Genomic DNA, 56,387 nt, shown 5'->3' with positions numbered 1-56,387 from the left:
GACTATGGCCATTCCGCACGCCATCGCCTCGTAGAGAACCAGTGCGATACCTTCGCCGGCCGATGGCAGGAAAAATATATCGGAGGCCTGGAACAACTCGCGCAACGCAGCCTCGTCCTGCCAGCCCAGCATCCGTACCCGCCCGGCCAAGCCATGGCGCCGGAGGTCGTTCCGCAGCTCCCCTGCCAGCTCGCCATCGCCCAGTACCAACGCGACGAAATCACTACCACGGCGCGCCAACTCGCCAAGGCTGGCGGCAAACAGCTCCGGTCGTTTCTGCGCGCAGAGCCGCCCCGCATAGGCGATCACTCCGCACTGCGGAGCTATTCCCAGGCGCGCCCGGACCTTCGCGCGCGTCAGGCTGTCGGGTTTCCACGAGTCCACATCGGCGAACCAGTGCAACACCTCGACCTTGCTCGCCTCGACGCCACGGTCGAGCAGCCAGTGGCGCAGGTGCCCGGATACGACCCAGTGCCTGTCCAGCAAGGCAGTGCATCGAGCGGCTCTACCCGGATGGCCGCCATCGTCCCAGCCCTCCTCCATATGATTGAGGTCGACCACGGGCAGGCCCGGGTAGCGGGTCCGGACGTACCCCAGCACGTCATAGGCGAATGCAGAGTTGGAAAGCAGCATCAGGTCGGGTTGTCGACTGTCCACCAGATAAGCAAGGAAGCCGCAAGCTTTCTCGGCAGACAGAAAGTCCGGAAGCACCCAGACATCCGCAGTGAGCGCGGTAAAACGATCCCGCCACCGATGCTCGGCCGCCAGGCTGGCGACCACCGTCAGCATCCAGCCCTCCCGGGCCAAGGCTCGAAGCAGATCCAGATTGCAACGATCCGCTCCGCCTGGCTCAAGCCAGGGCGCCAGCAGTAACAAGCGCTTTCCCGGGGCCTTAGGCAAGCTCCCCGGCGCCAGCATGGCCGACGAGCAAGGCTGCCTGCGCCCGTTCAGCCTTGCGCCAATACGGCCCTCGGGCAACGACCTGCGACTGACGAAGAGATCGCCGCGTCGCGCATCTTCGCGGAGTTCGACCCACGGCAGGGTCGGTAGGGACAGCAGGAACCAGATCGCCTCTTCCAGAGCAGTCGCCCTCAGGGCTGCCGGTGCTCGCGGCAAGTACAGTACCGCCATCCCCTCTACCGGAAGACAGTCACTGTCCACTCCTGGGCAATGAATCCAGCACCAGCGTTTCAGCGTCTGCGTCTCGAGAAATGCGGCGATTCGTTCGAACTCCTCCACGCTGCAATCGCAGGCCGTGAGGATGGACAGTAACGGCACGGCATCGGCGACGGGACCTCGCGAAAGAACCTTCACCACGCCGTCCTGCCCACGGAAAACACCTTGGAGATTCCGCGGGTCCGCCTGAAGTTATCGATGAAAGCCGACCATTGCCGCTCGTGCAGCAGGTCGTCCAGCCAGTAGATGGCGCTCGCCCTCTCCAGCAGCCAGCCCGGGAGCTTCCGGCACCCACCGGCAATGACGAAAACCGTCGAGGACGCTGGCAGCTCATCGAATTGTCGACGCCATGCGTTCCAGTCCTCGGTGAGCGGCGCGTCGGCCACCACGGCTACCGCATCGGATAGGACGGCGTTGTATTGGTCGGCGCGGGAGAGGTTGAGCAGAGGAGGATATGCCCAGCAGTCGTAATAGCCTTGCCGCTGCGCTCGAAGAAATGGACTCCCTCGATAGAAGCGAGGATGGCGAGTCCGCATGCGCTTGTAAGAACTCAAGGCATGACGTTTGCCGGTCTCAAGTCTGGAGCCGACCTGGCGGTGATAGAACAACAGGGGTTCCCTGATCAGCCTGCCTCGCACCCCACATCCGACCAGGGCGATCCAGAAATCCCAATCCTCGAACTGTGCCTCCCTGGCTTCGTCGAAACCGCCTACCGCCAGCCAGTCATCGCGATGAAAGATCGCGGAGACACAGAACGGATTGAAGTAACGCAACAGTCCGGGATGAAAGCCGGCGGAACGATGCAGCCGATGCTCCTCTCCCACCACCTGGACCCAGCTGTACGCCAGGCGGACGCCAGAGTTTCCCTCCAGCAAGACCAGGCACTTTTCCAAATAGGTGGACGCCAGCCAGTCATCCGCATCCAGGCAGCAGATATAACGCCCCCTCGCCCGCGCCACACCGGCATTCCGCGCGGCGGATGGCCCACGATTGGGCTGGCGCAGGATCGTCATGCCGGGCTCCTGGAGAGCCTCGAGGAGGCCCAGGGTCGAAGGGTCATCAGAACCATCGTCGACCAGAATGATCTCGAAGTCCTGGAAGCTCTGCCGAGCCAGGCTATCAAGCGCGCGCCTCAAATACCTCCCATGGTTGAAGCAGGGAATGACCACGCTCAGCAGGGGCTTCTGCGGATCCCACTGAGTGGCGTGCCCGGAATCCTGCCGGAGCGCCGAGGCCGAACCGATATCGAGGACAAGATGGACCAGGTGCCTTCCCTTCTCTCCCAGCCACGAACGAAAAGCAGGCGGTAGGGAAAATATCAGGCGCTGCAGAAAATGGGCCGATCTCACGCCCTTCACCCGGACACCGGTTCGGTTTCCATGGAGACCTCTTGTTCCGGCCGCACGCCCCCAGGCAGGTAGCCGGGTATGTTCCTGGTCGCGTCCCTGAATGCGGCCCAGCCATGACGTCGCGTCAGCAACTCGCGGGCGCGTTTCACCCGTCTCGCCGTCTCCCCGGGATTGCCCAGCGCACTCCTGATTGCCCTTGCGAACTCGCCGGCATCGGCGTCAGCGCCGACCAGATAGCCCGTTTCGGTATTCAGGAACTCAGCGATACCCCCGACGTCGGGGGCGACTATGGGCAGCCCTGCAGCAGTGGCTTCGAGCAGGATGTTCGGCAAGCCGTCATAGCGAGAGGTATACAGCAACATCGCATATCGCCCCTGCCGAGCCAGGGCCTGGAAGGAGTCGTAACGCCCATGAAGCCTGACATTCGGCAGGCGTCGCAGCTTCCTCTGGGTTTCTCCCCTGCAAGCAGGATCGACCTCGCCGTGGACTTCGAACAGGTATTCGGGAAGCGCCAGGGCAATCTCGTAGAGCAGGTCCGGCCTTTTCTGCGGCGAGATACGGCTGGCCCAAAGAATCGTCGAGCCTGCGGTCGGAATCGCCTCTGCATGGTCGCTGGCGGGAAAGTAGAGCCCATGCATGAGCTCCGGCGGAATGCCGTCCCGCTCGTGAATCTGTTGGAGGAAGGTCCGGTTATCCGAAAGCAGGCCCGCCAGGTGCATCCAGGACCGTGGGAGGAACTCGCTGGCATAGCCGCAGCGAACCGCATTGCCGTCCAGGTCGTCGCAAAAGACGCTGGCGTAAATCCGCTTACCCTCGAACGTCAACGTCTTGCCATGCCGCTCGAGCAGTTCCCAGGCCAGTTGCGAGTTGATGATGTGGATACTCCTGGCAGGACATTGCAGCAAAAGGCGCAGCAGTACCAGGCGCCGGTCCTCCTCGCCGAGCAGATTGCCCAGGCGTCCGAACTCCACCACCCGAACCTCCGCCGGAAGCCGGTTGAGCCAGGGAGACACCACATCCCGCGTGACCACTACCGTCACCTTCACGCCCATCTCGGCGCATAACCGCACATGATGCAGGATTCCCAGGTCAGCGCCACCACGCTGCAAATGCGGGACGAGGAAGACCATATCCGGCGCATATTCGATGAAGTCCGCCAGACATCCCCGGTACAGTTGCGCCGGTCCGTTATCTATCGGGGCCTTCCAGGAAGTGAAAACGCGCAGCTTCGCCGCCGAGGGATACAGGGCAGGCTCGATCCGGGCCAACGCCTTCATTTCGTCGACTATCCATGGCGGCAGCGCCATCGGAGAGGGTGACGGTACGACGACTGCCTCCTTGAGCAACCAGCCCTTCAAACGGTCGCAGACCAGTATGAAGCGTTGTAGTTGGCGCTCGGAGAGCACCCGCCGCAACGATCCAAGAATAGGTGGATAGGCTGTGCGAGCGAAGCTGGCCGCACGAGCTTTCAGTCTGCCGTTCAGGCTCATCAGGAAAGTTCCACTTGGTAGAAGTGCTGGATGCTCGGCTCATCGATGCGGGGCTGCCGCGGCAGGCATGTGCCTCCCCGGCCCCGGAGAAGCCGGCTAGTGATCGAAACACCGTCCATCGAAGAATCGTCCGGGGCGAACCACTGCGTTCAGCGCGCCCATGGCGGCCAGCATCGATGCTTCCTTGCGGCGATAGAACAGGCAGGTGCCGCTAGCCAGGGTGTGCTTCCGACCGGACGCAATCACCTCGAGATTCCAATGCCAATCTTCATAACCGAAGCCGGATTTCCCGACTCGGGTCTCCAGGTATGGAAACTCCTGGAATACGGCTTTCTCGGCTACGGCAACGGAAACCCATGGGTGATGCTTGAAGCAACTTTCCACGGGATAGTCTTCGCTCAGTTGATCTACCGAACGCCCCAGCAAATGGCAGGCTCCATGGCTCACCGTGTACTCGGGATGGACCACGACGCCATTGCCCTTCTCGGATACCACCTGCAGGGCTTCGACCAACCAGTTCGCCGAGCAGTAGTCGTCGCCATCCAACACCCCCACCGTGGACGCATCCGCGCTATCGATCCCGGCGTTCCGGGAAAGCCCGAGATCACCATGCTCGACCTGAAGGACCTTGTCGCCCTCGCGCAGGATCGGATGCTGCCTGACGATTCGCCGAGTCGTTTGCGAGGCGCGGTCGAGCACCGCCACCAACTGCACGGAAACCCCATGGTGCGACGCAAATTCACGCATGCGTTGAAAACCCAGCAGGCTCCAATGCGCCAGCACGTCTTCCGCATGGAAATTCATGATTAAACTGATATCCGGCATAAGGGTTCTCCCGGTTCTACAAGACGTAGTGGAATCGCTCGGCAACGTCGCAGACTATGTTGGCAACCAGCTCCTGCTCGTCCGGCGCCAGCCCCTTGCTCCACACCGCAGGCTCGTCGAAAGGCAAGGGGCGGTTGTTTCGCAGAGCGGCCAAGGTCGTTTGCGGCGCCTCGACGAAATCCTCGTAGCGCAACAACTGGACGTAATCCCCGGCGTCCTCCAGTTGCAGTGCCAGGTAACGCCACCACAGAGCACGCCGGACAGCTAGGTGGTCGGTATCGGCAATGGCCAGTAGTGCCTTGCGCTGCCATCCCGTGAGGGCCAGGTCATCGGGACATCCGAACGGCTGGCGTTCGACGGCAGCCTGGCGCAGGTGCTCGAAGGTGTTCGCCCAGGAGTTCAGGCTGTCGTAGGGATGACGGATGGTTGCGATCAGCAACGCCGTCGGCATGACCTTGCGAATCAGGGGCAGCCGGGCGATATAGGCAAGCGTGTTCTTCGTTCCCAGGTGAAACGAAGCCCCCCGCACCTCAGCGAAATAGTCGCTGGACTGATCGTTGCCCCTGGCAGTGTCGTCGACCAGGCGGCCATTCACATGCTTGTTCGGCACGGGCCTGCCCGCCAGGATGTCGCGACGTAACTCTGCGTAGTAGCGTGGCAGTCCCCAAGGAAGAGGCGAGAGTTTCAGCGCTTCGAATACCTGAGGAGGTTCATTGAGCACCACGGTGTCGGGCTGCTGGGAGAGCAGACGGCATAGATGGCTGGTTCCGCTCCGGGGAATCCCGGTGATCACCAGGTCCTGTCCGGCCTCGACAGTGCCGGTGGAATCACCTTCCGAAAAAGCCAGCCGAGGTGCAGGAGCCAGGATCGCCTTCTTCCAGTTGGCATCCAGCGCAAGCACTTCGCGCAGCTCAGGGAAACGCTTGGCCAGTTCGTCCAGTTCGGCCCATAGCGAACGCTCGCTGACAAGTGTGTCGAGAGAATGGTAGTGGCAGAAGAAGGGTGGTAGGGACGCAGCGGATAGCGGCTTGATATGAAGCGGATAATTGAACCGTTCGCTGAGCGCTCTCGTCTTGTAGTTCAACGCGTGCAGAGCGACGGGTAGCGTCAGCTGGTCCAGCCAGGGCATCTTGTTGGTGATCAGCGGATCCGCATGGACGCGTTCGGCGAGCCTGTACCAGACTTCGGCGAAACGCCTGGCATCACGTACCAGGATAAAGCCAGCGTTATAGTACGCAGGCATCGCTTCCCCGGAACAAGTGGTCACTACCCGATCTCCAGGCAATGCCGATCCCGCATGGGCGTATATGCGTTCCCAGTAATCGTTCTGTTTTGCCACCAATGCCATATCGGCAGGTTTGAGTGCCGCATCGAAACGACAAAGCATGTCAGCTTCGAATGCATCGACACAGATCATGTCACTGTCGAGAAACAACGTATGCCCAACAGCCGGCCCCAGCGCCAACGCCGCGAACTTGTTGCCTATTGGATACTCTGGCCCGAAAGGACTATCCATAGGCAAAAGAGGAATGCCCAAACGCTCATATAAGCGCCGGGATGCATCGCTTGGCACACCCCAGTCAGCCTTTCCCGATGGACATGCGGCAATGATATCCATGGAAAAGCCAAAGCGTTTGCGTAGAGAAGCCGCCAACACGGCAGACTTGATTTCCAGCTCGCCGGCGTGGACGACGAATACCATGGTCAAAGACGATGACTTCATTGGGTAGCCCGGGTCTCGCAGCAGAACGGAACCGGCTCGAATGCTCCATGCAGATTCACCACTGCATCGAAGCACTTGGGCGAATTGAAGACCCTGAATATCGCCGCATTGACCTTTTTATCCATGAGTTCGCAAACGGACTCCGACAAAGAGTTCTCCAGACGAAACGTCAAGGCGTATTCGCCGGCCTGCAAGTCGCAGTCGAAGCTGATACGTGTTCTCAAGCGCCCGTCAGGCTCGACATTCAGAGCCTTGCCCAGCAATAAATTGTTTATGCCATAGAGGTTGTAACCGCGCTGGTCACGGATAGTCAGGGTGATTTTTGGGTGCTCCGGGACGGGTAGGTCAAATTGCACAAGTACCTCGACCCAGACACGTTCGCCCGAATCGAAGTAATCCCGGGCTTCGTCAAGTACACCCATACGGATGGATAGAAACCTGCCCTGCCCATTTCCATATGCAATTCCCGAGTTCCCGTGTTCGCCAGAAGCGATCAGGCTTCCTGAGCGGACTTCCGCCCGCTGTGTCTCTATACTGTCCCGCAGATAGAGTTCCGTGGCTGTTTCACAGTCGCCATCGAATATCACTCTACCTTTGGATAGATAGATCGCTCGACTACAATAACTCTTGATCAACTGTATATCGTGGGAGACCAGCAGGATGGTGATGCCTTTCAGCAGCAGTTCTTCAAGCCGGTTCAGGCATTTGAACTGAAACGCGGCGTCACCTACCGCCAGGGCCTCGTCCACGATCAGCACATCGGCATCGACATATGCCGCAATGGAGAAAGCCAAACGCACGAACATACCGCTCGAATATGTTCTAACCGGACGATCGATGAACTCACCGATATCGGCAAACTGGATTATCTCGTCGAGGCGTTCAGAAATCTCCTGCTCGCCCAATCCAAGAAGCATGGCATTGAAGATTATGTTTTCCCTGCCGGTGTACTCCATGTTGAAACCGGCCCCCAGCTCCAACAATGCCGCTACCCTTTCTGGGCGAACCACCTGTCCACTCGTAGGGCGCAAGGTACCCGCAAGTATCTGCAGCAAGGTGGACTTCCCGGAGCCGTTGCAGCCGATTACTCCAACAACCTCCCCAGGAAAAACCTGGAAACTCACATTCCGCAGAGCCCAGAATTCCGAATAAAATTTCTTTCTCTCACCCCAGATGGCCTGCAACATCCTTTGATGAGGAGCCCTGTAGACTCTAAAACCCTTGCTTATATCTACGGCCGCAAGTACCGGCGCATTACCCTTCATACAACTCACAGCCAGATCCCTACAACGCAGAAAGCATCGTATTGTTTATCCTGAAAACGTCATAGCGCTGTTCCGCCAGCGATCTACTGGCTTCTCCCATACGTGCGATGAGCGAAGGCGACTCGATGAACTTCAACATTGCCGCGGCTAAACTCTGCGGACTCTTGATCGGTACCAGAAATCCATTGAAACCATCCAGTACCGTTTCACGACATCCCGTCCAGTCAGTCGTTATCACAGGCTTCCCCAGGGACATGGCCTCCTGACTACTTCTCGGCACACCTTCTCTATAATAGGAGGGCAGCACGAATACACTCGTATTGGCCACCCATGCCTTGATGTCATGCACATGGCCAGGCCACTCCAACAAGCCTTCGGCTACCCACTGGTTCATTTCCTCCCGTGAAACCTTTCCTGGATTACTGTCGACGCCTCCCAAGACCAGAAAACGCGCGAGCGGACTACGTTTTCTAACGATTCTCGCGGCTTCCACAAAATCATAGATACCTTTCTCCTTGAGAAGACGAGCGACAAACACGAAAGTAATAGGCCGCAACACGGGAGAACTCGCGGCAAAATAATCAAGATCGACGCCTATACCCGGCAATATCAAGGCACGTCCCGTCTTGGCCAGCCGAGGGCTCACAAACAGGTCATAGTCATCCTGATTGAGCAGAAATACACGAGACGAGAACCGAAGGACCAACCTGATCGAACAGGTCACGACATGCCTAAGCAGCTTCCGTAGAAAATGGGTATAGCCTTCTTCCGAATAGATGAAACCAGCGCCTTCGATCATCGAATAGCGTAATCTGACGCCCGTCAAAAAAGCCGCGATACCACCGTAGATAACGGGCTTTATAAAGTAACTGAACACGGCATCGATCTTCAGCGCCCGCAGCTTGCAGATCAGGCTCAGGAGCGCGTGCAACTCCTGAAAGGGATTCATGCCCGCACGTTTCAAGCTGTAGGAAACCGGAATTGCTCCAAGCTCCGAAACTTGACGGCTTGTCACCTCGTCATAGTCTGGAGCGAAAGCGTAGACCTTCGCTCCTCGACGTACGACCTCACGAATGAAATCGCCACGAAAATTGTAGATTGAAAAAGCCTGATTGGAGATCAGCGCAAGGTTGCTAAAAGGCAACCCATCGACAACAGCGGCGTGATTCATGAATACCCACTCGGATTGGAAACCTGCCAGCGCCAGGCATCCGCAATCATGCATTCGAGGCCCAGCCCCGCCTTCCAGCCCAACTCTCGCTCCGCCTTGGAAACATCCGCCCAGCACTCGGCCACATCACCTGGGCGGCGACCGGACACCGTAAAGGGAATGCGCCTGCCAGAGACTCGCTCGAAAGCTTCGATGATCTGCAAGACCGAATAGCCGGTGCCCGTCCCAAGATTCCAAACGTGGTAGCCGTGCCCCTGCCGCAGGTACTCGAGCGCCCTGGTATGTCCTGCTGCCAGGTCGCAAACATGGATGTAGTCCCGGACTCCCGTCCCGTCGATAGTCGGATAGTCGCCGCCATGTACCGTCAACCGACTCAAACGTCCGACTGCAACCTGGGCGATATAGGGCAGCAGATTGTTTGGGGTACCGCATGGGTCCTCACCGATGAGGCCGCTTTCATGAGCACCGATGGGGTTGAAGTATCTGAGCACCGCGATGGACCAACGCGCATCGGAGCGAGCCAGGTCATCGAGCATGTGCTCGGCAGTCAGTTTTGTCCGGCCATAGGGACTGGCCACGCCTCCCACTTTCGAACTCTCGGATATAGGCAAGGTGCCAGGCATCTGATAGATCGTTGCGGAAGAACTGAAGACAATCTTGAATACCCCGACCCTCTGCATGGCGCGTAGCAGCGAAATAGTTCCCTGAACGTTGCTCTCGTAATACTCCAGCGGGTCATCAACGCTTTCTCCAACAGCTTTCAACCCCGCCAGATGAATGACCGCATCAACCTTCTCATCGATCAGCAGGCGCTCAACAAGAAGACTGTCTCTAATATCTCCCAGTACGAAGCCAACCGGATGCCCGGTTATTCTTTCCACTCGCTTTAGAGATTCCGAAGAACCGTTGACAAGATTATCCAGAACCACAACCTTGGCGCCTTGGCCTAAGAGTTCGACCAACACATGAGAGCCAATGAATCCTGCACCTCCTGTGACCAATACGCGCATCTCGCCTCACCTTGATACGTACAGAGCTGGGTTTTCAGGGGTAAGAACTCCCATCGAGCCCGTCTGTAACGCACTCTCTTTCTACTTACCCAGTGGAAAAGGAGGCGATCGAGGAGATCGCCTCCTTTGGCCTGCAGCTAAAGCGACTTAGTTGCGGTTGTTACCAGCCTTGTGGTTCTCCGAGGTGGACGAGCCATCTTCGTTGAAGTTGCCTTGGGTGGTGGAGGTCATGTTGGTGATGGTGCCATTGGCAGAGCGGATCAGGCCGAGCGCCTCGCAAGTTGGGAACTCGCCTTCCAGGACCAGACGTGCGCGACCGTTGGCACCGTTCCAGTTGGTGCCGTCGATACCGAAGGCCTTGGCTACTTCGGTTACGGTGTACACACCGGTTTCGTGCGCTTTCAGGGCGGTCTTCCCGCTCGAGTCGGTCAGGTAGGTGCTGCCAGTCGCCGGATAACGCTTACCGTTCTGGTCGAACAGTACCCCGCGCACCTTGCCGTCCCGACCATCGTCGCTGGTGTTGGTCAGACGAATGAAGAACTGGTCGGAAACATTGGAGCCAGGCAGATTGAACAGACTGGCGACGCAACTGTTCTTCCAGAACTCGTCGAGACGGTTGCCTGCAATGGTACGGTCGACATAGCGTACGTTCTCGAAGTCGACCTTCAGATCACCCACGTCGAAACGTTGCAGCGCCTGCATCGGCACGGTGCCGGAAGCCTTCACGCAGACGTTGTAGGTCTGGTTGATATTCGAGTTGTCGAACGATACCGGCAAAGTACCGTTGCCCTGCGCATCCACTACACCTTCGATGGCGGCAGAATTCCAGAGCTTGGCGGCAGACCCCGGATTGGCGGCAAAGGCGGAGCAGTTCCCGGTGGTCAGGCCGATGTCGCTGATCCCGTTGAAGTTACCCGACAGGGTGCTGGTCACCTTGTCGCCACCGGCGAAACCAAACACGGTTCGACCCGCCTCGTTGAGCACATCCGTATTGATGCCGAGCCGTACGGCGCCCAGACGCGCATAGTTGGCACCATAATAATCGGTGTTATCGCCACCGACGGACACCGTGGTATCGAAGGAGCGATCCTGATTGTTCAGGTTCAACGGATGCAGGACGCGATTCTGCCCATACTGGTTGGTGTTGAGAACGTCCCAGTAAACCGCGGGCAGCGAAGTGAAAATGGTCAGGGGCGGTGCAGAATCGTTATTCGCAGGGTTGCCGGCATCGGCGCCAGTGGTGGTATCGAACTGGGCGGAAACCGTGACCTGGAAACGCAATTCGTTCAGCGGGTCGTTCTGCAGGCTCACTTTCGGATTCCAGGATCCAGCCACGAAGGTGGCATCGCCCTGAAGCGGAGCGCGCATGTTGGTGACCTTGGCAGGCTGGCTGTCCTGGCTGCTCGGCTCGCGGAAGTTGAAGAACACCACGTTGCCGCCGGTCGCGGTCTGCTTGATCATGTCGGCACCCGCCTGGTCGAGGCGCAGCTCAAGCGTGTTGTCGGTGGCGCCAGTGCCGCTGGTGATGACGAAGCCGCTACCCGCAGCCAGGGCGCCGATCTTGATCTGGTTGGCGGTCACGGCCTTGGCGAAGCGCACGACGGTACGACCAAGGGTCAGCTTGATGGTGTGGCCCGCAGCGGCATTTCCAGCCTTCACTGGATCGATGGTGTAGGTAACGCTGGGTAGGTCAAAGGTAGTTTCTTCGGACTTGTTGCCGAAAATCTCCTGAGCCAGGGTGATGTTGGCCGCCTTGCTGTCGAGGTTGGCACCATTTTCCACACTCTTGCCGACGACATAGTTGGCCTGTCCTGGCCCGTACTGCTCGGTTGCACCAGGCGAGTTCGCCTCCAGAGTGGGGCTTGTGGCAATAGCAACCACTCCGGCAGCGTTCGCGACTCCAGCAAACAGTGCCGAAGCTACAGCGGCGCTGAGTAGTGTTCTTTTGAGCATGAGAAAATAACTCCTTGAAGCGTTTATATTGAGCATTCCAGTCAAGTGTCCATCTTTGGACGACACGCTAATGATCATGTATCGGTAATCAACCAACACATCGACAGGCCTGACACCATGAATACTTCCAATCATTCCGGTGACACCGATCGAATTGACGCCCAGCCACTACCTGAAGTGGCCACACAGGCACCAACGGATGGCTTTATATAATTGCCAAAGCACCTCAGCAATAGCAAAAAGTGCGTTTTCACCTCTTCCTATTTAATAAATGAATTTTCCTACGGAAGAAGGTAAAAACAAAAACCGTAAATTAGAGAAAATTCTTAAGAATATCCAAGTGATCACGGATAAACGCTTCTAAAAACCGGGTCACACCCAGAAGTAAAAGGCTACTTCTGAGCATTTAGAAAGAAGATTCGCAATAGATTTTTATGGATGGATACGGCCCGGAAAGTTCCAGGCCTATCGGGGATCACGACGAGAGTCGTCTAGATGAGTGTTGCAGGCGACCGACCTCATTCCATACGGCAGGCGCCCGGTCTATCGGAGCAGGCCAGTGTCTTGCTCAGCATGCCGCGCAGCTTTTCCGTCACTTCCCTGGCATCGGCATCACTTTCCAGCACGTAAGGCTGGATCAACATGATGACTTCTTCACGGGTCTTCACGGCTTTCTGGCGTCCGAAGAGGAAACCGATTCCGGGAATGTCCTTCAGGAGAGGCACGCCAGCGTTGGAGTCCGTTATGTTGTCCCGAATCAGCCCCCCCATCAGCACCGACCCACCGCTTTTCAACGTAAGCGATGTTTCCAGCGACGTCCTGGAAATCTCCGGAGCGCTGATTCCTCCTCCACTGGCCTTGCCACCGCCGCCGGAAGAACCGCCACTGTCGCTCAACTCCTGGCTGACCGTAAGATCGACCCGACTATCCGAGTAGACTACGGGGGCGACATTCAGAATTGTGCCGGTAGAGCGGTAGGCAATTTCATTGCGCAGGTTGGTGCTTCCAGCAGTGGTGCTGTCGTCATTGACCTGGGCCGTTGGGATAGGAATATCCCGACCGACATTGATGTTGGCCTGCTCGCCGCTCTTGACCAAGATACGGGGAGTGGCGAGTACCCGGACTCGTTGATTGTCCGCCATTGCCTGGATGGCTGCGGTATTGCCTCCGGCGGTGTTGATGACGTAGTTGAAACCTCCTTTCCCGGCGCTGCCCTTGCTTCCGGTCGAGGTCGCGCTATTGAAGCTGCCGTTGAGCATCTCCCACTCCACGCCCAACTCCTGGGTGTCGCTGAGACTTACGCTGGCCACCGTCACCTCGATCAATACCTGGCGGGCCGGCTTGTCCATTTCCCGGAGCAAGCCCTGCATCTGCTGCCAGGTACGCGCCGCTCCTCGGAACAAGATGGCGTTTCGATTCTCGTCCTCCACTATGGTGCCGCTGCCGCTGATACCGGCCGCCAAGCCACCGAGCAAACCGTTAGCACCATCGCCCCCCACCAACGCGGCGGCACCTGCGGCTTGCAGCAAGGGAGCCACCGCCGGTGCCGCACCATCGTCTCCGGCGCGCCTGCCACCGCCAGATCGCTTGGAAGCGCTGCTTTGCAGTCCGGAGGTGATCCCGTAGGCACCCTCCCCGGCGAACCCCGATACCAATGCCCGCAACGACTTGGCCAGTTCGGTGACACGGGTATTGCGAGCTTCGTAGAAGAACAGTCCTTCCTTCTCCTCGCCGATACCTGCGGCAACCGCCATCGGAGCCCTGTCGACCTGCTGCGCCCACTCGCGCACCAAGTCGAGAAGTTGGCCATCGTTGGCGAAGACGATGAGGCCATTGGAACTTTCCAGCGGTACCAGCATTATGCTGCCGACCGCTTCGCCGATACCGACGCTGTATCCTTGCGCCGCAATCACGGTCTTGAGTTGACTGGCCATGTCGGCAGCACTGACGAAGGCCGGATCGATACGCAGGCTGTGACGTCCACGCATGAAAGGTTGATCGAGAAGGCGGACGGCTTCGGTGGCCTGGTTGACGATGGAAGACATGCCCTTGAGCATCAAGCCACTCCGCGCACCATCGGCCATCACGCTCAGGCCGGATTTTTCGTAGGCGCTGTTCAACCAGGGAATCACATCCTTGGGGTCGACGCTGTGCAACGCCACGAATTGAAATACCGGCCGATAGGCAATCGGCACGCTAGGCCGTGCTTCGCCACTGATGAGAATGGGCGGCTCGTCCGGGCTGAGCCCTACCTGCTTGATCTGGAAGCGATAGATATCGCCTTGGTGGAGTATCTCCACGCCGTAGTTGACGAGCACCTGGCGCGCGACTTCGTAAACCATCTGTGCAGTCTGCGGCTGTTCCAAACGAACGGTCACGCGATCAGTCTTTTCCTTCAGAGCGCTTTCGATCTCAAACGGCAAACCGAGGATGTTGCCGAATACCTCGTTGATGAATGCGGCAAGCTGTACGTCCTCCACGTTCAGACTGATGTCAGCCTTCTTGTCGTCGAGGATCACCTTGTCCATTCGATCGACTACACCGCCTACGATCGACCGAGGCGATGTGGGCGTGCCACTGAACTCCGTCTTCGGAACAGCCAACGATGCCGGAGCTTTCTTTCCGTCGTCGCTCACCAGGGCTACGCCCTCGGTTGCCTTGGCTTTTTCCGACTTCGCGAGCAATGGTTCGGGAAACTGCAATGGGGAAGTACTGCAACCTGCCAATAGGGCCAGACAGACGACAACGGACAACGGGTGGCGCAAGAAGGCAAAGCTCGGCCTATGGCAAGGGTGCATACAGTTTCCTTTCAAAACCCTGGGTGTTCCCGTCCTGCGAGAACGAGAAGCGGATTCCTTGTTCAGTGATGCTCTCCAGACGCTCGCCGCCAGGCAGAGTGGCGCCCGCCGCAAAACGCCGCAGAGGCCCCTCGGCGCTTTTGGCAACAAGGGCGAAGATGCCGCCCTCATCGCGGACAATGCCGCGTAGCAGCCAATCGACCTTGATTAGCGCCACTCCATCCACGCCCACCGAAACCCGCTTCGATTCAGCTTCGCGCTCCTCGTCCACGGTTCTCCCCCACCACGACATTCCAGCCAACTTGCCGGCAACCGTCGTATCAACCGCAACGGACGGAACTTCCGCCAGAACCCACTTCCGGTCTTCAGGAGTGGGCAAGGCGGAAAGATCGGCACTCGGAGCAAAGACAAGTCCGGCAAAGATGGAAGCGACGAGAAGCAGAAGATTCCAGCGAGCAAAGGCATGAGGCGTCATTGGGTTTGCAAATGGCAGGGTGGAAAGCGATGAGTTGAAGATGCGGGAAGTGTGGCATTTATAGAAAATTGAAAATCCTGAGTTAGAAGTAAGAAAACTCCCAACTTACAAGTCGTAAAACCCAACCATTTCGAGGACTCCATCGCCAGGCATGCAAGGTCCCAACCATTACGGCAGGCGGCCCGGGATGGATAGGCAAGCGGTGCGGTCGGGACAGAGGCGAAAAAAAGCCCGGCGCAAGCGTCGGGCCAAGCCAATCGGACAAGCGTCCCGAGGGATAGAACACAGGAGCGGGTATCTCGGAACGAGCCGATTCTGCATGTCTGGACAAATCCCCCGCTGCCGGGCGAGGCTGATGACCGAGTAGGAATCTTCCTCGCCTGGAGCCAGCCCTTTCCTTTCGCCATTTCTCCGCCTCGCCGCGCGACGCCGGGATGACGCGACGCGGTCCAAGGGGCATGATCCACCCATTCGCCACCGGCTTTGCTTCCCGACCCAAGGAGTCCGCGATGTCGTCCGCCCAACTGCTGACCGCGCAACAACTGGCCGCCCGCCTCAGCGAACCCGACCTGCTGGTCCTCGACTGCCGTTTCGCCCTCGAAGACCCGTCCTACGGTGCCCGCGTCTATCAGGAGAACCACATTCCCGGCGCGCATTTCGCCGACCTCGAACGGGATCTTTCCGCTCCCGTGCGCAAGGGCGTGACCGGTCGCCATCCGCTGCCGGATCCCGCCGAGCTAGCGCTCAAGCTACAAGCCTGGGGCCTGCGCCAGGATAGCCAGGTGGTGCTCTACGACGACGGCCCCGGCGCATTCGCCGCCCGCGCCTGGTGGCTGTTGCATTGGCTGGGCAAGCGCGATGGGGTCTACCTCCTCGATGGCGGCCTGGCGGCCTGGAAGGCTGCGGGGCTGGCACTGACCAATGGCGAAAGCAGCCTTCGACCCGGCGATTTCCAGGGCCAGCCCGATGCCTCGCTGCTGATCGACGCCGCCACCCTCCAGGCCCAACTGGGCCAACCCGGACTGGCGCTGCTCGATGCTCGCGCGCAGCCGCGCTTCCGTGGCGAAGTCGAGCCCATAGATCCGGTCGCCGGGCACATTCCCGGTGCCCAGTGCGCCGCCTTCACCGACAACCTTGGCAGCGACGGCCGCTTCCTTCCGCCGGAACAATTGCACCAGCGGTTCTCCGCCCTGTTGCGCGGTCGCCCGGTGGACGAGCTAGTCGCCTACTGCGGCTCCGGCGTCACCGCCTGCCACAACCTGTTCGCCCTGAGCCTCGCCGGCTTCCCGCTTCCGCGCCTCTACGCCGGCTCGTGGAGCGAGTGGATCACCGACCCGCGCCGCCCGGTCGCCACCGGCGACTGACGACGCCATACGCTCGGACGCGGCTTACGCCGCGTCGGGCAGCTTCCTGAAGTAGTCGAGCAACTCCTTCTGCAACGCCTCGTTGCGGAACAGCCCGAAATGCCCGACTGCCCCCTCGGCCCGTCCCTTGCGACGCAACTCCAGGTGCGCCGCGGCATAGACCTGGTGAAGCTTTTCCGCCGCAGCCCACGGCACGTAGTCGTCGTCCTCGAACAGGAAGCTGGCGACGGGGATGTCCAGCGCCTCGTAACCCTGCCGCTGCAATCCGAAGCGCGGTGCCAGGAGGTAGTCCGGCTGCCGCACCCAGCGCGCCCAGTCGCGCATGAAATGACTCGGCATATCCAGGCTGCCGAGGCCGAAGAAACGACTGGGAAAGCGTCGGAGCAGTCCGGTCAGTAGCGGCACCGCCACGCAGAACAGGCCGAACATCTGCCAGCGTTGCCTGCCTCGCCAGCGCCTCCAGTACGGAAACGAACCGGCGACGAACGCGGCGCCGCTCAATCCGCTGGCCTGACCAGCCAGACCGAGCAACTGCGCGCCGATGCTGTGGCCGACGAAATAGCGCGGTAGCTCCGGCGCGCGCGCTCGGCACCAGGCCAGCGCCGCATCGATGTCCTCGCGTCCCCAGTCGGCCAGGCGATAGCTAGCCACGGCAGGGTCGTCGCCTTCGCTGCCGCGGTAGCTGAACAACAGCACCTCATAGCCGGAAGCCGCGGCCAGGACGGCGAAGCGCTGGTAGAAGGCGCGCCTGACGCCGAGCGCGCAGGCCACCACGATGCTCCCCTGCGCATCGCCGACGGCCGGGAAGTGGTCGCCGGCCAGGCGCACACCGTCACGGCAGGCGATCTCCACTGCGGTACTCATTCGCTCCCTCCTTTGCCGTGCGGGTTCGAGCAGCCGGGACGGACGCAATGCTCGACGGATCGCCAGGCGTGCTAGCATGAACATACCGACGGTATGTAAGAAGGCAGCAGTATGAATGTCAAGAGCAGGCAGCAGGAAAATGCCGAGGCGACCCGCGAGGCGCTGCTGGAAAGCGCCCTCTCCGCCTTCATCGAACATGGCTATGGCGGCGTCTCCATCGACGCCATCGCCCGCGAGGCGCGCGTGACCAAGGGCGCGTTCTACCACCACTTCGGCAGCAAGCAGGAACTGCTCGCCGAATGCTACGAACGCCAGGTACGGACGATCGCCGAGGACCTGGACAGGGTGCCGGCGCATGTCGACAAGTGGGCGGAGGCCGCCGCACTGGCCGAGGCCTTCATCGACAGCGTGATGGCGCGCGGCAAGCGGCAACTGTCGCTGCAGGAGGTGATCACGGTCGTCGGCTGGGAGCGATGGAAACGCATCGACTCGCGCCACACGCTGCGCTACGTCGGGCGCCTGGTGGACGAACTGGCGGCCAGTGGCGAACTCAAGGACTACCGCCGGGAGACCCTGGTCGGCCAGCTCTACGGCTTCCTTACCCAGGCCGCGATGAGTCTTCGCGATGCACGCAACAAGCGGCAAGCGGCCAATGAAGTGAAAGCCATCATCCGCGACTTCCTCTACAGCCTGCGCAGGGGCTGAGAATGCCGCCCAGCACAAGCGAAGCAAGGACGCGCCGGTTTAATTTCCAGCGGGCATATCAGCTGTTCTCTAAAGCTGGAAACAATTTAAAAACAGTCCTTTACAGCTGACTTGTTTCACTACACTTCAAATCAAGCGGCTAAGTCCGCTATCGGCGGGGCCATCGGAATAGAAGCTGCCAAACTGCCCGGCCCCGCCGATCCACCTTGCGCGAGGCCGTCATGGGTATTTCCGCCAACGATCTTTGCCAGCACGTGATACGCCCGACCCTGGACTACCTGTCCTGCCACAGCCCCGCCGCCGAAGCGCTGCTGCTGGGCGCGGCGGCCTGCCAGTCGGCGCTGGGGAGCGCCCTCGACGACCGCCGTGGCCACGGCCTGTACCGGATCGCCAGCGAACGCCACCAGCAGCTCTGGGACCAGTACCTGGCGCTGGACCCGGAGCGCGCCAGCCGGGTCCGCGGCCTGGCCAGCCAGCATGCCTTCCTTGCCGCGCCGCACCTGGAACTGACGGTGAACCTGCGCTACAGCACGGCCATCGCCTGGTCGCTGGTGGAAGCCGCGCGACTGCCACTGCCCGACCAGCACGACCACCTCGCCCAGGCTCGCGTGTGGCGCCAGGTATTCCAGCCGCACGGTCGCCTGCACGAGTTCATCGACGCCTGGCAACGCTGCATCGGCAGCCTCAGCCAGGTCGCCTGACGGCGAATGGAAAAATCCCGCGTCCGAAACAGACCAACCGGTCAGAAAATTTTTTACATACAGACACGAACGGTTGTGCTACCTTCGCTTCACTGGCACCGGAGCCAACCGCTCTGTTCCGCACCCTGCGGAACTTCGGAACACTGGCGCCGGTCTGGGAATCTTGGTAGTTTGCGCGCCGTTATACACAGGAGTTGCTCCAACAATGAAAACAATATGGTTTAAAACCTCTCTCGCACTGACCATTAGCGCTGTCTCCACCTACACCCTCGCCAACGGCATCGCCATCAACGAACAGAGCGCCAGCGGCGCCGGCACCGCCTACGCCGGCCGCGCCTCGTCCGCGCTCGATGCCAGCACCATCTACGGCAACCCGGCCGGCCTGTCCAAGCTGAAACGCACCGAAGTCAGCGGCGGTCTGGCCATCGTCAAGGCCAAGGACGACATCAGCCAGGCCCACAGCACCGCCCAGGGCAGCAACAAGGGCGACTCGGTACCGCTGGCCGCCGTACCGTTCGGCTACTTCTCCACGCCGATCAACGAAGATTTCACTTTCGGCCTGGGCATCTACGTGCCCTACGGCATCATCAACGATTACGAAAACGGCTTCATGGGCAGCTCCCACGGCTCCTATAGCAAGGTGCAGGTGATCACCGTGCAGCCGACCATCGCCTGGAAGATCAACGACAAGGTTTCCGTCGGCTTCGGTCCGACCTTCAACCGCATCGACGGCCAGTTGAAGAACACCCTGGCCACCAATGGCCTGCTCGGCAGCAACGGCGATACCAAGATCAACATCAAGGGCGACGACACCGCCATCGGCTACAACGTCGGCGTGATGGTCGACCTGACCGACGACACCACCTGGGGCCTGACCTACCACTCCAAGGTCAAGTACCACCTGGGCGGCAACACCGAAGTGAAGAACGCTCCGGGTGCCCTGGGCCTGAACGGCAAGTACGATGCCAAGCTGGACATCACCCTGCCGGAATCGGTGGATACCTCCATCACCCACAAGTTCGACGACAAGTGGACGGGCTACCTGGGCGCCGTCTGGACCCGCTGGAGCCGCCTGGAGAAGATCGAGGTGCGCAACAGCGGCGTACCGGCGCTCGGCCAGGCCCTGGGCTTCAACACCATCGGCGAAGACCTGAACTGGCGCGACACCTGGTCCTTCTCGGTAGGTACCTCCTACCAGGCCACCCCGGAGTGGGTGCTGCGCACCGGCTTTGCCTACGAGCCGTCGCCGACCTCCAACGAGGACCGCAACGTACGCATCCCGGTGGGCGACCGCAAGGTCTTCACCGTCGGTGCCGGCTGGTCGCCGAACCAGGACCTGACCGTCGACGTGGCCTACGCCTACCTGTGGGAAACCACCGCCGGCGTCAACCAGGAAGGCAGCGCCCTGCAGCCGGCCTACAGCGCCAAGTACGACAACAGCGCGCATGGCCTGACCGCCCAGGTCACCTATCGTTTCTGATCGCACGCGCCAACGAAGAAGCCGGGCAATGCCCGGCTTTTTCATGCCTGGCCGCCCCTCAGGGCTGGCTGGCGATGGCCTTCTCGATGGCGGCCTGGAGCTGCGGATCGTCCGGGGTGGTCTTGCTGGAGAACTGCGCGACCACCCTGCCCTGGCGATCCACCACGTACTTGTAGAAATTCCAGCGCGGCGCCTGGCCGCTCTGCTCGGCCAACTGGCGGAACAGCGGGATCGCCTCGTCGCCGCGCACGTGCTGCGGCTGGGTCATGGCGAAGGTCACGCCGTAGTTGCCATAGCAGATCTTCGCGGTCTCGGCGGTATCCGCGGCTTCCTGCTTGAAGTCGTCGGAAGGTACCCCGAGCACTTCCAGGCCCTGCCCCTTGTAACGCTGGTAGAGCGCCTCGAGCCCCTTGAACTGCGGGGTGAAGCCACAGTGGCTGGCAGTGTTGACCACCACCAGCGGCTTGCCGGCGTAACGCTGGCAAAGATCGATGCTTTCCTTGGAACGCAGCTTGGTCAACTGGCCCTGCAACAGTTCCGGGCAATCGGCGGCCCAGCCGCTCAGCGGCAGCCCGGCGAGCGCCAGGACGGACAACAGCACGCGAGGTTTCATGGAATGGCTCCTTGGCGACGAATGTCCCAGCTTACCCTTCCCCGCGCCTATCGCCACCTATCAGCATGCGCCCATGCCCAGTTCCAGCAGCGCCAGTCCGCCACGCTGCCAGCCCCACCAGGCGAGTCCCAGCAGCGCCCCGGCGGCGAGCAGCCAGGCCAGCTTCACGCCGCGCCTCCGGCCACCTGCAGGCGCGCCACCGGACGCTCGCGCACCGGCCAGTTGAGCAGCGCCGCGAGCAGGCTTAGCAGGATCGACAACTGCCAGACCAGGTCGTAGCTGCCGGTGCGGTCGTAGACCACCCCGCCCAGCCAACCGCCGAGGAAGGCGCCCAACTGGTGGAAGAGGAACACGATGCCGCCGAGCATCGACAGGTTGCGCACGCCGAACAGGGTCGCCACGGTGCCGTTGGTCAGGGGCACCGTGGACAGCCACAGCAGCCCCATGGCCACGCCGAAGGCGTAGGCGCTGTAGACGCTCAGAGGCAGCCAGAGGAACAGCACGATCACTACCCCGCGCACCAGGTACAGCGCGGTCAGCAGGCGCGGCTTCGACCAGCGCCCGCCGAGCCAGCCGGCGATGTAGGTGCCGAACACGTTGAACAGCCCGACCAGCGCCAGCACCGTGGTGCCGACCTGCGCCGGCAGGTGCTGGTCGACCAGGTAGGCCGGCAGGTGTACGCCGATGAACACCACCTGGAAGCCGCAGACGAAGAAGCCCAGCGCCAGCAGCCAGAACCCGGAATGCGCGCAGGCCTCGCGCAGCGCTTCGCCGAGGCTCTGTTCATGGCCCTGCGGCGGCAACGGGCGATCCTTCATCAGCCCGGCCAGCGGCACGATCAGCGCCACCAGCAGGCCCAGGGCGAGCAGGGCCGAGGACCAGCCCAGCCAGCCGATCAGGCCGAGGGTACCGGGCAGCATGGCGAACTGGCCGAAGGAGCCGGCCGCGCTGGAGATACCCATCGCCATGCTGCGCTGCTCCGCCGGCACTGCGCGGCCGACGGCGCCGAGGATCACCGAGAACGAGGTGCCGGAAAGGCCCAGGCCGATCAGCAGGCCGGCGCTCAGCGACAGCCCGGTGGCCGACTGCGAGAGTCCCATCAGGACCAGGCCGAGGGCGTACAGCAGGCCCCCCACCAGCACCGCCCGCGCCGCGCCGTAGCGGTCGGCGAGCGCCCCGGTGAACGGCTGGGCCAGGCCCCAGACCAGGTTCTGCAAGGCGATGGCGAAGGCGAAGACTTCGCGGCCCCAGCCGAAGTCGGCGCTCATCGGCGCGAGGAACAGGCCGAAGCCATGTCGCACGCCGAGGGACAGGGCAAGGATCAGGGCTCCGGACAGCAGGATCCAGAAGGCGGCACGCGGCATGGGTCGCTCCATCTACGGGTATATACCCGCTTTATCGTGAACGAAGCGCCTCGGCGAGAGGCTTCGTCGGTTGTCAGTCCAGTCGCTCCAGTTCCGCCAGCAACGCCGCCAAGGCGCCGCTGCGCTCCTCGCCAAGGCGCCCGGCGAGACGCCGCTGCGCATCTTCCCAGGCCGGCGTTCCGCGCTCCAGGGCATCCAGCCCGGCAGGCGTCAGCTCGACCAGGCGGTTGCGCTGGTCCTCGCCACCGGTCAGGCGCAGCAGGCCGTCGCCTTCCAGCACCCGCAGGTTGCGACCGAGGGTGCTGCGGTCGAGTCCCATGGCTTCGGCGAGTTCGGAAATGCTCGGCCGGTCCAGGCGCCGCAGGTGCCGCAGCAGGGAAAACTGCGCCACCTTGAGGCCGGTATCGGCCAGCGCCTCGTCGTAGAAGCGGGAAACGCTGCGGGCGGCGCGACGCAGTTTGGTACAGAGGCATTGGGTCGGTAGCATGGATGCGTGTATATACCCGTACTTCTCGACGGTCAAGCGGATTGTCCGAACTGCCAACGCCGTCTGTTGCCCCTGCCAAGGCCGGACGCCGGGCGCTGGCCTATAACTCGCGCTGTCAGCGGCGACCGGGAGCACCCGGCGCCCTCCATCCATCGCCGAGGTAGCCATGCCCGTTTACAAAGCCCCGCTGCGCGACACGCGCTTCCTGCTCAACGAAGTCTTCGATTTCCCCGAGCATTACCGCAACCTGGTCAACGGAGCCGAAGCCACGCCGGACATGGTCGATGCGATCCTCGGCGAATGCGCGAAGCTCTGCGAGGAAGTGATCGCCCCGCTCTACCACAGCGGCGACGAGGAAGGCTGCCACCTGGAGAACGGCGAAGTACGGACGCCGAAGGGCTACAAGGAAGCCTACGAGGCCTACGTCGCCGGCGGCTGGCAGGGCCTCTCGCACCCGGTGGAGTACGGTGGCCAGGGCCTGCCGATGAGCCTCGGCGCGCTCAAGCAGGAGATGATGGGCACCGCCAACTGGCCGTTCTCCATGTATCCCGGCCTCTCCCTCGGCGCGATGAACACCCTGATGCAGCACGGCACCGAGGAACAGAAGCAGACCTACCTGGTTCCGCTCACCGAGGGCCGCTGGGGCGGCACCATGTGCCTCACCGAGCCGCAGTGCGGCACCGATCTCGGCCAGGTGAAGACCCGCGCCGAGGCCAACCCCGACGGTAGCTACGCCATCAGCGGGACGAAGATATTCATCTCTTCCGGCGAACACGACCTGACCGAGAACATCGTCCACATCGTCCTCGCCCGCCTGCCGGACGCACCGAAGGGCACCCGCGGCATTTCCCTGTTCATCGTGCCCAAGTTCCTTCCCGGCGAAGGCGGCGCGCTCGGCCCGCGCAACGGCGTGAGTTGCGGCGCGCTGGAGAAGAAGATGGGGATCAAGGCCTCGGCCACCTGCGTGATGAACTTCGACGGCGCCACCGGCTTCCTCATCGGACCGCCGAACAAGGGCCTGGAATGCATGTTCACCTTCATGAACAGCGCCCGCATCGGCACCGCCATCCAGGGCGTGGCCACCGCCGAGCTGGCCTACCAGGGCGCCCTCGCCTACGCCCGCGAACGCCGCTCCATGCGCGCGCTCTCCGGGACCAAGGAACCCGACCAGGTCGCCGACAGCCTGATGCACCACGGTGACGTGCGGCGCATGCTGCTGACCCAGAAAGCCATCGCCGAAGGCGGCCGGGCGCTGGTCTACCTGGCCACCCAGTACGCCGACCGGATGATCCAGGGCATCCTCAGCAACGACGACGCCGAATACGAACGCTGGGACGACAAGCTCGGCTTCCTCACGCCGATCCTCAAGGGCTGCCTGACCGAACTCGGCCTGGAAAGCGCCAACCTCGGCATGCAGGTGTTCGGCGGCCACGGCTATATCCGCGAACACGGCATGGAGCAGATCGTCCGCGACGCGCGGATCGCCACCCTCTACGAAGGCACCACCGGCATCCAGGCCCTCGACCTGCTCGGCCGCAAGGTCCTGCTGATGACCCAGGGCAAGGCCGTGCGCGACTTCACCAGGGGCGTGGCCCGGTTCGCCGTCGACCTGCTGAAGAACGAGCCGCGCATGCGCGGCCGCGCCCTGGTGCTGCTCAAGCTCTGCGCCCAATGGAACCTGCTGACCCTGCGCATTGCCCTCACCGCGCGCAAGCAACGCGATCTGGTGAGCACCGCCAGCCACGACTACCTGATGTTCTCCGGCTACGCCACGCTGGCCTATTCCTGGGCCCTACAGGAAGCCGCTGCGCGCCGGCGACTGCGCCAGGGCGGCAGCGAGTCGGCGGACTTCTACAAGGCCAAGATCGCCACCAGCGAGTTCTACTTCGCCCGCCTGCTTCCGCGCGCCAAGGGCCACGCGGCGGCAATGGCGAAGCCGACGGGTTCGATCATGGACCTGAAGAGCGAGCACTTCGCCTTCGACTGAGGCGACCACCCGCAGCGCGCGCCAGCGGAGCCTCAGTCTCCGCGGGCGCCAGCCGGGGTCAGCAACAACGCACGAACGTCGTCGAGCATCGAGTCCCATTCCTCCTGGCCAATGTCCATCAGGCGGAAGTAGCGCAACATGAAAGCGCCCTCCACCGCCAGGAACGCCAGGCGCGCACGGCGTCCCTCAGGTGCGGACAGGTCCAGGCCATCCAACCGGCTGCGATACCACTGGTTGCTGCCCTCCAGGTGCTCGGGCGTCTGGATCAGCGCCGCCATCAGCGCCGCCGCTTTGCTGCTGGACAGCTCGTCCGAACGCTGGGTCGCCTCGGCATGTGCGCGAACCCGCGTCAGTGGCGTCGGCTGCTTCCCTGCCACCGCTTCGAACAGGCTGTCGTAGGCCTTGCCCCAGCGCTCGAAGATCGCGTCGATCAGCGCATCCTTGGTACCGAAGCAGTACTGCACGCCGCCCTTGGTAATGCCCATTTCCTTCGCCACCGCATCGATGGTCAGGCCGGCCGCGCCTTCGCGACCGATCACCGCCTCGGCGGCATCGAGCAACTGGTCACGGTCGATCGTTCGTCGGCGTCCCATGGCTACCTCTTGAGTTTAAATCCATACGTATGTATTTATATTTTCACGCGCCCGCCCGTGGCGCGCAATTCCCGTTATCCACGGCGAGCAATGAACCGTTCGCCACAGAGGTTATCCCATGTTCCGGCAGAACCGCTGGCTGGTCCTGGCCATCGTCTCCAGCGCCCTGTTCCTCATCATCATCGACATGACCGTGCTCTACACGGCCCTGCCGCGCCTGACCCACGACCTCGGCGCGACGGCCGCGGAGAAACTCTGGATCGTCAACGCCTATCCGCTGGTGGTCGCCGGCCTGCTGCCCGGCACCGGCTTGCTCAGCGACCGCCTTGGCCACAAGCGGCTGTTCCTCGCCGGCCTGCCGCTGTTCGGCCTGGCCTCGCTGTGCGCCGCCTTCGCCCCCAGCGCCGCGGCGCTGATCGCCGCCCGCGCCGGGTTGGCGGTGGGCGCGGCACTGATGATGCCGGCGACCCTGTCGATCGTCCGCCATGTCTTCCAGGACGAACGCGAACGCGCCCTGGCCATCGGCATCTGGGCCTCCGTCGCCTCTGCCGGCGCGGCGCTGGGGCCGGTGGTCGGCGGCGTGCTGCTGGAGTTCTTCTGGTGGGGCTCGGTGTTCCTCATCAACGTCCCGGTGGTGGTCGTCGCTTTGTTGCTGGCGCTGCCGGCCATCCCGGCCTGCGGCGGCCAGTCGCGGCGCCCATGGGACGCCCTCGGCTCGCTGCAGGTGATGTTCGGCCTGGTCGGGGTGGTGTATGCGATCAAGGAACTCAGCACACGCGCCCCGGACTTCGGGCTGGCCGTCCTCGCCGCGCTCGGCGGCATGCTCTGCCTGTACCTGTTCGTCCGCCGCCAGCGCCGCGCCCGCGAACCGATGATCGACTTCGCGCTGTTCCGCAACCGGCGCTTCGCCCGCGGCGTCGCGGTGGCCCTGGTGGCGACCATGGCGCTGGTCGGCATGGAACTGGTGTTCAGCCAGCACCTGCAACTGGTGCAGGGCCTGACGCCGCTGAAGGCCGGCCTGTTCGTCCTGCCGATCCCGCTGGCCTCGCTGGTGGTCGGGCCGCTGGCCGGCTGGCTGGTGCCGCGCTGGGGCGAGAACCGGGTGATGTGCGCCTCCCTGCTGCTCGGCAGCGCCGGATTGCTCGGCCTGGCCCTGTCCTACCAGTCCGCCACCGGAGCGCAACTGGCCAGCCTGGTGCTGCTCGGCGTCGGCTTCGGCGGCGCGATGACCGCCGCCTCCACCGCGGTGATGCTCAACGTGGACGAACAGAGTTCCGGAATGGCGGCCGCCATCGAAGACGTGTCCTACGAACTGGGCGGGGTGATCGGCGTGACCCTGCTCGGCAGCCTGATGAGTTTCGTCTACGGGATGTCGCTGAGGCTGCCCTCGGCCGAGCTGCCGGCGCGGGTCCGCGACAGCCTCGACGACGCCCTGTTGGTCGCCGAGGGCCTGGCGCCGGAGGTCGCGTCGCGGCTCGTCGAGCTTGCCCGGCAGGCTTTCGACCAGGCCTTCGTCGCCGTGCTACTGGCCGCCGCCGCGCTGCTCTTCCTCAGCGCCATGGCGGTCCTGCGCCAGCCGCGTCCGGCTACAGAGCCAGCGCCACCAGCACCGCACACTCGGTAAGTTCGACCAGCGCGCCGGCGGTGTCCCCGGTGGTGCCGCCGAGGCGCGCGAGGAAACGGCTGCGCAGCCAGGCGAAGAGCATCAGCGTCACCAGCAACGCCAGCAGGCCGGCCAGGCCGAACGCCAGGGCCAGGCCGAAACTCACCCCCAGCACCCACGGCAGGCTGCGCGCCGGCAGGTGCTCGGCGATGGCCTGGCCGAGGCCGCCGGGGCGCGCGTAGGGCGTGGTCAGGAACAGCAGCGGCAGGCTGCTGCGCGCCAGCCACGGGGCCAGCGGCAACAACCCGGCCTCGCCCTGGCCGAGCAGCGCCGCCAGGGCGGAGAACTTCAACAACAGGACCAGTACCAGGACAACCACCGCCACCGGGCCGCTGCGCGGATCCTTCATGATCGCCAGGGTCCGCTCGCGGTCACCCAGCCCGCCGACCCAGGCGTCCGCCATGTCGGCCAGGCCGTCCAGGTGCAGCGCGCCGCTCAGCGCCACCCACAGGCTCAGCAGCAAGGCTGCCTGCAACAGCGGCGGCGTACCGTCGAGCGACCGTGCCGCGGCGTACAGCACGACGCCGATCAGCACCCCGACCAGTGGATAGCAGAGCACCGCGCGGCCGAACTGTTCCGGCGTCGGCATCGCCGACAGGCGCACCGGCAGGCGGGTGAGGAACTGCAAGGCGACCAGCAGTGAGCGCAAGGCTTCGCGCATGACTATTCCCCTTCCCGGCATTCGTGCCAGCGATCGTCGCCCTCTCCGGCGCGCAGGCCGAACAGTGCGCCATGACCGACATCCACCTGCAGCAAGTGCTCGCGCGGCAGGCCACGGGCGCGAGCGAGCAACAGACGGATGACGCCGCCATGGGTCACCAGCAGCACACGACGGCCGGCATGACGCTGGCGCAGGCGTCGCTGGGCGGCCAGCACCCGCGCCTCGAACTCGGACAGCGGCTCGCCGCCCGGCGGGGTAAAGGCGTAGGGATCGGCCCAGAAGCGGCCGAGCGCCTCGCTGTGGCCGTCCATCAGGGCGGCCGCCGAGCGCCCCTCCCAAGCGCCGAAATGCAGTTCGCGCAGATCGTTTTCCAGTTCCAGCTCGATCCCCTGGCGCTGCGCCAGTTCCTCGGCGAAGGCGCGGCAACGTTGCAATGGCGAGCTGACCAGCAGGTCCCAGCGTCCGCCTTCCACCGCCGTGCGCATCTGCGCCCAGCCACGCGCGGTCAAGGCGTCGTCGAGGCTGCCGCGGAAACCGCCGCCGGACTCGGTTTCGCCATGCCGCAGGAGGTCCAGGCGCAGGCTCATGCCGGGCGGTCCGAGACCGCCGCTTCGGCGAAGGTCGCCATCCCCGCGTGCAGCGCGCAGGCCTGGCGCAGCAGCGGCACCGCCAGCGCCGCGCCGCTGCCCTCGCCCAGGCGCAGGCCGAGGTCGAGCAGCGGTTGCGCCGCCAGGACTTCGAGCACATGGCGATGGCCCGGCTCGGCACCGCTGTGGGCGAACAGCAGCCAGTCGCGGCAGGCCGGGTTCAGGCGCACCGCGCAGAGCGCCGCGACGCTGCAGATGTAGCCGTCGACCAGGGCGACCATGCCTTTCTGCGCGCAGGCCAGGTAGGCGCCGGCCAGCGCGGCGATCTCCAGCCCACCGAGACGGCGGAGGGTTTCGAAGGGGTCGGCGCGATGGGCGCCGTGCAGGGCCAGGGCGCGCTCGATCACCGCGGCCTTGTGCGCCACGCCGCTGGCGTCCAGCCCGGTTCCCGGCCCGACCAGCGCGCTCGCCGGCGCATCCAGCAGCGCGCAGGCCATGGCCGCCGCCGCGGTGGTATTGCCGATGCCCATCTCGCCGCCGATGAACAGCTGGCTGCCGGCCTGCTCGGCGCGGCGCACGCTTTCGCGCCCGGCCTCGAGCGCCAGCAGGCACTGTTCGGCGCCCATCGCCGGGGCCTCGACGAAGTTCGCGGTGCCCGCCGCCAGGCGCAGGTGACGCACGCAGGGCAAGGCTTCCAGGGGGAACGCGGTGCCCAGGTCGACCACCTCCAGGCCGGCGCCGAGTTCGCGCGCCAGCACGCTGATCGCCGCGCCGCCGCGGACGAAGTTGCGCAGCATCTCGCCGGTGACCGCCTGCGGATAGGCCGAGATGCCCTCGGCGACTACCCCGTGGTCGCCGGCGAAGACCGTCACCCAGATCCTCTCCAGGCTCGGTCGTTCGCGCCCCTGCAACGCCGCCAGGTCGATCGCCACTTGCTCCAGGCGGCCCAGCGAGCCGCGCGGCTTGGTCAACCGGTCCTGGCGTTCGGCCGCGCGCCGGCGCATCTGCGGGTCCGCCTCGCGGCAGGTGTCGCGCCACCATTGCAGACTCATAGCGGTTCTCCTTTCAACGGCATGGGCAGGCCGGCGACGGTGAAGGTCACCCGTTCGCAGCGTTCGGCGATGGCCTGGTGCAGCCAGCCGGCCTCGTCGACGTAGCGCCGGCTGAGTTCGCCCAGCGGCACCACGCCGAGCCCGGTTTCGTTGCTGACCAGGATGATCCGTCCCGGCAGCTCGCCGAGACATTCCAGCAGCGCCTCGCGCTCGCCGTCGAGACGCTGGGGATCGTCGCAGAGCAGCAGGTTGGTCAGCCACAGGGTCAGGCAGTCGACCAGCAGGCAGCGTCCGGCCTCGGCCTCGCTGCGCAGCGTCGCCGCCAGCGCCAGAGGCTCCTCCAGGGTTCGCCAGTGGGCCGGGCGGCGCGCGCGGTGCTCGGCGATGCGCCGGCCCATTTCGCCGTCGCCGGCCTGGGCGGTGGCGATGTAGCTCACCGCCAGCCCGCTCTCGGCGGCCAGGCGCTCGGCCAGGCGGCTCTTGCCGGAACGGGCGCCGCCAAGGATCAGGTCACGCATGGGGTTCTCCGCAGAGGGCGAGCAATCGCCCGGTATCCAGGTGGCGCTCGACCAGGTCGGCGAGCCGCTCGATGTCGCGTTCGCGCAAGGCCTGGTAGTCCACCGCCTGGACCTCGCGCAGGCCGGCCCAGCGCAGCAGCGCCGAACAGGCCGCGGTGGATTCGAACAGGCCGTGCAGGTAGGTGCCCATGACGTTCCCGTCGACGCTGCGGGCACCATCCGCGCGGCCATCGTCGAGCACCACCGCCGGCCGCGCCAGGGCTTCGCCACGGGTGACTCCGGCATGGATCTCGTAGCCCGACAGCGGCGCATCCTCCAGGCTCAGGCGGCCCTGTACGTTGCGCAATTGCTTGTCCGCCTCCAGGGTCGTTTCCAACGCCAGCAGGCCGAGGCCAGCGCTGCTGCCGGCCGCGCCTTCCAGGCCGAGCGGATCGTGCAGGCGCTCGCCGAGCATCTGCAGGCCGCCGCAGATCCCCAGCAGGCGACCGCCGTAGCGCAGGTGACGGAGGATCGCCTCGTCCCAGCCACGCTCGCGCAGCGCCGCGAGGTCGGCGCGCACGCTCTTCGAGCCGGGCAGGACGATCAGGTCCGCCGACGGCAGCGCCTGGCCGGGGCCGACGAAGCTCAACTCGACCTGGGGATGCAGGCGCAGCGGATCGAAATCGGTGTGGTTGCTGATCCTCGGCAGCACCGGCACCACCACCTTCAGGCGCGGCCCGACCTTGGCCGCCTGGCGCGTGTCGATGGCGTCCTCCGCCTCCAGGTGCAGGTCGCTGACATAGGGCAGCACGCCGAGCACCGGCTTGCCGGTGCGCGCCTCCAGCCAGTCGAGGCCGGGTTGCAGCAGGGCGATGTCGCCGCGGAAACGATTGATGACGAAGCCCCTGACCCGCTCCCGCTCCGAGTCGGAGAGCAGTTCCAGGGTGCCGACCAGGTGGGCGAAGACCCCGCCGCGGTCGATATCGGCGACCAGGATCACCGGACAGTCCACCGCTTCGGCGAAGCCCATGTTGGCGATGTCGTTGGCGCGCAGGTTGATCTCCGCCGGCGAGCCGGCGCCCTCCACCATCACCACCCGGTAGGCGGCGGCGAGCCGCCCATGGGAAGCCAGCACCGCTTCCATCGCCACGCGCTTGTAGTCGTGGTAGGCGGCGGCGTCCATGCTGGTCACCGCGCGGCCATGGATGATCACCTGGGCGCCGATGTCGGTGTTCGGCTTGAGCAGCACCGGGTTCATGTCGGTGTGCGGCGCCAGCCGGCAGGCCTGGGCCTGGACCGCCTGGGCGCGGCCGATCTCGCCGCCGTCGGCGGTGACCGCGCTGTTCAGCGCCATGTTCTGCGGCTTGAACGGCACCACCGCGACGCCGCGCCGGGCCAGCCAGCGGCACAGCGCGGTCACCAGGGTGCTCTTGCCGGCGTCCGAGGTGGTGCCCTGGACCATCAGGGTCCGCCCGCGATCACTCATGAGCAGGCTCCTTGAAGCCGAGCAGCGCGGCATCGAGCCGGGCCCAGGCGGCCTCGTCGGCGGGCAGGCCGAGGCGCAGGCTGGCCGGCTGCTCGAATTGGCGGGTGAGGATGCCGCGCCGCGCCAGGTAGTCGTGCAACGCCGCGCAGCGTGGATCGACCAGGCGCTGGAACAGCGCGCTGCCGCCCGCCGGCGGCCAGCCGTGGCGGCGCAGCAGTTCCTCCAGGCGCTGGCTGGCGGCCAGCAGGCGCTCGCGCTGCTGGCGCTGTTGCTGGCGGTCGCGCAAGGCACTCTGGGCCACATGGCGCACCGGGCCATTGACCGTCCACGGGCCGAGCTGCTCGGCCAGCGCCTGCAACAGCGGCCGTTCGCCGAGGGCGAAGCCGAGCCGCGCGCCGGCCAGGCCGAAGAACTTGCCGAACGAGCGCAGCACGATCAATCCGGGCCGGTTGCTGCAGGCCGCCAAGCTCGACTGCGGGGTGCAGTCCATGAACGCCTCGTCGACCAGCAGCCAGCCGCCGCGACGTTGCAGGCGGGCATGCCAGGCCAGCAGCTCGGCGGGCTCGAAGACCCGCCCGGTGGGGTTGTTCGGGTTGACCACCAGCAGCACGTCGAGGCTGTCGAGATAGGGCTCGACCTCGGCCTCGCCGATCTCCCGCACCAGGTGCCCGGCCTGGCGCCAGGCGTGGGCGTGCTCGGCGTAGCACGGCGACAGGACGCCGACCCGCCCGCCCCGCCGCAACCTTGGCAGGGCCTGGATCGCCGCCTGGCTGCCGGCCAGCGGCAATACCCGTTCGGCGCCGTAGTAGAGGCAGGCGGCGGCTTCCAGGCCGTCGTCGCTCTCCGGCAGGCGGGTCCAGGCCTGCTCGGGGATCGCCGGCAGCGGAAACGGCCAGGGCGCGATGCCGGTGGACAGGTCCAGCCAGTCCGCCAGCGGAATGTCGTAGCGGCGCGCCGCCTCGCGCAACCGCCCTCCGTGTTCAAGCATGCAGCCACCCCATGGCCCAGAGTCCGGCCAGCACCAGCAGCCAGAGCAGCACGCCCTGGCGCACCAGCGCCAGGGCCCGATAGATGTCGCGGCCCTGCGGCTGCGGGCCGCTGCCGAGGAGAGGCCGCTGGTGCAGCTCGCCGTGGTAGATCGCCGCGCCGCCCAGGGAAACCCCCAGCGCACCGGCGCCGGCGGCCATCACCGGGCCGGCGTTGGGGCTGTCCCATTGCGGCGCCTGCTCGCGCCAGCAGCGCAGGGCCTGGCGGGTGTCGCCGAGCAGCGCGTAGGTCAGCGCCACCAGCCGCGCCGGCAGGTAGTTGAGGATGTCGTCGATCTTCGCCGCGGCCCAGCCGAAGCGCTCGAAGCGCGCGTTGCGGTAGCCCCACATCGCGTCCAGGGTATTGCTCAGGCGATACAGCACCACCCCCGGCGCGCCGGCCACGGCGAACCAGAACAGGGCGGCGTAAACCGCGTCGCTGCCGTTCTCCAGTACCGATTCGGTGGCCGCGCGGGCGACCCCGGCCTGGTCCAGTTCGCGGGTATCGCGGCTGACCAGGTAGCCGACACGTCGCCGCGCCTCGTCCAGGTCGCCGGCGCGCAAGGCCAGCGCCACCGGTTCGGCGTGCTCGCCGAGGCTGCGCAGGCCGAGCGCGGCGTACAGCGCCAGGGCCTGGACCAGCCAGCCGAGGTAGGGAAGTTCAGCGAGCGCCCAGGCCAGCAGGGTCAGCGGCAGTACCGCGAGGACCCAGGCGGTCACCCCGTGGCTGCGCCAGCCGACCCCGGGATCGGCCTCGCCGGCCAGGCGCGAGCGGTTGAAACGGCGCTCCAGGCGATCGGCCAGGCGGCCGAAGGCGACCAGCGGGTGCCAGCCCTGCGGCTCGCCGAAGCGCGCATCCAGCGCCACGCCGAGGATACCCAGCAGTGCGCTCATGCTCGCTCGCCCCAACGGTTCTGGTAGACCAGCTCGGCCAGCGGACGCGGTTCGCTCCAACCCTCCAGCGCCAGCATCGGCGCCGGGTAGAACTCCGCCACCGGGCCCAGGCAGAGCACCGCCACCGCCTCGCTGCCGGGCGGCAGGCCGAGCAACTCGCCCAGCGCGGCCGGATCGAACAACGATACCCAGCCCATCCCCAGGCCCTCGGCGCGACTGGCCAGCCAGAGGTTCTGGATCGCGCAGGCGAGCGACGCCAGGTCCATCTGCGGCAGGGTCCGGCGACCGAACACATGGCGTTCGCGGTCGTCCATCAGGGCGGCGACCAGCAGTTCGGCGCAATCCAGCACGCCCTCGACCTTGAGCCGCATGAACTCGTCGGAGCGCTCGCCGAGGGCTTCGGCGGTACGTCCGCGTTCCTCCTCGACCAGCCCGTGGATGGCCCGGCGCAACGCCGGCTCGGTGATACGGATGAAGCGCCAGGGTTGCATCAGGCCGACGCTGGGCGCCTGGTGCGCGGCCTCCAGCAGCCGCGCGAGCAGCTCCGGCGCCACGCTGCCGCCGCTGAAGTGGCGCATGTCGCGGCGCTCGGCGATGGCCCGGTAGACGGCGGCGCGTTCCGTGGCGCTGAAGGCGTGAGAAGAATCGGACATGTCAGTCGGCGTCTCGCGCGGGCGCCAGCAACGCGGCGGCGGCCTGCGGGTTGGAAGGCAGGTAGAAATGGATATAGGAAGCCGTCAGCCGGCCAAGACGGAACACCGCCTCCGCCGTGTTCCGGCCGTTCGGGCAGACGCCACGGGCCAGAGGCTCGACGGCGCAGTCGAGGGTCGAGTGATGGAAGGTATGCCCGCGCAGCCGCCCTTCCGGCAGCTCGACCTCCTGCAAGGCCAGGGCGGTCAGGCGCTTCTGCAGGCGCGCCCGGCCCGGCAGCAGGCCGAGCAGTTCGCCGCGCTCGCCGTCGGCGTCTTCCAGGCAGTCGAGCAGGTAGAGCATGCCGCCGCACTCGGCCAGCAGCGGCTTGCCGGCGGCATGGTGGGCTCGGATCGCCTCGGCCATGGCGCGATTGCCCTGCAGGCGCCCCAGGTGCAGTTCGGGATAGCCGCCCGGCAGGTACAGGCTGTCCACGGCGGGCAACGCCTGGTCCTGCAGCGGCGAGAAGAACGCCAGCTCGGCGCCGAGTTCGCGCAGCAGGTCGAGATTGGCCTGGTAGAGGAAGGCGAACGAGGCGTCGCGGGCCACGCCGATGCGCACGCCTTCCAGGCTGCGTTGCAGCGGCGCCGGAGCGGGCACCTCGAAGGTCACCGGCTCCGGCAGGTCGGTCTCGGCGCTGGCCAGCAAGGCGTCGGCGGCGGCGTCCAGGCGTACATCGAGATCGGCCAGTTCCTCGGCCTGGACCAGGCCCAGGTGGCGGCTCGGCAATTCGAATTCGGCCGAGCGCGGCAGACCGCCGAACCAGCGCATGCCGGGCGGCAGGCAATCGCGCAGGATGTCGCTGTGGCGCTGGCTGCCGACGCGGTTGCCGAGCACTCCGGAAAACGGCAGGTCCGGCTGGAAATGCGCCAGGCCGTAGGCCAGCGCGCCGAAGGTCTGGGCCATCGCCGCGCCGTTGATCACTCCCAGCACCGGCACGCCGAAACGCCGCGCCAGGTCTGCCGCCGAGGGGTTGCCATCGAACAGGCCCATCACCCCTTCGATGAGGATCAGGTCGGCCTCGCCGGCGGCCCGCGCCAGCAGGCGTCGCGCTTCGGCCTCGCCGACCATCCACAGGTCGAGCTGGTAGACCGGCGCGCCGGAGGCGCGAGCGAGAATCATCGGGTCGAGGAAGTCCGGTCCGCACTTGAACACCCGCACCCGTCGCCCCTGGCGCGCATGCAGGCGGGCCAGAGCGGCGGTGACGGTGGTCTTGCCCTGGCCGGAGGCCGGGGCGGCGATCAGCAGGGCCGGACAGCGTGCCTGGGTCATGGGCGAAGCGTCTCCGCGCATGGCGCCGGCATCAGAACTCCACTCCTTTCTGCGCCTTGATCCCGGCCTTGAACGCGTGCTTGACCAGGCTCATCTCGGTCACCGTGTCGGCGGCCTCGATCATCCCCGGCTGCGCGCCGCGGCCGGTCACCACCACATGCTGCATGGCCGGGCGCGCCTGGATGTCGGCGAGGACCCTGTCCAGTTCCAGGTAGCCGTGCTTGAGGGCGATGTTCAGTTCGTCCAGCACCACCAGGCCAACGTCCGGGTCGGCCAGCAATTGCGCGGCGACCTTCCAGGCCGCCTCGGCCTTGGCGATGTCGCGCTGGCGGTCCTGGGTCTCCCAGGTGAAGCCCTCGCCCATCACGTGGTAGCTGACTTCCTCGGGGAAGCGCCGGAAGAAGGCTTCCTCGCCGGTGCTGGCGGCGCCCTTGATGAACTGCACGACACCGACCTTCATGCCATGGCCCAGGGCCCGCGCGACCATGCCGAAGGCCGAGCTGCTCTTGCCCTTGCCGTTGCCGCTATGCACCAGGAGCACGCCACGTTCGTCGCGGGCCTGGGCGATCTTCTCGTCGACCACGGCCTTCTTGCGCTCCATCCGCTCGCGGTGGCGCTGGTCCTTCTCGGGGGATTCGTTCATCGTCGATCACTCCTTGCGGCGACGCGGCCTCGCCGTCGCCTCGTTCATTCGAAATACCCGGCCTCACAGGGCCTGGTAGCGCACGCTGAGGTAGACCGCCTGGCCAGGCTGGTTGTAGCCATACGCGGTTTCGTAGTCGGCACCGAACAGGTTGGCGATCCGGCCCTGCAGGCGCCATTCGTCGTTCAGCCGGTACTCGCTGCGCAGGTCGAGGGTGGCGTAGCCGCCCAGGCGCACCTTGTTGGCCGGATCATCATAGCGTCGGCCTTCGGCGTGCACGCTGGCGCCCAGCGAAAGACGCTCGAAGCGCCGGTCCAGTTCCAGGTTGAACATCCGCCGCGCCCGGCGCGGCAGCTCGTTGCCGTCGTTGACGCCGCCGGAACGGTTTTGCGGGTCGAGGAAGGTCGCGTTGGCGTTCCAGTCCCAGCCCAGCCACTGGCTGCCGAGGACCAGTTCGACGCCACGGATGCGCGCTTCGTCGATGTTGAACGGCACATAAAGCCCCTGACGGGTTGTATAGGTGATCAGCGAGTCGATGTCCGTACGATAGGCATTCACCGCCCAGTGCCCCCAGTCGTGCGTACCGCTGAGACCGACCTCCAGGCTGCGCGAAGTCTCGGCGTCCAGGTCGGGATTGCCGTAGTCGGGGAGGTAGAGTTCGTTGAAGGTCGGCGCCTTGAACGCCGTCCCGTAGCTGACGGTGAAGCGCAGCGCGTCGCTCAGCGCGTAGCCCCAGGCGGCGCTGCCGGTGTCGTGCACGCCGAACTGCTGGTTGTCGTCGCGGCGCAGGCTCAGTTGCCAATCCTGGCGACCGTACCGGCCGAGGTACTGGGCGAACCAGCCTTTGTTCAGCCGCGAGTCGACGCTGAAGGCTTCGCTGCTGCTGATCTCGTCCTTCTGCCAGTCGTAGCCGAGGGTCAGCACATGGCCTTCGGCCAGGGTCAGGTCGTTCTGCCAGGACAGGCTGTCGCGACGGGTATCGAAGCGCGAGTAGAAACGGCCATCCTGATAGGCATCGGCCTTGTCCTCGCTGCGCCCTGCCTGGAGGGTCACCAGCCAGGGATCGAGCGGAGTGAAGCGGGCACGGCCGCCGACCAGGTTCTGCTCGCCGTCGGCGTTGGTATTGAAACCAGAGTTGCCGAGGACCTGGTCATAGTCGTTGTGCGACTTGGCCCTGACCAGGGTACCGTCGAGTTCCAGGCCATTGTCGAAGCGATAGCCGCCGCGCAGGTTGCCGGACAGGTTGCGGTAGCCGTCTCGGTCTGGCTCATAGCCCGCAGTACCGGCGCGCTTGGTGTTGATCCCCGCCGTATCGAAGCTGCTCACCCCGAGGCTGTACCAGCCGTTGCCGGCGCCGCCGCTGACCCCGGCGCTGCCCTCCAGGGTCTGATGGGTGCCGTAACCGGCGGAGAAGAACGGCTTGGCGCCCTGGCCGTCGCCGCGCCGGGTGAAGATCTGGATCACCCCGCCGATGGCCTCCGAGCCGTACAGGCTGGAACGCGGCCCGCGGACCACCTCGATGCGCTCGATCAGCTCCACCGGCAAGTCCTGGAACGCGGTGAGGCCGGCGCTGGCCGAGCCGACCTTGATGCCGTCGATCAGCACCAGCACATGGTCGGACTCGGTGCCGCGCAGGAACAGCGTGGTGTTCTTGCCGAAACCGCCGTTGTTCGCCAGCGACACGCCGGGTACCTGGCGCAACAGCTCCGGCACGCTGCGCGCCTGGCTGCGCTCGATATCCTCGCGGTCGATGACGCTCACCGCCGCCAGGCTCTGGGAAGCGGTCTGGGCGGTACGGGTGGCGGTCACCACCTGGTCGGCAAGGCTGACCGGTTCGGCCAGGCTCAGGGAAGACGCGCCGCACAGCGCCACGGCTGCCGGGGTCAGGAAAACTCTGTTCATGCTCTGCGCTGCTCCGTCGCTCTCACCCGCGCGACCTGGGTTGAGGCAGACGGAGGACGAAGCGACGGCAGGAGACGTCCGACAGCGCCCTCCGCGATGCCATGGGTGCGTCAGGCCGGTCTCCGGGCTCGCGAGCGAAGCGCTGGACGCTTCCAGCCGCGCCTTCCCATGCCGGAGCACAGTGGTCATCGAGCGGCTGTCTGATTCGCCTACCGTTGCGGGGGCAGCGCTGGCCTGGTTCCGACGGAACGCACCAGCTTCCCTGTTTCACCCCTTGCGGGGCACCTGTCGCAAGGCGCGCAGCTTAGTGGTTCGGGGCTTGCGCGGTCAATGTGGGCGGCCACCGCAGAACTAGCGCCCGGCTCCGGGGAGCGGGTCCGCGCGCAGCGCCGTCCCGGCCGGAGCATGGCTGCGGCACCACTGCCGCCAGGTGGCCTGCAACTGCACCAGCGCGGCGCCGGCCAGCTCGCCGCGTTCGCTGCCGGCCAGCGGGCTGGCGGCCAGGGCCTTGAGCAGGCGCGCGGTCGGCGGGTCGAGGGCGTGTTCACGCTCGGCCCGCGGGACATCGCCCAGCAGCGCCAGGCGCAGACGCCGCAGGTAACGGTCGCGGGCCTGCGCCAGGGACGCCGGGACCTCCTCCAGGCACTGCCGCAGGTAGAGCAGCTCGTCGCCGAAGTCGAGTCCCATCAGGCCGTCCGACCAGGGCTGGCGGCGCCCCTCCGGTAAACGGTCGTAGCGCTGCGCCAGGCGGATCAGGCGATCCGCGGTGCGCCCGCCGAACCAGGCCTCGGCCTGCGCCGGCGAGCGCAGGGTGAGCCGCGCCAGGTCGCCGAGGGTGGCCTGCAGCATGCGCCGGTAATGGCGTTCGCCCGGCCGCAGGCTGACCAGGTTGAACACCAGCACGGCGAAGGCCACCCCAAGCACCGTCGACAGGGCGTTGTTGAGGAAGTGCGCGAGGTCGTAGCTCATGCTGTTGCTCGGCGCGACGTTCTTCACGAAGAAGATGCAGAACGGCGAGGCGATCCCGGCCAGGCTCGCCCGGTTCACGCACAGCGCGGCGAAGAACAGCGGTACGCCCAGGCCCAGGCAGAGCAGCGGGAAGCCGTCCACGCCGGGCAGGTAGAACAGTGCGACGAAGCCGGCCAGCGGGATCGACAGGAGAATCCCGCGAAGGAAGTTCAGGCCGGCCCGGGCCGGGTTGTCGCGGCTGGCGAAGAGACTCAGCACCACGCCGGTGATCGACACCGCGCCCAACCCGCTCGGCCAGGCGCTGGCCAGCCAGAACGCGGCTACGCAGAGGAACGCCAGGGCGCTGCGCAGGCCGAACAGCACGCCGCGCTCGATGTCCCGGTGCCAGGCGATGGCGCCCGGCGCCTGGCGGGTGGGCGCGCCATAGACCAGCGCCTCGACGCTGCGCCCGGCCGCCCTCGCCTCGCCGAGCAGGCGTTCGAGGCAGACCAGGCACAGGTGCAACTGTCCCTGCGCCGCGTCCAGCGCCAGGCGCAAGCGCTGCCGGCAGGCCTCGAACTCGGCCTGGCGGCCCTCGCGCAACAGTGCCTCGAGTTCTTCCAGCCAGGGCTGCAAGGCGTGCGCGCTGGCCGGATCGAGCAGCCTCCGCTCGCGAGCCACCTTGCGCGCCGCGCGCAGCAGGCCGAGCAGGTCGAGGCCTAGCACGCGCAAGGCCTGGGAACGGGCGCGGCCGAGCGCGCCCTCGAACCAGGCGTGGTCGCGCTGGGCGTCCGCCGCGGCGATCCGCCCCAGCGCCGCGAGCAGCTCGCCGCGTTCGTCGGCGCCGCGCAGCTCCGCCGCGGCCGCCTGCAAGCCGGCCTCCCAGGCCGCCTTGCCCTGGTTCGCCAACTGGCGTTCCAGGCGCCGCGGCCAGAGCAGCACATTCACCAGCGCCGCGCAGAGGATGCCCAGGCCGATCTCCGAGCAGCGGGCCACCGCCTGGTCGAACACCGTCGCCGGATCGGCGCTGGCCGGCAGGGCGACGATGGCCGCGGTGTAGCCGGCCAGGACGAAACCGTAGGACGCATGATTGTGCAGCAGCGACGCGCCGGCGGTGCAGAACGCCAGCCAGAGGGCCATCAGCAGGAGGAAGGGCAGCGATGCCTGGCCATAGAGTGCGACCATGCCGATGGACACCAGCGCACCGGCGCAGGTGCCGATCAGGCGGAACATGCCCTTGGCCAGGACCATGCCGCTATAGGGCTGGCTGACCACGAACACCGTCATCAATGCCCATTACGGCTGCTCCAGCTCCAGGCCGAAGGCCAGGTACAGGGCCAACCCGCCGGCCAGCAGGGCCTTCACGGCGAACTGCAGTTCGTGCAGACGCGGGCACAGCAGCACCTGCACCAGGTCGGAGGAAAAGAAGGAAGGCTTGGCCATCGCGGACGCCCCGAAATACATGAGCGAGCGAATTATTAGCAAGCTAATTTTCTATTGTCCAGCCTCTCCGCGAACTTTCCGGAAGAGCGTTTCGCCCTGCGAAACATGCGCCACGGAGGCCCACTGGAGCCGACCAACACGCCTGCGCAGAAGGCGCCAACCGGCAGCGGCACGCGCCAAGCGTTCGTATACAATATCCCGCACGTTCCCAACGCCATGCAGGTTGTCCCGCTTGCCTCTCTCCATGCTCAACGCCCCTAACCTGGGCATCGCCCCTTCGGCCTCCGAGATCATCGCCAAGCACCTGCGCGAAGCGATCATCGCCGGGCATTTCGCCGAGGACGAACCGATCCGCCAGGACGACATCGCGCAACTCTTCAATGTCAGCAAGATTCCCGTCCGCGAGGCCCTCAAGCGCCTGGAGGCGGAAGGCCTGGTGCTGTTCCAGCGCAACAAGGGCGCGGTGGTGACGCGTATTTCCGAACCGGAACTGGCGCAGATGTTCGAAGTGCGGGTGCTGCTCGAGGCGCAGGCGATCCGCCTGGCGGTGCCGAACATGGACGAGACCACCTTCGCCCGTGCCGAGGCGATCTGCGCCGACTTCGTCGGCGAAGACAACGTCGGCCGCTGGGCCGAACTCAACTGGCAACTGCACGCCTGCCTCTACGAACCGGCGCAGCGGCCGTTCCTGGTCAACCTGATCCGCTCCATCCACGACAAGCTGGAACGCTACCTGCGCATGCAGATGAGCCTGTCCGAAGGCAAGCAGCGCGCCGACCAGGAACACCGCGAGATCGTCGCCGCCTGTCGCGCCGGCGATGCCGAACGGGCCGCGGCACTGATCGAGGCACATATCGTCGGGGTCTGCCGGACCCTCTACGAACACCTGCCGAACCGCCCGGCCAGCACCTGAGCCGGGCCATCCAGGCTATGCCGCTTTCGTCATCCGCCTGAGTGAAAACCCTCAAGCGCCCCGTCCCGCCGAAACGCCACCCTGTGGCGCATACCCCAGCACAGGCGAGGGCCACCATGCAACGCATCCGCATCATCGATTCGCATACCGGCGGCGAGCCCACCCGCCTGGTCATCGGCGGCTTTCCCGATCTCGGCCAGGGCGACATGGCCGAGCGCCGGCGCCTGCTCGGCGAGCGCCACGACGCCTGGCGCGCCGCCTGCATCCTCGAACCGCGCGGCAGCGACGTACTGGTCGGCGCCCTGCTCTGCGCACCGGTCGATCCCGAAGCCTGTGCCGGAGTGATCTTCTTCAACAACAGTGGCTACCTCGGCATGTGCGGCCACGGCACCATCGGCCTGGTCGCCTCGCTGGCACACCTCGGGCGGATCGGTCCCGGCGTGCACCGCATCGAGACGCCGGTCGGCGAGGTCGAGGCGACCCTCCACGAGGACGGCTCGGTCAGCGTGCGCAACGTGCCGGCCTACCGCTACCGTCGCCAGGTCAGCGTCGAAGTGCCCGGCATCGGCCGGGTCAGCGGCGACATCGCCTGGGGCGGCAACTGGTTCTTCCTGGTCGCCGGACACGGCCAGCGCATCGCCGGCGACAACCTCGACGCCCTCACCGCCTACACCGTCGCCGTCCAGCAGGCGCTGGAAGACCAGGGCATCCGCGGCGAGGACGGCGGCGCCATCGATCACATCGAACTGTTCGCCGACGATCCCCACGCCGACAGCCGCAACTTCGTGCTCTGTCCCGGCAAGGCCTACGACCGCTCGCCCTGCGGCACCGGCACCAGCGCCAAGCTGGCCTGCCTGGCCGCCGACGGCAAGCTGCTGCCCGGCCAGCCCTGGCGCCAGGCGAGCGTGATCGGCAGCCAGTTCGAGGGGCGTTACGAATGGCTCGACGGCCAGCCCGGCGGGCCCATCGTGCCGACCATCCGCGGCCGCGCCCACGTCAGCGCGGAAGCCACCCTGCTGCTGGCGGACGACGATCCGTTCGCCTGGGGCATCCGCCGGTGAACGCCGAGGTCATCGTGGTCGGCGCCGGCATCGTCGGCAGCGCCTGCGCCCATGAACTGGCGCGTCGCGGCCTCGACGTACTGGTGCTGGACAGCCGCCGCGGCGGTGCCACCGCGGTGGGCATGGGGCACCTGGTGGCGATGGACGACAACCCGGCCGAACTGGCCCTCAGCGACTACTCGATCCAGGCCTGGCGCGCCTGGGCGGCGGAGTTGCCGGAGGATTGCGCCTATCGCGGCTGCGGCACCCTCTGGCTGGCCGCCGATGCCGCCGAACTCGCCGAAGCCGAGCGCAAGCGCCAGGCCCTGCTGGCCGCCGGCGTCGCCTGCGAGATGCTCGACGCCGCGCGCCTGCGTGACCTGGAACCGGTCTTGCGGCCAGGCCTCGCCGGCGCCCTGAAGGTGCCGGGCGACGGCATCCTCTACGCGCCCAACGCGGCGCGCTGGCTGCTCGAACGAGCCGGCCCGCGCCTGCGTCGATTGCACGCCGAAGTCAGCGAAGTGGACGGCAGCCGCCTGCGCCTGGCCGACGGCCGCTGGCTGAGCGCCGAGGCGCTGGTGCTGGCCAACGGCATCCATGCCGGCGAGCTGTGCGCGGAGCTGCCGATCCGCCCGAAGAAAGGCCACCTGCTGATCACCGACCGCTATCCCGGCACCCTCCGCCATCAACTGGTGGAACTCGGCTATGTCAGCAGCGCCCACGCCAGCAGCGGTACCTCGGTAGCCTTCAACGCCCAGCCGCGCCCCACCGGGCAGGTCTTCCTCGGCTCCTCGCGGCAGTTCGACACGCTCGACCCGCAGGTGGAAGGCCCGGTGCTGGCGCGCATGCTGCGGCGTGCCCTGGACTACCTGCCGGGGCTCGCCGGCCTCAATGCGATCCGTGCCTGGACCGGCTTCCGCGCCGCCACTCCGGACGGCCTGCCGCTGCTCGGCGAGCACCCGGCGCAGCCGGGCCTGTGGCTGGCGGTCGGCCACGAGGGCCTGGGCGTGACCACCGCGCCGGGCAGCGCGCGCCTGCTCGCCGCCCAGTTGTTCGGCGAAACGCCGCCGCTGGATCCCACGCCTTATCTGCCGCAACGCTTCCTCTCCAGCTCCGGGAGTGCCCGGCCATGATCGAACTGTTCATCGACCGGCGTCCGCTGCGGGTCGCCGTCGGTACCAGCGTGGCGGCCGCCCTCGCCCTCGGCGGCGACGGCTGCTCCCGCAGCGCGGTCGGCGGCGGGCGGCGCGCGCCGTTCTGCGGCATGGGCGCGTGCCAGGAATGCCGGGTATTGATCGACGGTCGGCGACGCCTGGCCTGCCAGACCGTCTGCCAACCCGGCATGCGCGTGGAGACCCAGGCATGAGCGCCGACTACGACCTGCTGATCGTCGGCGCCGGCCCCGCCGGCCTGGCCGCAGCGCTGGCCGCCGCGCCGAGCGGCGCGCGCATCGCCCTGGTCGACGACAACCCGGCCGCCGGCGGACAGATCTGGCGCGACGGCCCGCGTGCCAACCTGCCGCCGCGTGCCCATCAGATGCGTCAACGCCTGGCCGGGCAGGCCAATGTCGAGCACTTCCCGGCGACCCGGGTGGTCGCCTGCGGTCCCGGCAGGCGCCTGTTGCTGGAAGACCCGCAACGTGGCTGGCAGGTCGGCTACCGACGCCTGGTCCTCTGCACCGGCGCCCGCGAACTGCTGCTGCCGTTTCCCGGCTGGACCCTCCCCGGCGTCACCGGCGCCGGCGGCCTGCAGGCGTTGGCCAAGGGCGGCCTGCCACTGGCCGGCCAGCGCCTGGTGGTGGCTGGCTCCGGCCCGCTGCTGCTGGCCAGCGCCGCCAGCGCCAGCCAGTGCGGGGCGCGCCTGCTGCGCGTCGCCGAACAGGCGCCGGCGAGAACCCTGGCCGCCTTCGCCGTACGCCTGCCGCGCTGGCCCGGTAAGCTGTGGCAGGCCGCCGGCCTGTTCGCCCGTAGCTACCGCGCCGACAGCTACGTGCTCGCCGCCCTCGGCGAGGAGCGCCTGGAAGCCGTGCGCCTGCGCGAAGGCGGTCGGGTCCGCGAGATCGCCTGCGAACGCCTGGCCTGCGGCTTCGGCCTGGTGCCCAACGTGCAACTCGGCCAGGCCCTCGGCTATCGCCTCGACGGCCAGGCGCTCGCCGTCGACGAATGGCAGGCCGGCAGCCTGCCCGACCACTACGCCGCCGGCGAATGCACCGGCTTCGGCGGCAGCGAACTGGCCCTGGTGGAAGGCGCCATCGCCGGCCATGCCGCCGTCGACGAGCGCGACGCGGCTCGCCGCCTGTGGCCACGACGGCGACGCTGGCAGGGCTTCGCCGACACCCTGGCGCGACACTTCGCCCTGCGTGCCGAACTGCGTGAACTGGCGGAGGCGGATACCCTGGTCTGCCGTTGCGAAGACGTCCCCTTGGCCGCGCTGGCCGGGCATGCCGGCTGGACCGAGGCCAAGCTGCACAGCCGTTGCGGCATGGGCGCCTGCCAGGGGCGGATATGCGGCAGCGCCGCGCAATTCCTGTTCGGCTGGACGCCTCCGGCGCCGCGTCCGCCGTTCAGCCCGGCGCGCCTGGAGACCCTGGCCCGCTGGCAGGGCGACGCCGGCTAGCGACGCTCGGCGCGATACAGCCAGCCGAGGCCGGCCAGCGACAGCAGCAGGCCACCCAGCAGCATGGGTGTCAGCGGCTCGGCGAACATCCAGTGCGCCCATAGCAGGGTCAGCGCCGGGCTCAGGTACAGCGCCGCGCTGCCGCCCTGTGCGGAAAGATGGCGCAGGCCCAGCCAGTACAGGCCGTAGCCGCCGAAGGTGGGCAGCAGCACCAGCCAGGCGAGCCCGAACAGGAATCCGCCAGACAGCGGCGGCCGCAGGCTACCCTCCGCCAGCGCCAGGCCGGCGAACGCCGGCAGCGCGGCGCCGATCTGCACGAACAGCACCACGGCCAGCGATCCCGGCGCATCGTCCCAGCGCTTCTGCAACAGGGTGGCCAGGGCCAGCGCCAGCATGCCCAGCAGCGGCAGGCCGTAGGCCCAGCCCGGCGCCCGCCCCAGCGCCAGCGCCGCATGCCCGGCCCAGAGCACCCCGGCGACGCCCAGGGCGATCCCCGGCCACTGCCCCGGCCGCGTTCGCTGCCCCGGCAGGACCAGCGCCAGCAAGGCCACCAGCAGCGGCAACAGGTCGGCCATCAGCGCCGCCACGCCCGGCGAGACGCCGAGTTCGATGGCCTTGGCGATCGGCGCTATGTAGCCCGCGTAGGCCAACGCCCCGATCAGCGCCTGGCGCCGCCACTGGCGCGCCGACAACCGGCGCAGCCCGGCCCAGGCGAAGGGCAGCAGCAGCGCCAGGCAAACGGCGAAGCGCCAGAAGCTGGTGAGGAACACCGGCGCCTGTTCCATGGCATAGCGGTAGCCGACGAAGCCGGAACTCCAGGCCAGTACCATGCCCAGTTGCACGGCCAGCAGGCGGGTCGCCCCGGGCATCGCTCGCGGGGTGCAGGTGGTCGCGCGCATCGCTCGCCTCCGTCGGTCAGGTTCGAGTCGAGGCTAGGCGGCCTCCGCCGCTACTATCAAACGAAACTATCTGCACCAGTCATGCAGGAAATCGGAACCATGAGCGCCAACCTGGATATCGAGCTGCTGCGTACCTTCCATGCCATCCTGCGCTTCGGCCGTTTCCTCGCCGCGGCCAGCCACCTCAACCGCAGCCCCTCGGCGGTGAGCACCCACGTCCGGCGCCTGGAGGAACTGGCCGGCGGCCGGCTGTTCGAGCGCGACAACCAGTCGGTGCGGCTGACCCCGCTGGGGCAGCGGTTCCAGCGCCAGACCGCCGAGCTGCTGGAGACCCACGACCGCGTGCTCGCCGGGTTGCGCAGACGGGAAGAGCCGCTGCGGGTGCGCTTCGGCATTTCCGAGGAATACGCCGGCAAGCTGCTCGGCCGCCTCCTGCCGCGCCTCGGCGCGGAACTGCCGGCGCTGGAGCTGGAGGTGCTCACCGACGCCAGCGGCAGGCTGGCCGGACGCCTGCGGCGCGGCCAGCTGGACCTCGCCCTGCTGGTGCAAGCGCAAGACGAAACCCCGTACGACGGGCATTCCCGCGAGATCGGCGGCACCCAGCCGGTGTGGGTCGCCGGCCACGGCCTGCGGATCGATCCGCAACGCCCGCTGCCGCTGGCCCTGCACGGCCAGGGTTGTCCCTATCGGCAGGCGCTGCTGGAAGCCCTCGGCGCGACGGGCCGGCGCTGGCGCACGGTGGTCAGCAGTCCCGGCGCGGCGGCGCTGGAAGCGGCCATCGAAGGCGGCCTGGCGATCGGCGTGATCGACCGCGCGCGGGTCGGCCCGACGATGCGCGTGCTGGGGCCGGCGGAGGGCTTCGCCGAACTGCCCGCCCACCGCATTCGCCTGGCCTTCGCCCGGGGAGAGCGGCCGCCGGCGCTGGAGCGCCTCGGCGAGCTGATCGCCGAGGAGTTCCGGCTCTGAGCCGCTACAGCGCCGGGCGCTAGACCCGCCGGCGAGCACATGCCCGGCCACCGGGTAACGGTGCCGGCGCAGAATCTGCAGCAGGTCGAGCAGGCGCTGGCTACGGGACAGGGCGCCGACTCACAGTTGCTCCAGGCAGTCGCGGGCGTGGTCGTCGAGGGGGACGAAGACCAGCAGGCGATCGCCGTTCTTCGGCGCCGACCACCAGTTGGTCTGCTGCAGTTCGAATTCGCCGCAGCGCGCATGACGGAAGCGCTTGAGCTGGTTTTCGATACCCATCACCTCGTTGCGCCGCCAGATCTCGCGGAACTCCGCCGAAGCCTCCAGGCAGCGCTGCAACTGCCGCTCCCACAGCGGATCGCCCATGCGCTCGACCATTGCCGCGCGGAAGAAGCCGACCATCCGCGGCAACGCCTCCTCGCGGTTGGCCATGCAGTAGCGCCAGCGCTCGTGGGTCAGCGCCAGGTAGATGCAGTTGCGGTCTTCCTCGGGGATCTCCGCCAGGTCGATGCCCACCAGCCGGCAATAGGCGCGGTTGTAGCCGCGGATGTCGAAACGGGCGTTCTGCACCATGGCCGGCAACGGGTCGAGGGCATCGAGGATGGCCTGGGTGGCGGCCGAGGGCTTCTCGCAGACCGCCCGCCGCGCCGAGGTCGGCGCGGCCAGCCCGGCGAGGTTGAACAGGTGGTGGGTTTCCGTCTCGTTGCACAGCAGGGCCCGGGCGATGGCTCCGATCACCTGCTCCGAGGCGCGTACCGCGCGGCCCTGCTCCAGCCAGGTGTACCAGGTCACGCCGACCCCGGCGAGCTGCGCCACCTCCTCGCGACGCAGGCCCGGCGTGCGTCGGCGGCCGAGGCGGGAAATGCCGACCCGCTGCGGCTCGATGCTTTCCCGCCGGCGGCGCAGGAAGGCCCCCAGCTGTTCGGCGCGGGACGGCTGCGCGGGGCTTTCCGCAGAGTGGCTGGCAGGGGCGTCGAGGGGCATGGCGAAGTCCTCCGGAGGGCAGACGGGTAGCGCCAATACCAGGATAAGCAAGAACTGGTACCGGGTTAGCCAGAAGCGCATGCTGCCAGCCCACTCCCTTCCGCACAAGGACTCCGCCCATGCCCAGCGCCGTTTCGTCGTCGCGGCTCGGCCTCGCCGGGCTCTGCATCCTGCTGGCGGGGCAACTGTTGCCGATGATCGATTTCTCCATCGTCAACGTCGCCCTCGACGCCCTCGCCCATTCCCTCGGCGCCAGCGAAACCGAACTGGAACTGATCGTCGCCGTCTACGGCGTGGCCTTCGCCGTGTGCCTGGCGATGGGCGGCCGGCTTGGCGACAACTACGGCCGTCGCCGCCTGTTCGATCTCGGCGTCGCCCTGTTCGCCGTCGCCTCGTTGCTTTGCGGGCTGGCCGGTTCGGTCTGGCTGCTGCTGGTGGCGCGCGCCCTGCAGGGCGTCGGCGCGGCGCTGATCGTGCCGCAGATTCTCGCCACCCTGCATGTCAGCCTCAGCGGCCACGCGCATTCCCGCGCGCTGGCCGCCTACGGCGCCATCGGCGGCCTGGCCTTCGTCGTCGGCCAGGTGCTCGGCGGCTTCCTGGTCTCCGCCGACATCGGCGGCCTCGGCTGGCGCAGCGTGTTCCTGATCAACCTGCCGATCTGCCTCGGCATTCTCCTTTGCAGCCGCCGCTGGGTACCGGAGACCCGCGCCGAGCATGCCGCCCGCGTCGACGCGCCGGGCACCCTGCTGCTCGCCGCGCTGATCCTCTGCCTGCTGCTGCCGCTGGCTCTCGGCCCATCGCTGCACTGGTCCTGGCCCTGCGCCCTGCTGCTGGCGGCGGCGGTGCCGCTGCTGGCCTGGCTGTGGCGCACCGAGCTGCGCCAGGAACGCCGCCAGGCCTGGCCGTTGCTGCCGCCGTCGCTGCTGCGCCTGCCGAGCATCCGCTTCGGCCTGTTACTGGCGATCCTGTTCTTCGCCTGCTGGAGCGGCTTCATGTTCGCCCTCGCCCTGGCCCTGCAGGCCGGCGCCGGTCTCTCGCCGGTACAGGCCGGCAATGCCTTCATCGCCCTCGGCGCCTCCTACTTCGTCTCGGCGCTGCTCACCGCCCGGGTGGCGGCGCGGATCGGCCCGGTACGCCTGCTGCTGCTCGGCTGCGTCATCCAGATGTGCGGCCTGCTCGGCCTGATGCTGACCCTGCAACGGGTCTGGCCGCAGCCGGGCATCCTCAACCTGGCGCCGGCGACCCTGGTGATCGGCTTCGGCCAGGCGTTCATCGTCAGCAGCTTCTTCCGCATCGGCCTCTCGGAGGTGCCGGCCGCCCAGGCCGGCGCCGGCAGCGCCATGCTCGCCACCGTCCAGCAGGCCTCCCTCGGCCTCGGCTCGGCGCTGCTCGGCGCGGTGTTCGCGCACAGGCTGGAGCGCCATGGCGACTACCTGGAAGCGACGCAGACGACCCTGGCCGTCGAGTTCGTCCTGATGACGCTGCTGCTCGGCGCCACCTGCCTCTTCTACCTGCGCCGCGTGCGCACGGTGCCATTGCGCTGCGACTCGCCGGGCAACTGAGGCGCGCGGCCGGGCCCTGTTCCCGGCTGCCGGCGCCCCGTATGCTGGCGCGGTCCCCCAGCCAGGCCTTCGCCCCGATGCACGACCTGCTCGCCGCCCCGCCCCCCGCCGACCTCGCCAGCCTGCTGGCCAGCCTGCGCCAGGTCGAGGCGCTGCTCGACGCCATGCCCGGCGTGGTGTTCTTCGTCAAGGACGAGCGCGCCCGCTACGTCCTGATCAACCGCACCCTGGCACGCCGCTGCGGCGTGAAGGACAAGGCCGAACTGCTCGGCCGCAGCGCCGACGAGGTCTTCCCTTCCAGCCTCGGTCCGCTCTATGCCGAGCAGGATCGGCGCGTGCTGCGCGGCGGCGCGACGCTGGAGAACCAGTTGGAGCTGCACCTCTATCCCGGTCGCCAGCCGGGCTGGTGCCTGACCCACAAGCAGGCGCTGCGCGATGCCGACGGGGCGATCATCGGCATGGCCGGCATCTCCCACGACCTGCCGGCGGCGCAGTCGGCGCACCCGGCCTACGGCCGACTGGCGGCGGTGGACGCGCATATCCGCGAGCACTACGATCAGCCGCTCAGCCTCGCCGATCTCACCGCCATCGCCGGGCTCTCGGTGGCGCAACTGGAGCGTCACTGCAAGCGCATCTTCCAGCTCACCCCACGGCAGATGATCCACAAGGCGCGGCTCGGCGCCGCCTCGCAACTGCTCGCCGGCGACGCGCCGATCACCGAGATCGCCCTGCGCTGCGGCTACACCGACCACAGCGCCTTCAGCCGCCAGTTCAAGGCGCTCACCGGACTCTCGCCGAGCCAGTACCGCGAGACCCATCGCCAGCCCCGAAAAGCGTAACGCCTCGCCCCGCCACGGGGCGGCGGTAGCAATCCTGCTCCCTTTTGTAACACCGCCGGCCGCGCCCGAGCGGGGCGCAGTCCGGCGCGGCCTGGCACAGCGACGCGCCAGCCAAAGCGGTCGCGCTCCAGCGAAAGGTTTTTTATCGCCGTCGGACGAGGTTCTGGCACAGTCATTGCTCACTTAAAAATATCGTATACGAAATCACAAATACGGGATTTGCCGCCCTCCCACTCAACCGCATCGCCAGAGGCCCCCATGAATACCAAGAAGACCCTTGCCCTAGCCCTCACCGCTGCCCTGGGCTGTTCCCTCGCCGGTCTCGCCCAGGCCGACAAGCTCGACGACATCATCGAGTCCGGCAAGCTGCGCTGCGCCGTCACCCTGGACTTTCCGCCGATGGGCTCGCGCGATGCACAGAACAACCCGGTGGGCTTCGACGTCGATTACTGCAACGACCTGGCGAAGGCCCTGGACGTCAAGGCGGAGATCGTCGAGACGCCCTTTCCCGACCGCATCCCGGCGCTGGTGTCGGGTCGCGCCGACGTGATCGTCGCATCCACCTCGGACACCCTGGAGCGGGCCAAGACCATCGGCATGAGCGTCCCCTACTTCGCCTTCGTCAAGGTGGTACTGACCCGCGAGGACACCGGCATCGCCAGCTACAAGGACCTCAAGGGCCGCCCGGTCGGCGGCACCGCCGGCACCTTCGAGGCGCTGGCCCTGGAGAAGGACAGCAAGGCCTGGGGCGACGCCAAGGGCAGCTTCCGCGCCTACCAGTCCGAGGCCGACACCGCCCTGGCGATCAGCCAGGGGCATATCGACGCCACGGTCGTCTCTTCCACCGTCGCCGCCTCGTGGATCAAGTCGGGCAAGTACAAGGGCCTGAAGATCGCCGGCGACGCGCCCTATGACATCGACTACGTGGCCCTCGGCGCCAAGCGCAACGAATACGGCCTGCTCAACTACCTGAACCTGTTCATCAACCAGCAGGTGCGCACCGGCCGCTACGCCGAGCTGGCGCAGAAATGGGTCGGCGGCACGGCGCCGGAGCTGACCACCAGCGCGGTCTACCGCTGAAGCCGAGGGCGCGGTCCGCCGCCGGGCCGCGCCGTTTCCCCCCGTCCTGGATGCGCCGATGAAGCACGCACACCTCATCGTTCCCCGTACCCTGGTCGCCGGCAGCGCGTCCGGCGAACTGCTGTACGCACCGACCGGCCTGAGCTTCTGGGGCGGCGTCGACCCGCGCAGCGCGGAAGTGATCGACCGTCACCACCCGCTCAGCGGCCGCCATCTACACGGCAGGCTGCTGGCGATTCCCGGTGGGCGCGGCTCCTGTACCGGCAGCAGCGTACTGCTGGAACTGATCCTCGGCGGACGTGCGCCGGCGGCGATCCTCCTGCGCGAACCGGACGAAATCCTCGCCCTCGGCGCGATCGTCGCCGAGGAACTGTTCGGCCGCTCGCTACCCATCGCCTGTCTCGGCGAGCGCTTCGACGAACTCGCCGCCTATCCCTGGGCGCGCCTGGCCGACGGACGCCTGGAACTCCACCGCGATGCCCCGCCGCCGCTGGAGGCCCGACCCGCCGAAGCGCTGGCGACCGATGCCGGCCCGCGACTGGACGCCTTCGACCAGGCCCTGCTCGCCGGCGAACACGGCGAAGCCGCACGCCTGGCGATGCGCATCGTCCTGCGCATGGCGGCGTTGCAGGGCGCGCAACGGCTGATCGACATCCAGCGCGCGCACATCGACGCTTGCATCTACACCGGCCCGGCCGGCCTGCGCTTCGCCGAGACCCTGCGCGACCTCGGTGCCCGGGTGCGGGTACCGACCACCCTCAACGCCATCTCCGTGGACCAGCGCCGTTGGCGCGAACAGGGCGTACCCGCCGCCCTCGGCGAGCCAGCCGTGGCCCTGGCCCAGGCCTATCTCGACATGGGCGCGCAGCCCAGCTTCACCTGCGCGCCCTACCTGCTCGACGACAGCGCGCGGGCCGGCGAACAGATCGTCTGGGCCGAGTCCAACGCGGTGCTCTTCGCCAACAGCGTACTCGGCGCACGCACCAACAAGTACGCCGACTTCATGGACATCTGCTGCGCCCTCACCGGTCGCGCGCCGCTGGCCGGCTGCCACCTCGACGAGCAGCGCCAGGCGCGGGTACTGATCGAAGTGGAAGACCTCGGCAGCGTCGACGATGCCTTCTACCCGACCCTCGGCTACCTCTGCGGCCTGCTCTGCGACGGGCAGATCCCGGCGATCGACGGCCTGCGGCAGCGGCAGCCGGACCACGACGCGCTCAAGGCCTTCGGCGCGGCGCTGGGCACCAGTTCCTCGGTGCCGATGTTCCACGTCATCGGCGTCACCCCGGAAGCCCCTGACCTGGCCAGCGCCTTCGGCGGCCGCGCGCCGCGGCGGACCCTGCGGGTCGGACGCGAGCGCCTGCGCGACGCCTGGCGCGAGCTGGACAGCGCCGGCGAGACGCGGATCGACCTGGTGGCGCTGGGCAACCCGCACTTCTCCGCCAGCGAATTCGCCCAGCTCGCCGCGCTCTGCCACGGCCGCCGCAGACACCCGGAGGTAGCGCTGGTGATCACCAGCAGCCGGCAGGCCGTCGCCCAGGCCGAAGCGGCCGGGCACCTGGCGACGCTGCAGGCGTTCGGCGCGCGGCTGGTCACCGACACCTGCTGGTGCATGCTCGACGAACCGCTGGTGCCGCCGGGCGCGCGCACCCTGATGACCAACTCCGCCAAGTATGCCCACTACGCCCCCGGACTGGTCAGCCGCCAGGTGCGCTTCGCCGGCCTCGCCGGCTGCGTCGAGGCCGCCGTCGGCGGACGGGCCCCCGCCGGGCTGCCCGCCTGGCTGAGCGAGGACTGCTGATGTTCGACTACACCTTCCACTGGCGCTCGGCGTTCAACGCCCTGCCGGAGATGCTCGCCGGCAGCCTGGTGACGCTCCAGGTCACCGCGCTGTCGATGCTCTTCGGCATCCTCATCGCCCTGCTCCTGGCCTTCGCCCGGCTCGGCGGCAACCGCCCGCTGCGCGCCGCCGCCGGAGCCTGGATCTCCATCGCGCGGAATACCCCTGCGCTATTCCAGATCTACATCCTCTACTTCGGCCTGGGCTCCTTCGGCCTGCACGTCAGTTCCTGGTTCGCCCTGCTCGCCGGGGTCACCTTCAACAACGCCGGCTACCTCGCCGAGACCTTCCGCGGCGGCCTCCAGGCGGTGCCCGAGACCCAGCTGCGGGCGGCCCGCTCGCTGGGCATGAGTGCGCCGCAGGCCTATCGCCTGGTGGTGATCCCGCAACTGCTGCGGGTGGTGTTCTACCCGCTGACCAACCAGTTGGTCTGGGCCATGCTGATGACCTCCCTCGGCGTGGTGGTGGGCCTGACCGACGACCTCACCGGCGTCACCCAGGCGCTCAACGTCAAGACCTTCCGCACCTTCGAATACTTCGCCCTGGCCGCCGTCCTCTACTTCGCCATGGCCAAGCTGCTGGTGCTGGCCGCCCGCCTGCTGGGCTGGCGCCTGTTCCGTTACTGAGGGGAATGCCGTGTTCACCACCAGCCTCACCGCCAACGACCTGCTGTTCCTCCTGCAAGGCGCCTGGACCACCCTCGCCATCACCGCCATGGCGATGCTGATCGGCACCCTGCTGGGCGTCGTCTTCGGCCTGCTCCGCGCCCTGCTGCCACGCGCCAGCCTGCCGCTGGCGGCTCTGCTCGACGTATTCCGCAGCGTGCCGCTGCTGATCCAGTTCGTCCTGCTCAATTCCTTCAAGAGCATCCTCGGCCTCGACTGGAGCGCCTTCGCCGTGGCCTGCCTGGTGCTCGGCGTGTACGCCGCCGCCTACTGCACCGAGGTGGTCCGCGGCGGCGTCCTCTCGGTACCGCCGAGCGTGCGTCGGGCGGCGCGTTCCCTGGGCCTGAGCTATCGCCAGGACCTGTTCCACATCGTCCTGCCGATGGCCGCCCGGGTGGCCTTCCCCGGTTGGGTCAACCTGACCCTGTCGGTGATGAAGGACACCTCGCTGGTGCTCTGGATCGGCATCGTCGAACTGCTGCGCGCCTCGCAGACCATCGTCACGCGCATCCAGGAACCGCTCTTCGTGCTCTGCATCGCGGGGCTCGTCTATTACCTCATGAGCTGGGTGGTCGCGCGACTCGGCGCCCGGCTGGAACGGAGATGGCAGCAATGATCGAGATCAGCGACGTGCACAAGGCCTACGGCCAGTTCGAGGTGGTCAAGGGTGTCGACCTGAGGGTGGACAAGGGCGAGGTGCTGTCGATCATCGGCGGCTCCGGTTCCGGCAAGTCAACCCTGCTGATGTGCATCAACGGCCTGGAGCCGATCCAGCGCGGCAGCATCCGCGTCGACGGCATCGACGTGCATGCCCGCGGCACCGACCTCAACCGCCTGCGGCGGAAGATCGGCATCGTCTTCCAGCAGTGGAACGCCTTCCCCCACCTGACCGTGCTGGAAAACGTCATGCTCGCGCCGCGCAAGGTGCTCGGCAAGAGCCGCGCCGAAGCCGAGGCGATGGCGCTGAAGCAACTTACCCACGTCGGTCTCGGCGACAAGCTCAAGGTCTTCCCCCAGCGCCTTTCCGGCGGCCAGCAACAGCGCATGGCGATCGCCCGGGCGCTGGCGATGTCGCCGGACTACATGCTGTTCGACGAAGCCACCTCGGCACTCGACCCGCAGTTGGTCGGCGAGGTGCTGGACACCATGCGCCTGCTCGCCGAGGAAGGCATGACCATGGTCCTGGTCACCCACGAGATCCGCTTCGCCCGCGACGTGTCCGACCGGGTGGCGTTCTTCCGCAATGGCCTGGTCCACGAGATCGGCACCCCCGACCAGGTGATCGGCAACCCGCAGCGGCCGGAGACGGTGGAATTCCTCCGCTCGGTGCTCTGAGCCCGCCCCCGCACAGGAGATAGCCATGCGTTCGCAGCGGATCGTCCACATCGTCAGTTGCCATGCCGAAGGCGAGGTCGGCGACGTGATCGTCGGCGGCGTCGCCGCGCCGCCCGGCGCCACCCTCTGGGAACAGTCGCGCTGGATCGCCAGAGACCAGGACCTGCGCAACTTCGTCCTCAACGAACCGCGCGGCGGAGTGTTCCGCCACGCCAATCTGCTGGTGCCGGCCAAGGACCCGCGCGCGCAGATGGGCTGGATCATCATGGAGCCGGCCGACACCCCGCCGATGTCCGGTTCCAATTCGCTGTGCGTGGCCACCGTACTGCTCGACAGCGGCATCCTGCCGATGCGCGAACCGCTGACCCGGCTGCTGCTGGAAGCGCCGGGCGGGCTGATCGAGGCCCGCGCGGAATGCCGCGACGGCAAGGCCGAGCGGGTGGAAATCCGCAACGTGCCGTCGTTCGCCGACCGCCTCGACGCCTGGATCGAAGTCGAGGGCCTCGGCTCGCTACAGGTCGACACCGCCTACGGCGGCGACAGCTTCGTCATCGCCGACGCCCGGCGCCTGGGCTTCGCCCTGCGCGCCGACGAGGCCGCCGAGCTGGTCGCCACCGGCTTGAAGATCACCCACGCGGCCAACGAACAACTGGGCTTCCGCCACCCGACCAACCCGGACTGGGACCATCTGTCCTTCTGCCAGTTGGCCGCGCCGCCGGAGCGCCGCGACGGTGTCCTCGGCGCGAGCAACGCGGTGGTCATCCGCCCCGGCAAGATCGACCGCTCACCCTGCGGCACCGGCTGCTCGGCGCGGATGGCGGTGCTCCAGGCGAAAGGCCAGCTGCGGGTCGGCGAACGCTTCGTCGGGCGCTCCATCATCGGTTCGGAATTCCACTGCCACATCGAGTCGCTGACCGAACTCGGCGGCCGTCCGGCGATCCTCCCGTGCCTGTCCGGGCGGGCCTGGATCACCGGCATCCACCAGTACCTGCTCGACCCGGACGATCCCTGGCCGCAAGGCTATCGGCTGTCCGACACCTGGCCCGGCGGCCACTGCTGACCACCCCGCCCGACCGCAGGCAGCGGCCGGGCGGAAACCGATCCGGCGCGTACCGGATCGCCCATGACGGCGAACGCTGCCGTCGCCCTGTGACTCGGACCGCAGCGGTCCGACTGAATTCGTATACGAAATACGAAGAAAGGAGAAACCATGAGCAAGCACGTCAACTGGAGCGGCGTATTCCCCGCGGTCACCACCCAATTCAACGCCGATTTCTCGGTGAACCTGGAGGAAACCCACACGGTCATTTCCAACCTGGTGCGCGACGGCGTGTCCGGGCTGGTGGTATGCGGCAGCGTCGGCGAGAACACCTCGCTGACCATCGAGGAGAAGATGGCCGTCACCGAGGTCGCCAAGGATGCCTCCGGCGGCCGCGTGCCGGTGATCTGCGGGATCGCCGAGTTCACCAGCGCCGGCGCGGCGAAGGTGGCC

The 56,387-nt window shown here is 66.7% G+C and carries 50 protein-coding genes, 1 pseudogene and 1 riboswitch (2 of these 52 only partly in view); of the genes and pseudogenes, 21 read left to right on the top strand and 30 right to left on the bottom strand.

Translation table 11 applies throughout. From position 1 onward, the window contains the following. The 11 genes from ACTJJX_RS06230 to ACTJJX_RS06180 form a co-directional block, all read right to left on the bottom strand. Positions 1-1,314, bottom strand: the 5' portion of a protein-coding gene (locus tag ACTJJX_RS06230; RefSeq protein WP_016851844.1) for a glycosyltransferase family 4 protein. The gene continues 459 nt to the left of window position 1, outside the view; only the first 1,314 of its 1,773 coding nucleotides appear in the window; its start codon is at positions 1,312-1,314; the stop codon falls past the left edge of the window. Further along, positions 1,311-2,525, bottom strand: coding sequence for a glycosyltransferase family 2 protein (locus ACTJJX_RS06225; RefSeq protein ID WP_170869040.1), 1,215 nt, complete (start codon positions 2,523-2,525; stop codon positions 1,311-1,313). Before ACTJJX_RS06225 ends, ACTJJX_RS06230 begins: the two co-directional genes overlap by 4 nt. A gap of 5 nt (positions 2,526-2,530) precedes the next feature. Further along, positions 2,531-4,015, bottom strand: a complete 1,485-nt coding sequence (locus ACTJJX_RS06220) for a glycosyltransferase family 4 protein (protein ID WP_023082589.1) — start codon at positions 4,013-4,015, stop codon at positions 2,531-2,533. Between the two features lie 96 nt (positions 4,016-4,111). Then, entirely contained in the window at positions 4,112-4,840 is a 729-nt protein-coding gene (locus ACTJJX_RS06215) for a glycosyltransferase family A protein (RefSeq protein WP_016851847.1), read from the bottom strand. Between the two features lie 16 nt (positions 4,841-4,856). Next, positions 4,857-6,413 carry a sulfotransferase gene (locus ACTJJX_RS06210; RefSeq protein ID WP_031630081.1) on the bottom strand — a complete coding sequence of 519 codons (1,557 nt, stop codon included), beginning with the start codon at positions 6,411-6,413 and terminating at the stop codon, positions 4,857-4,859. A 146-nt stretch (positions 6,414-6,559) separates the two neighbouring features. Then, entirely contained in the window at positions 6,560-7,828 is a 1,269-nt protein-coding gene (locus ACTJJX_RS06205) for an ABC transporter ATP-binding protein (RefSeq protein ID WP_044485755.1), read from the bottom strand. Positions 7,829-7,847: 19 nt separating this feature from the next. Continuing rightward, complete coding sequence (locus tag ACTJJX_RS06200) at positions 7,848-8,972, bottom strand: glycosyltransferase family 4 protein (RefSeq protein ID WP_010895560.1); 1,125 nt, start codon at positions 8,970-8,972, stop codon at positions 7,848-7,850. Between the two features lie 23 nt (positions 8,973-8,995). Then, positions 8,996-10,009, bottom strand: coding sequence for a UDP-glucose 4-epimerase GalE (gene galE, locus ACTJJX_RS06195; protein ID WP_016263724.1), 1,014 nt, complete (start codon positions 10,007-10,009; stop codon positions 8,996-8,998). 147 nt (positions 10,010-10,156) lie between these two features. Beyond that, positions 10,157-11,962: a hypothetical protein gene (locus tag ACTJJX_RS06190; protein ID WP_010895559.1), complete on the bottom strand. Its 1,806-nt coding sequence runs from the start codon at positions 11,960-11,962 to the stop codon at positions 10,157-10,159. Positions 11,963-12,480: 518 nt separating this feature from the next. Beyond that, positions 12,481-14,760, bottom strand: coding sequence for a type II secretion system protein GspD (locus tag ACTJJX_RS06185; RefSeq protein ID WP_003122975.1), 2,280 nt, complete (start codon positions 14,758-14,760; stop codon positions 12,481-12,483). Next, positions 14,744-15,235 (bottom strand): hypothetical protein, encoded by a 492-nt coding sequence (locus tag ACTJJX_RS06180; RefSeq protein WP_019416290.1) that lies wholly within the window; start codon positions 15,233-15,235, stop codon positions 14,744-14,746. The genes ACTJJX_RS06185 and ACTJJX_RS06180 overlap by 17 nt, the downstream gene beginning before the upstream one ends. Before the next feature lie 509 nt (positions 15,236-15,744). Between ACTJJX_RS06180 and ACTJJX_RS06175 the strand changes: the two genes are divergently transcribed. Further along, positions 15,745-16,599 (top strand): sulfurtransferase, encoded by an 855-nt coding sequence (locus ACTJJX_RS06175; protein ID WP_003109274.1) that lies wholly within the window; start codon positions 15,745-15,747, stop codon positions 16,597-16,599. 24 nt (positions 16,600-16,623) lie between these two features. Here the strand turns inward: ACTJJX_RS06175 and ACTJJX_RS06170 are convergent, their stop codons facing one another. Beyond that, a complete protein-coding gene (locus ACTJJX_RS06170; RefSeq protein WP_003116035.1) occupies positions 16,624-17,463 on the bottom strand; it encodes an alpha/beta hydrolase family protein in 840 nt (279 codons plus the stop codon). A gap of 111 nt (positions 17,464-17,574) precedes the next feature. Here ACTJJX_RS06170 and ACTJJX_RS06165 point away from each other — a divergent pair, with 111 nt between their 5' ends. The 3 genes from ACTJJX_RS06165 (at position 17,575) to ACTJJX_RS06155 (ending at position 20,349) form a co-directional block, all read left to right on the top strand. After that, positions 17,575-18,168, top strand: a complete 594-nt coding sequence (locus ACTJJX_RS06165) for a TetR family transcriptional regulator (protein WP_003082643.1) — start codon at positions 17,575-17,577, stop codon at positions 18,166-18,168. Positions 18,169-18,389: 221 nt separating this feature from the next. Then, the gene (locus ACTJJX_RS06160) at positions 18,390-18,869 is read left to right on the top strand and encodes a hypothetical protein (protein WP_003082640.1); all 480 of its coding nucleotides are present in this window, start codon (positions 18,390-18,392) and stop codon (positions 18,867-18,869) included. A 205-nt stretch (positions 18,870-19,074) separates the two neighbouring features. Beyond that, entirely contained in the window at positions 19,075-20,349 is a 1,275-nt protein-coding gene (locus ACTJJX_RS06155) for an outer membrane protein transport protein (RefSeq protein WP_003082638.1), read from the top strand. Positions 20,350-20,407: 58 nt separating this feature from the next. On the opposite strand, the gene ACTJJX_RS06150 is transcribed toward ACTJJX_RS06155, so the two are convergent. From ACTJJX_RS06150 to ACTJJX_RS06140, 3 genes are all read right to left on the bottom strand, one after another. Continuing rightward, positions 20,408-20,962, bottom strand: coding sequence for a glutathione peroxidase (locus ACTJJX_RS06150; RefSeq protein WP_003082631.1), 555 nt, complete (start codon positions 20,960-20,962; stop codon positions 20,408-20,410). A gap of 164 nt (positions 20,963-21,126) precedes the next feature. Further along, positions 21,127-22,326 (bottom strand): MFS transporter, encoded by a 1,200-nt coding sequence (locus ACTJJX_RS06145; RefSeq protein WP_003449467.1) that lies wholly within the window; start codon positions 22,324-22,326, stop codon positions 21,127-21,129. Positions 22,327-22,399: 73 nt separating this feature from the next. Continuing rightward, on the bottom strand, positions 22,400-22,849 hold the full coding sequence (locus ACTJJX_RS06140; protein WP_003123092.1) for a MarR family winged helix-turn-helix transcriptional regulator: 450 nt from the start codon (positions 22,847-22,849) through the stop codon (positions 22,400-22,402). 130 nt (positions 22,850-22,979) lie between these two features. Between ACTJJX_RS06140 and ACTJJX_RS06135 the strand changes: the two genes are divergently transcribed. Beyond that, entirely contained in the window at positions 22,980-24,800 is a 1,821-nt protein-coding gene (locus ACTJJX_RS06135) for an acyl-CoA dehydrogenase C-terminal domain-containing protein (protein ID WP_003109278.1), read from the top strand. 32 nt (positions 24,801-24,832) lie between these two features. Here ACTJJX_RS06135 and ACTJJX_RS06130 read toward each other — a convergent pair whose 3' ends face one another. Further along, positions 24,833-25,393, bottom strand: coding sequence for a TetR family transcriptional regulator (locus ACTJJX_RS06130; protein WP_440781926.1), 561 nt, complete (start codon positions 25,391-25,393; stop codon positions 24,833-24,835). A 118-nt stretch (positions 25,394-25,511) separates the two neighbouring features. Here ACTJJX_RS06130 and ACTJJX_RS06125 point away from each other — a divergent pair, with 118 nt between their 5' ends. After that, positions 25,512-27,017: an MFS transporter gene (locus tag ACTJJX_RS06125; RefSeq protein WP_016851853.1), complete on the top strand. Its 1,506-nt coding sequence runs from the start codon at positions 25,512-25,514 to the stop codon at positions 27,015-27,017. Here the strand turns inward: ACTJJX_RS06125 and ACTJJX_RS06120 are convergent. The 12 genes and pseudogenes from ACTJJX_RS06120 to ACTJJX_RS06065 form a co-directional block, all read right to left on the bottom strand. Beyond that, on the bottom strand, positions 26,980-27,717 hold the full coding sequence (locus ACTJJX_RS06120) for an adenosylcobinamide-GDP ribazoletransferase (RefSeq protein WP_003086787.1): 738 nt from the start codon (positions 27,715-27,717) through the stop codon (positions 26,980-26,982). The genes ACTJJX_RS06125 and ACTJJX_RS06120 overlap by 38 nt on opposite strands. A gap of 2 nt (positions 27,718-27,719) precedes the next feature. Further along, a complete protein-coding gene (gene cobC / locus ACTJJX_RS06115) occupies positions 27,720-28,304 on the bottom strand; it encodes an alpha-ribazole phosphatase family protein (RefSeq protein WP_003112355.1) in 585 nt (194 codons plus the stop codon). Next, a complete protein-coding gene (gene cobT / locus ACTJJX_RS06110; RefSeq protein WP_016851854.1) occupies positions 28,301-29,356 on the bottom strand; it encodes a nicotinate-nucleotide--dimethylbenzimidazole phosphoribosyltransferase in 1,056 nt (351 codons plus the stop codon). The genes cobC and cobT overlap by 4 nt, the downstream gene beginning before the upstream one ends. Further along, the gene (gene cobU / locus ACTJJX_RS06105) at positions 29,353-29,874 is read right to left on the bottom strand and encodes a bifunctional adenosylcobinamide kinase/adenosylcobinamide-phosphate guanylyltransferase (RefSeq protein WP_003082599.1); all 522 of its coding nucleotides are present in this window, start codon (positions 29,872-29,874) and stop codon (positions 29,353-29,355) included. Before cobU ends, cobT begins: the two co-directional genes overlap by 4 nt. Continuing rightward, complete coding sequence (locus tag ACTJJX_RS06100; RefSeq protein WP_003123097.1) at positions 29,867-31,339, bottom strand: cobyric acid synthase; 1,473 nt, start codon at positions 31,337-31,339, stop codon at positions 29,867-29,869. The genes cobU and ACTJJX_RS06100 overlap by 8 nt, the downstream gene beginning before the upstream one ends. Beyond that, complete coding sequence (gene cobD / locus ACTJJX_RS06095) at positions 31,332-32,327, bottom strand: threonine-phosphate decarboxylase CobD (RefSeq protein ID WP_003133501.1); 996 nt, start codon at positions 32,325-32,327, stop codon at positions 31,332-31,334. Before cobD ends, ACTJJX_RS06100 begins: the two co-directional genes overlap by 8 nt. Continuing rightward, positions 32,320-33,258 (bottom strand): adenosylcobinamide-phosphate synthase CbiB, encoded by a 939-nt coding sequence (gene cbiB, locus ACTJJX_RS06090; RefSeq protein WP_014603142.1) that lies wholly within the window; start codon positions 33,256-33,258, stop codon positions 32,320-32,322. Before cbiB ends, cobD begins: the two co-directional genes overlap by 8 nt. Next, on the bottom strand, positions 33,255-33,911 hold the full coding sequence (bluB, locus tag ACTJJX_RS06085; protein ID WP_003082592.1) for a 5,6-dimethylbenzimidazole synthase: 657 nt from the start codon (positions 33,909-33,911) through the stop codon (positions 33,255-33,257). The genes cbiB and bluB overlap by 4 nt, the downstream gene beginning before the upstream one ends. Before the next feature lies 1 nt (position 33,912). Then, the gene (locus ACTJJX_RS06080) at positions 33,913-35,220 is read right to left on the bottom strand and encodes a cobyrinate a,c-diamide synthase (RefSeq protein ID WP_003107030.1); all 1,308 of its coding nucleotides are present in this window, start codon (positions 35,218-35,220) and stop codon (positions 33,913-33,915) included. A 31-nt stretch (positions 35,221-35,251) separates the two neighbouring features. Then, positions 35,252-35,863: a cob(I)yrinic acid a,c-diamide adenosyltransferase gene (gene cobO, locus ACTJJX_RS06075; RefSeq protein ID WP_003086769.1), complete on the bottom strand. Its 612-nt coding sequence runs from the start codon at positions 35,861-35,863 to the stop codon at positions 35,252-35,254. Positions 35,864-35,926: 63 nt separating this feature from the next. Beyond that, positions 35,927-37,765: a TonB-dependent vitamin B12 receptor gene (btuB, locus tag ACTJJX_RS06070; RefSeq protein WP_016851856.1), complete on the bottom strand. Its 1,839-nt coding sequence runs from the start codon at positions 37,763-37,765 to the stop codon at positions 35,927-35,929. A gap of 96 nt (positions 37,766-37,861) precedes the next feature. Further along, a riboswitch (cobalamin riboswitch) is annotated at positions 37,862-38,069 on the bottom strand. Between the two features lie 47 nt (positions 38,070-38,116). Beyond that, a pseudogene (locus tag ACTJJX_RS06065) lies at positions 38,117-40,156 on the bottom strand (FUSC family protein). A gap of 244 nt (positions 40,157-40,400) precedes the next feature. On the opposite strand from ACTJJX_RS06065, the gene ACTJJX_RS06060 reads away from it, so the two are divergent. From ACTJJX_RS06060 to ACTJJX_RS06040, 5 genes are all read left to right on the top strand, one after another. Continuing rightward, positions 40,401-41,069 (top strand): GntR family transcriptional regulator, encoded by a 669-nt coding sequence (locus tag ACTJJX_RS06060; RefSeq protein WP_003086767.1) that lies wholly within the window; start codon positions 40,401-40,403, stop codon positions 41,067-41,069. 116 nt (positions 41,070-41,185) lie between these two features. After that, the gene (locus tag ACTJJX_RS06055; protein ID WP_003161795.1) at positions 41,186-42,130 is read left to right on the top strand and encodes a 4-hydroxyproline epimerase; all 945 of its coding nucleotides are present in this window, start codon (positions 41,186-41,188) and stop codon (positions 42,128-42,130) included. Beyond that, positions 42,127-43,242, top strand: a complete 1,116-nt coding sequence (gene lhpB, locus ACTJJX_RS06050) for a D-hydroxyproline dehydrogenase subunit beta LhpB (RefSeq protein ID WP_016851857.1) — start codon at positions 42,127-42,129, stop codon at positions 43,240-43,242. The genes ACTJJX_RS06055 and lhpB overlap by 4 nt, the downstream gene beginning before the upstream one ends. After that, positions 43,239-43,475, top strand: a complete 237-nt coding sequence (locus ACTJJX_RS06045) for a (2Fe-2S)-binding protein (RefSeq protein WP_014603678.1) — start codon at positions 43,239-43,241, stop codon at positions 43,473-43,475. Before lhpB ends, ACTJJX_RS06045 begins: the two co-directional genes overlap by 4 nt. Continuing rightward, entirely contained in the window at positions 43,472-44,725 is a 1,254-nt protein-coding gene (locus ACTJJX_RS06040) for an NAD(P)/FAD-dependent oxidoreductase (RefSeq protein WP_016851858.1), read from the top strand. Before ACTJJX_RS06045 ends, ACTJJX_RS06040 begins: the two co-directional genes overlap by 4 nt. On the opposite strand, the gene ACTJJX_RS06035 is transcribed toward ACTJJX_RS06040, so the two are convergent. Then, positions 44,722-45,624 (bottom strand): DMT family transporter, encoded by a 903-nt coding sequence (locus tag ACTJJX_RS06035; protein WP_003114958.1) that lies wholly within the window; start codon positions 45,622-45,624, stop codon positions 44,722-44,724. The two genes, ACTJJX_RS06040 and ACTJJX_RS06035, sit on opposite strands and share 4 nt — an antisense overlap. A gap of 99 nt (positions 45,625-45,723) precedes the next feature. Between ACTJJX_RS06035 and ACTJJX_RS06030 the strand changes: the two genes are divergently transcribed. Beyond that, on the top strand, positions 45,724-46,590 hold the full coding sequence (locus ACTJJX_RS06030) for a LysR family transcriptional regulator (RefSeq protein WP_019416289.1): 867 nt from the start codon (positions 45,724-45,726) through the stop codon (positions 46,588-46,590). A 120-nt stretch (positions 46,591-46,710) separates the two neighbouring features. Here ACTJJX_RS06030 and ACTJJX_RS06025 read toward each other — a convergent pair whose 3' ends face one another. After that, positions 46,711-47,655 (bottom strand): helix-turn-helix transcriptional regulator, encoded by a 945-nt coding sequence (locus tag ACTJJX_RS06025; protein ID WP_016561683.1) that lies wholly within the window; start codon positions 47,653-47,655, stop codon positions 46,711-46,713. Positions 47,656-47,693: 38 nt separating this feature from the next. On the opposite strand from ACTJJX_RS06025, the gene ACTJJX_RS06020 reads away from it, so the two are divergent. The 9 genes from ACTJJX_RS06020 to ACTJJX_RS05980 form a co-directional block, all read left to right on the top strand. Continuing rightward, on the top strand, positions 47,694-49,136 hold the full coding sequence (locus tag ACTJJX_RS06020) for an MFS transporter (RefSeq protein ID WP_016851860.1): 1,443 nt from the start codon (positions 47,694-47,696) through the stop codon (positions 49,134-49,136). A gap of 41 nt (positions 49,137-49,177) precedes the next feature. Next, positions 49,178-49,975: an AraC family transcriptional regulator gene (locus ACTJJX_RS06015; protein WP_016851861.1), complete on the top strand. Its 798-nt coding sequence runs from the start codon at positions 49,178-49,180 to the stop codon at positions 49,973-49,975. A 258-nt stretch (positions 49,976-50,233) separates the two neighbouring features. Then, positions 50,234-51,055, top strand: a complete 822-nt coding sequence (locus tag ACTJJX_RS06010) for an ABC transporter substrate-binding protein (protein WP_016851862.1) — start codon at positions 50,234-50,236, stop codon at positions 51,053-51,055. Between the two features lie 58 nt (positions 51,056-51,113). After that, a complete protein-coding gene (gene lhpI, locus ACTJJX_RS06005) occupies positions 51,114-52,856 on the top strand; it encodes a cis-3-hydroxy-L-proline dehydratase (protein WP_016851863.1) in 1,743 nt (580 codons plus the stop codon). Further along, positions 52,856-53,521 (top strand): amino acid ABC transporter permease, encoded by a 666-nt coding sequence (locus ACTJJX_RS06000; RefSeq protein WP_003082559.1) that lies wholly within the window; start codon positions 52,856-52,858, stop codon positions 53,519-53,521. The genes lhpI and ACTJJX_RS06000 overlap by 1 nt, the downstream gene beginning before the upstream one ends. A 10-nt stretch (positions 53,522-53,531) precedes the next feature. Continuing rightward, the gene (locus tag ACTJJX_RS05995) at positions 53,532-54,176 is read left to right on the top strand and encodes an amino acid ABC transporter permease (protein ID WP_003082557.1); all 645 of its coding nucleotides are present in this window, start codon (positions 53,532-53,534) and stop codon (positions 54,174-54,176) included. Continuing rightward, the gene (locus ACTJJX_RS05990) at positions 54,173-54,895 is read left to right on the top strand and encodes an amino acid ABC transporter ATP-binding protein (RefSeq protein WP_003082555.1); all 723 of its coding nucleotides are present in this window, start codon (positions 54,173-54,175) and stop codon (positions 54,893-54,895) included. The genes ACTJJX_RS05995 and ACTJJX_RS05990 overlap by 4 nt, the downstream gene beginning before the upstream one ends. Positions 54,896-54,920: 25 nt before the next feature. Next, on the top strand, positions 54,921-55,955 hold the full coding sequence (locus ACTJJX_RS05985; RefSeq protein ID WP_003082552.1) for a trans-3-hydroxy-L-proline dehydratase: 1,035 nt from the start codon (positions 54,921-54,923) through the stop codon (positions 55,953-55,955). A gap of 150 nt (positions 55,956-56,105) precedes the next feature. Next, positions 56,106-56,387, top strand: the start of a protein-coding gene (locus ACTJJX_RS05980; RefSeq protein ID WP_003116382.1) for a dihydrodipicolinate synthase family protein. 636 nt of this gene lie beyond the right edge of the window; only the first 282 of its 918 coding nucleotides appear in the window; its start codon is at positions 56,106-56,108; its stop codon lies beyond the right edge, outside the window.

The sequence above is a fragment of the Pseudomonas sp. 22490 genome, assembly GCF_052044465.1.
Classification (GTDB): domain Bacteria; phylum Pseudomonadota; class Gammaproteobacteria; order Pseudomonadales; family Pseudomonadaceae; genus Pseudomonas; species Pseudomonas aeruginosa.
This window is presented reverse-complemented; position numbering and strand designations above follow the sequence as displayed.

Excerpts from the sequence above, each read along its gene's own strand:
- ACTJJX_RS06220 (WP_023082589.1), bottom strand. The coding sequence starts at position 4,015 with ATGAGCCTGAACGGCAGACTGAAAGCTCGTGCGGCCAGCTTCGCTCGC.
- ACTJJX_RS06215 (WP_016851847.1), bottom strand. The coding sequence starts at position 4,840 with ATGCCGGATATCAGTTTAATCATGAATTTCCATGCGGAAGACGTGCTG.
- ACTJJX_RS06205 (WP_044485755.1), bottom strand. The coding sequence starts at position 7,828 with ATGAAGGGTAATGCGCCGGTACTTGCGGCCGTAGATATAAGCAAGGGT.
- galE (WP_016263724.1), bottom strand. The coding sequence starts at position 10,009 with ATGCGCGTATTGGTCACAGGAGGTGCAGGATTCATTGGCTCTCATGTG.
- ACTJJX_RS06190 (WP_010895559.1), bottom strand. The coding sequence starts at position 11,962 with ATGCTCAAAAGAACACTACTCAGCGCCGCTGTAGCTTCGGCACTGTTT.
- ACTJJX_RS06185 (WP_003122975.1), bottom strand. The coding sequence starts at position 14,760 with ATGCACCCTTGCCATAGGCCGAGCTTTGCCTTCTTGCGCCACCCGTTG.
- ACTJJX_RS06180 (WP_019416290.1), bottom strand. The coding sequence starts at position 15,235 with ATGACGCCTCATGCCTTTGCTCGCTGGAATCTTCTGCTTCTCGTCGCT.
- ACTJJX_RS06175 (WP_003109274.1), top strand. The coding sequence starts at position 15,745 with ATGTCGTCCGCCCAACTGCTGACCGCGCAACAACTGGCCGCCCGCCTC.
- ACTJJX_RS06170 (WP_003116035.1), bottom strand. The coding sequence starts at position 17,463 with ATGAGTACCGCAGTGGAGATCGCCTGCCGTGACGGTGTGCGCCTGGCC.
- ACTJJX_RS06165 (WP_003082643.1), top strand. The coding sequence starts at position 17,575 with ATGAATGTCAAGAGCAGGCAGCAGGAAAATGCCGAGGCGACCCGCGAG.
- ACTJJX_RS06160 (WP_003082640.1), top strand. The coding sequence starts at position 18,390 with ATGGGTATTTCCGCCAACGATCTTTGCCAGCACGTGATACGCCCGACC.
- ACTJJX_RS06155 (WP_003082638.1), top strand. The coding sequence starts at position 19,075 with ATGAAAACAATATGGTTTAAAACCTCTCTCGCACTGACCATTAGCGCT.
- ACTJJX_RS06150 (WP_003082631.1), bottom strand. The coding sequence starts at position 20,962 with ATGAAACCTCGCGTGCTGTTGTCCGTCCTGGCGCTCGCCGGGCTGCCG.
- ACTJJX_RS06145 (WP_003449467.1), bottom strand. The coding sequence starts at position 22,326 with ATGCCGCGTGCCGCCTTCTGGATCCTGCTGTCCGGAGCCCTGATCCTT.
- ACTJJX_RS06135 (WP_003109278.1), top strand. The coding sequence starts at position 22,980 with ATGCCCGTTTACAAAGCCCCGCTGCGCGACACGCGCTTCCTGCTCAAC.
- ACTJJX_RS06130 (WP_440781926.1), bottom strand. The coding sequence starts at position 25,393 with ATGGGACGCCGACGAACGATCGACCGTGACCAGTTGCTCGATGCCGCC.
- ACTJJX_RS06125 (WP_016851853.1), top strand. The coding sequence starts at position 25,512 with ATGTTCCGGCAGAACCGCTGGCTGGTCCTGGCCATCGTCTCCAGCGCC.
- ACTJJX_RS06120 (WP_003086787.1), bottom strand. The coding sequence starts at position 27,717 with ATGCGCGAAGCCTTGCGCTCACTGCTGGTCGCCTTGCAGTTCCTCACC.
- cobC (WP_003112355.1), bottom strand. The coding sequence starts at position 28,304 with ATGAGCCTGCGCCTGGACCTCCTGCGGCATGGCGAAACCGAGTCCGGC.
- cobT (WP_016851854.1), bottom strand. The coding sequence starts at position 29,356 with ATGAGTCTGCAATGGTGGCGCGACACCTGCCGCGAGGCGGACCCGCAG.
- cobU (WP_003082599.1), bottom strand. The coding sequence starts at position 29,874 with ATGCGTGACCTGATCCTTGGCGGCGCCCGTTCCGGCAAGAGCCGCCTG.
- ACTJJX_RS06100 (WP_003123097.1), bottom strand. The coding sequence starts at position 31,339 with ATGAGTGATCGCGGGCGGACCCTGATGGTCCAGGGCACCACCTCGGAC.
- cobD (WP_003133501.1), bottom strand. The coding sequence starts at position 32,327 with ATGCTTGAACACGGAGGGCGGTTGCGCGAGGCGGCGCGCCGCTACGAC.
- cbiB (WP_014603142.1), bottom strand. The coding sequence starts at position 33,258 with ATGAGCGCACTGCTGGGTATCCTCGGCGTGGCGCTGGATGCGCGCTTC.
- bluB (WP_003082592.1), bottom strand. The coding sequence starts at position 33,911 with ATGTCCGATTCTTCTCACGCCTTCAGCGCCACGGAACGCGCCGCCGTC.
- ACTJJX_RS06080 (WP_003107030.1), bottom strand. The coding sequence starts at position 35,220 with ATGACCCAGGCACGCTGTCCGGCCCTGCTGATCGCCGCCCCGGCCTCC.
- cobO (WP_003086769.1), bottom strand. The coding sequence starts at position 35,863 with ATGAACGAATCCCCCGAGAAGGACCAGCGCCACCGCGAGCGGATGGAG.
- btuB (WP_016851856.1), bottom strand. The coding sequence starts at position 37,765 with ATGAACAGAGTTTTCCTGACCCCGGCAGCCGTGGCGCTGTGCGGCGCG.
- ACTJJX_RS06060 (WP_003086767.1), top strand. The coding sequence starts at position 40,401 with ATGCTCAACGCCCCTAACCTGGGCATCGCCCCTTCGGCCTCCGAGATC.
- ACTJJX_RS06055 (WP_003161795.1), top strand. The coding sequence starts at position 41,186 with ATGCAACGCATCCGCATCATCGATTCGCATACCGGCGGCGAGCCCACC.
- ACTJJX_RS06045 (WP_014603678.1), top strand. The coding sequence starts at position 43,239 with ATGATCGAACTGTTCATCGACCGGCGTCCGCTGCGGGTCGCCGTCGGT.
- ACTJJX_RS06040 (WP_016851858.1), top strand. The coding sequence starts at position 43,472 with ATGAGCGCCGACTACGACCTGCTGATCGTCGGCGCCGGCCCCGCCGGC.
- ACTJJX_RS06035 (WP_003114958.1), bottom strand. The coding sequence starts at position 45,624 with ATGCGCGCGACCACCTGCACCCCGCGAGCGATGCCCGGGGCGACCCGC.
- ACTJJX_RS06030 (WP_019416289.1), top strand. The coding sequence starts at position 45,724 with ATGAGCGCCAACCTGGATATCGAGCTGCTGCGTACCTTCCATGCCATC.
- ACTJJX_RS06025 (WP_016561683.1), bottom strand. The coding sequence starts at position 47,655 with ATGCGCTTCTGGCTAACCCGGTACCAGTTCTTGCTTATCCTGGTATTG.
- ACTJJX_RS06020 (WP_016851860.1), top strand. The coding sequence starts at position 47,694 with ATGCCCAGCGCCGTTTCGTCGTCGCGGCTCGGCCTCGCCGGGCTCTGC.
- ACTJJX_RS06015 (WP_016851861.1), top strand. The coding sequence starts at position 49,178 with ATGCTGGCGCGGTCCCCCAGCCAGGCCTTCGCCCCGATGCACGACCTG.
- ACTJJX_RS06010 (WP_016851862.1), top strand. The coding sequence starts at position 50,234 with ATGAATACCAAGAAGACCCTTGCCCTAGCCCTCACCGCTGCCCTGGGC.
- lhpI (WP_016851863.1), top strand. The coding sequence starts at position 51,114 with ATGAAGCACGCACACCTCATCGTTCCCCGTACCCTGGTCGCCGGCAGC.
- ACTJJX_RS06000 (WP_003082559.1), top strand. The coding sequence starts at position 52,856 with ATGTTCGACTACACCTTCCACTGGCGCTCGGCGTTCAACGCCCTGCCG.
- ACTJJX_RS05990 (WP_003082555.1), top strand. The coding sequence starts at position 54,173 with ATGATCGAGATCAGCGACGTGCACAAGGCCTACGGCCAGTTCGAGGTG.
- ACTJJX_RS05985 (WP_003082552.1), top strand. The coding sequence starts at position 54,921 with ATGCGTTCGCAGCGGATCGTCCACATCGTCAGTTGCCATGCCGAAGGC.